The 55,637-nt window shown below is 66.8% G+C and carries 54 protein-coding genes (2 of these 54 running past the window's edge); 37 read left to right on the plus strand and 17 right to left on the minus strand.

What is annotated here, in order from left to right:
• The 11 genes from regB to EV655_RS03150 form a co-directional block, all read left to right on the plus strand.
• On the plus strand, positions 1 to 963 hold the 3' portion of the coding sequence (gene regB / locus EV655_RS03100) for a sensor histidine kinase RegB (RefSeq protein WP_132541667.1). Its footprint begins 435 nt before the window's first position; 963 of the gene's 1,398 nt are visible here — the last part of the coding sequence; its start codon lies off the left edge, out of view; it ends in the stop codon at positions 961 to 963.
• Between the two features lie 104 nt (positions 964 to 1,067).
• Positions 1,068 to 2,612 carry a PAS-domain containing protein gene (locus EV655_RS03105; RefSeq protein WP_165905254.1) on the plus strand — a complete coding sequence of 515 codons (1,545 nt, stop codon included), beginning with the start codon at positions 1,068 to 1,070 and terminating at the stop codon, positions 2,610 to 2,612.
• A 42-nt stretch (positions 2,613 to 2,654) separates the two neighbouring features.
• The gene (tsaE, locus tag EV655_RS03110) at positions 2,655 to 3,170 is read left to right on the plus strand and encodes a tRNA (adenosine(37)-N6)-threonylcarbamoyltransferase complex ATPase subunit type 1 TsaE (RefSeq protein WP_132541674.1); all 516 of its coding nucleotides are present in this window, start codon (positions 2,655 to 2,657) and stop codon (positions 3,168 to 3,170) included.
• Complete coding sequence (locus EV655_RS03115; RefSeq protein ID WP_132541677.1) at positions 3,163 to 4,173, plus strand: aminoglycoside phosphotransferase family protein; 1,011 nt, start codon at positions 3,163 to 3,165, stop codon at positions 4,171 to 4,173. The genes tsaE and EV655_RS03115 overlap by 8 nt, the downstream gene beginning before the upstream one ends.
• Entirely contained in the window at positions 4,158 to 4,850 is a 693-nt protein-coding gene (locus EV655_RS03120) for a nucleotidyltransferase family protein (protein ID WP_132541680.1), read from the plus strand. The genes EV655_RS03115 and EV655_RS03120 overlap by 16 nt, the downstream gene beginning before the upstream one ends.
• Positions 4,843 to 7,788: a double-strand break repair protein AddB gene (gene addB / locus EV655_RS03125; protein WP_132541683.1), complete on the plus strand. Its 2,946-nt coding sequence runs from the start codon at positions 4,843 to 4,845 to the stop codon at positions 7,786 to 7,788. The genes EV655_RS03120 and addB overlap by 8 nt, the downstream gene beginning before the upstream one ends.
• Positions 7,785 to 11,156 carry a double-strand break repair helicase AddA gene (gene addA, locus EV655_RS03130; protein ID WP_132541686.1) on the plus strand — a complete coding sequence of 1,124 codons (3,372 nt, stop codon included), beginning with the start codon at positions 7,785 to 7,787 and terminating at the stop codon, positions 11,154 to 11,156. Before addB ends, addA begins: the two co-directional genes overlap by 4 nt.
• 59 nt (positions 11,157 to 11,215) lie before the next feature.
• Entirely contained in the window at positions 11,216 to 11,536 is a 321-nt protein-coding gene (trxA, locus tag EV655_RS03135; protein ID WP_132541689.1) for a thioredoxin, read from the plus strand.
• Between the two features lie 115 nt (positions 11,537 to 11,651).
• Positions 11,652 to 12,212 (plus strand): ATP-dependent protease subunit HslV, encoded by a 561-nt coding sequence (hslV, locus tag EV655_RS03140; protein ID WP_132541691.1) that lies wholly within the window; start codon positions 11,652 to 11,654, stop codon positions 12,210 to 12,212.
• Entirely contained in the window at positions 12,209 to 13,519 is a 1,311-nt protein-coding gene (gene hslU, locus EV655_RS03145) for an ATP-dependent protease ATPase subunit HslU (protein WP_132541694.1), read from the plus strand. Before hslV ends, hslU begins: the two co-directional genes overlap by 4 nt.
• A 21-nt stretch (positions 13,520 to 13,540) precedes the next feature.
• A complete protein-coding gene (locus EV655_RS03150) occupies positions 13,541 to 14,644 on the plus strand; it encodes an alpha/beta hydrolase (protein WP_132541697.1) in 1,104 nt (367 codons plus the stop codon).
• An 18-nt stretch (positions 14,645 to 14,662) separates the two neighbouring features.
• On the opposite strand, the gene EV655_RS19080 is transcribed toward EV655_RS03150, so the two are convergent.
• From EV655_RS19080 to EV655_RS03165, 3 genes are all read right to left on the minus strand, one after another.
• The gene (locus EV655_RS19080; protein ID WP_341540294.1) at positions 14,663 to 15,004 is read right to left on the minus strand and encodes a Smr/MutS family protein; all 342 of its coding nucleotides are present in this window, start codon (positions 15,002 to 15,004) and stop codon (positions 14,663 to 14,665) included.
• Between the two features lie 253 nt (positions 15,005 to 15,257).
• Positions 15,258 to 16,289 (minus strand): murein transglycosylase A, encoded by a 1,032-nt coding sequence (gene mltA, locus EV655_RS03160; RefSeq protein ID WP_132541703.1) that lies wholly within the window; start codon positions 16,287 to 16,289, stop codon positions 15,258 to 15,260.
• Complete coding sequence (locus EV655_RS03165) at positions 16,286 to 16,954, minus strand: Tim44/TimA family putative adaptor protein (protein ID WP_132541706.1); 669 nt, start codon at positions 16,952 to 16,954, stop codon at positions 16,286 to 16,288. Before EV655_RS03165 ends, mltA begins: the two co-directional genes overlap by 4 nt.
• Positions 16,955 to 17,064: 110 nt before the next feature.
• Between EV655_RS03165 and EV655_RS03170 the strand changes: the two genes are divergently transcribed.
• Both EV655_RS03170 and secB read left to right on the plus strand, forming a co-directional pair.
• Positions 17,065 to 17,544, plus strand: a complete 480-nt coding sequence (locus tag EV655_RS03170) for an FxsA family protein (protein WP_132541709.1) — start codon at positions 17,065 to 17,067, stop codon at positions 17,542 to 17,544.
• A 58-nt stretch (positions 17,545 to 17,602) separates the two neighbouring features.
• Complete coding sequence (gene secB / locus EV655_RS03175; protein WP_132541712.1) at positions 17,603 to 18,115, plus strand: protein-export chaperone SecB; 513 nt, start codon at positions 17,603 to 17,605, stop codon at positions 18,113 to 18,115.
• Between the two features lie 4 nt (positions 18,116 to 18,119).
• Here secB and dnaQ read toward each other — a convergent pair whose 3' ends face one another.
• From dnaQ to EV655_RS03195, 4 genes are read right to left on the minus strand one after another with little or no spacing between them, the layout of a single operon-like run.
• Positions 18,120 to 18,818 (minus strand): DNA polymerase III subunit epsilon, encoded by a 699-nt coding sequence (dnaQ, locus tag EV655_RS03180; RefSeq protein WP_132541715.1) that lies wholly within the window; start codon positions 18,816 to 18,818, stop codon positions 18,120 to 18,122.
• Complete coding sequence (gene coaE, locus EV655_RS03185; RefSeq protein ID WP_132541718.1) at positions 18,811 to 19,410, minus strand: dephospho-CoA kinase; 600 nt, start codon at positions 19,408 to 19,410, stop codon at positions 18,811 to 18,813. The genes dnaQ and coaE overlap by 8 nt, the downstream gene beginning before the upstream one ends.
• A complete protein-coding gene (locus EV655_RS03190; protein ID WP_132541721.1) occupies positions 19,407 to 20,240 on the minus strand; it encodes a shikimate dehydrogenase in 834 nt (277 codons plus the stop codon). The genes coaE and EV655_RS03190 overlap by 4 nt, the downstream gene beginning before the upstream one ends.
• Complete coding sequence (locus EV655_RS03195; protein ID WP_132541724.1) at positions 20,237 to 20,836, minus strand: Maf family protein; 600 nt, start codon at positions 20,834 to 20,836, stop codon at positions 20,237 to 20,239. Before EV655_RS03195 ends, EV655_RS03190 begins: the two co-directional genes overlap by 4 nt.
• Before the next feature lie 426 nt (positions 20,837 to 21,262).
• Between EV655_RS03195 and EV655_RS03200 the strand changes: the two genes are divergently transcribed.
• From EV655_RS03200 to EV655_RS03230, 7 genes are all read left to right on the plus strand, one after another.
• Positions 21,263 to 21,727: a CopD family protein gene (locus tag EV655_RS03200; protein WP_132541727.1), complete on the plus strand. Its 465-nt coding sequence runs from the start codon at positions 21,263 to 21,265 to the stop codon at positions 21,725 to 21,727.
• 132 nt (positions 21,728 to 21,859) lie between these two features.
• Positions 21,860 to 23,131, plus strand: coding sequence for a transcription termination factor Rho (gene rho, locus EV655_RS03205; RefSeq protein WP_132541730.1), 1,272 nt, complete (start codon positions 21,860 to 21,862; stop codon positions 23,129 to 23,131).
• Between the two features lie 22 nt (positions 23,132 to 23,153).
• Positions 23,154 to 24,443 (plus strand): tRNA uridine-5-carboxymethylaminomethyl(34) synthesis GTPase MnmE, encoded by a 1,290-nt coding sequence (gene mnmE, locus EV655_RS03210; protein WP_132541733.1) that lies wholly within the window; start codon positions 23,154 to 23,156, stop codon positions 24,441 to 24,443.
• A gap of 12 nt (positions 24,444 to 24,455) precedes the next feature.
• The gene (mnmG, locus tag EV655_RS03215) at positions 24,456 to 26,321 is read left to right on the plus strand and encodes a tRNA uridine-5-carboxymethylaminomethyl(34) synthesis enzyme MnmG (RefSeq protein ID WP_132541736.1); all 1,866 of its coding nucleotides are present in this window, start codon (positions 24,456 to 24,458) and stop codon (positions 26,319 to 26,321) included.
• The gene (gene rsmG / locus EV655_RS03220; protein ID WP_132541739.1) at positions 26,318 to 26,938 is read left to right on the plus strand and encodes a 16S rRNA (guanine(527)-N(7))-methyltransferase RsmG; all 621 of its coding nucleotides are present in this window, start codon (positions 26,318 to 26,320) and stop codon (positions 26,936 to 26,938) included. The genes mnmG and rsmG overlap by 4 nt, the downstream gene beginning before the upstream one ends.
• Positions 26,931 to 27,740: a ParA family protein gene (locus tag EV655_RS03225; protein WP_132541742.1), complete on the plus strand. Its 810-nt coding sequence runs from the start codon at positions 26,931 to 26,933 to the stop codon at positions 27,738 to 27,740. Before rsmG ends, EV655_RS03225 begins: the two co-directional genes overlap by 8 nt.
• A gap of 16 nt (positions 27,741 to 27,756) precedes the next feature.
• Positions 27,757 to 28,671, plus strand: coding sequence for a ParB/RepB/Spo0J family partition protein (locus EV655_RS03230; protein WP_132541745.1), 915 nt, complete (start codon positions 27,757 to 27,759; stop codon positions 28,669 to 28,671).
• A gap of 6 nt (positions 28,672 to 28,677) precedes the next feature.
• On the opposite strand, the gene hemW is transcribed toward EV655_RS03230, so the two are convergent.
• Genes hemW through rph form a run of 3 tightly spaced genes read right to left on the minus strand, consistent with a single transcriptional unit; the run spans position 28,678 to position 31,159 of the window.
• Positions 28,678 to 29,841 carry a radical SAM family heme chaperone HemW gene (gene hemW, locus EV655_RS03235; RefSeq protein ID WP_132541748.1) on the minus strand — a complete coding sequence of 388 codons (1,164 nt, stop codon included), beginning with the start codon at positions 29,839 to 29,841 and terminating at the stop codon, positions 28,678 to 28,680.
• Positions 29,831 to 30,439 carry an RdgB/HAM1 family non-canonical purine NTP pyrophosphatase gene (gene rdgB / locus EV655_RS03240; protein ID WP_132541751.1) on the minus strand — a complete coding sequence of 203 codons (609 nt, stop codon included), beginning with the start codon at positions 30,437 to 30,439 and terminating at the stop codon, positions 29,831 to 29,833. The genes hemW and rdgB overlap by 11 nt, the downstream gene beginning before the upstream one ends.
• A 3-nt stretch (positions 30,440 to 30,442) precedes the next feature.
• Positions 30,443 to 31,159 (minus strand): ribonuclease PH, encoded by a 717-nt coding sequence (rph, locus tag EV655_RS03245; protein WP_132541754.1) that lies wholly within the window; start codon positions 31,157 to 31,159, stop codon positions 30,443 to 30,445.
• A gap of 149 nt (positions 31,160 to 31,308) precedes the next feature.
• On the opposite strand from rph, the gene hrcA reads away from it, so the two are divergent.
• Together hrcA and EV655_RS03255 are read left to right on the plus strand one after the other, a co-directional pair.
• Entirely contained in the window at positions 31,309 to 32,349 is a 1,041-nt protein-coding gene (gene hrcA, locus EV655_RS03250) for a heat-inducible transcriptional repressor HrcA (protein WP_424511298.1), read from the plus strand.
• 3 nt (positions 32,350 to 32,352) lie between these two features.
• Entirely contained in the window at positions 32,353 to 32,901 is a 549-nt protein-coding gene (locus EV655_RS03255; RefSeq protein ID WP_132541760.1) for a nucleotide exchange factor GrpE, read from the plus strand.
• Here EV655_RS03255 and mutS read toward each other — a convergent pair.
• Positions 32,898 to 35,525: a DNA mismatch repair protein MutS gene (gene mutS / locus EV655_RS03260; protein WP_132542123.1), complete on the minus strand. Its 2,628-nt coding sequence runs from the start codon at positions 35,523 to 35,525 to the stop codon at positions 32,898 to 32,900. The genes EV655_RS03255 and mutS overlap by 4 nt on opposite strands.
• A 160-nt stretch (positions 35,526 to 35,685) precedes the next feature.
• Between mutS and EV655_RS03265 the strand changes: the two genes are divergently transcribed.
• Positions 35,686 to 37,944, plus strand: coding sequence for an NADP-dependent malic enzyme (locus EV655_RS03265; protein WP_132541763.1), 2,259 nt, complete (start codon positions 35,686 to 35,688; stop codon positions 37,942 to 37,944).
• Positions 37,944 to 38,804: a ribokinase gene (locus EV655_RS03270; RefSeq protein WP_132541766.1), complete on the plus strand. Its 861-nt coding sequence runs from the start codon at positions 37,944 to 37,946 to the stop codon at positions 38,802 to 38,804. Before EV655_RS03265 ends, EV655_RS03270 begins: the two co-directional genes overlap by 1 nt.
• On the opposite strand, the gene msrA is transcribed toward EV655_RS03270, so the two are convergent.
• On the minus strand, positions 38,801 to 39,466 hold the full coding sequence (msrA, locus tag EV655_RS03275; protein ID WP_132541769.1) for a peptide-methionine (S)-S-oxide reductase MsrA: 666 nt from the start codon (positions 39,464 to 39,466) through the stop codon (positions 38,801 to 38,803). The two genes, EV655_RS03270 and msrA, sit on opposite strands and share 4 nt — an antisense overlap.
• A 145-nt stretch (positions 39,467 to 39,611) precedes the next feature.
• On the opposite strand from msrA, the gene EV655_RS03280 reads away from it, so the two are divergent.
• The gene (locus EV655_RS03280) at positions 39,612 to 40,334 is read left to right on the plus strand and encodes a sulfotransferase-like domain-containing protein (RefSeq protein WP_132541772.1); all 723 of its coding nucleotides are present in this window, start codon (positions 39,612 to 39,614) and stop codon (positions 40,332 to 40,334) included.
• Here the strand turns inward: EV655_RS03280 and EV655_RS03285 are convergent.
• Positions 40,331 to 41,551 carry an argininosuccinate synthase gene (locus EV655_RS03285; protein WP_132541775.1) on the minus strand — a complete coding sequence of 407 codons (1,221 nt, stop codon included), beginning with the start codon at positions 41,549 to 41,551 and terminating at the stop codon, positions 40,331 to 40,333. The two genes, EV655_RS03280 and EV655_RS03285, sit on opposite strands and share 4 nt — an antisense overlap.
• A gap of 112 nt (positions 41,552 to 41,663) precedes the next feature.
• Here EV655_RS03285 and ilvA point away from each other — a divergent pair, with 112 nt between their 5' ends.
• On the plus strand, positions 41,664 to 42,911 hold the full coding sequence (gene ilvA / locus EV655_RS03290; RefSeq protein ID WP_132541778.1) for a threonine ammonia-lyase IlvA: 1,248 nt from the start codon (positions 41,664 to 41,666) through the stop codon (positions 42,909 to 42,911).
• Here the strand turns inward: ilvA and EV655_RS03295 are convergent.
• On the minus strand, positions 42,908 to 43,237 hold the full coding sequence (locus EV655_RS03295; RefSeq protein ID WP_132541781.1) for an Hpt domain-containing protein: 330 nt from the start codon (positions 43,235 to 43,237) through the stop codon (positions 42,908 to 42,910). The genes ilvA and EV655_RS03295 overlap by 4 nt on opposite strands.
• A gap of 156 nt (positions 43,238 to 43,393) precedes the next feature.
• Here EV655_RS03295 and EV655_RS03300 point away from each other — a divergent pair, with 156 nt between their 5' ends.
• Positions 43,394 to 44,659 (plus strand): PP2C family protein-serine/threonine phosphatase, encoded by a 1,266-nt coding sequence (locus EV655_RS03300; protein ID WP_132541784.1) that lies wholly within the window; start codon positions 43,394 to 43,396, stop codon positions 44,657 to 44,659.
• Here EV655_RS03300 and EV655_RS03305 read toward each other — a convergent pair.
• Positions 44,656 to 45,102 (minus strand): NUDIX hydrolase, encoded by a 447-nt coding sequence (locus EV655_RS03305; protein WP_132541787.1) that lies wholly within the window; start codon positions 45,100 to 45,102, stop codon positions 44,656 to 44,658. The two genes, EV655_RS03300 and EV655_RS03305, sit on opposite strands and share 4 nt — an antisense overlap.
• A 76-nt stretch (positions 45,103 to 45,178) precedes the next feature.
• Between EV655_RS03305 and hslO the strand changes: the two genes are divergently transcribed.
• From hslO to EV655_RS03345, 8 genes are read left to right on the plus strand one after another with little or no spacing between them, the layout of a single operon-like run.
• Entirely contained in the window at positions 45,179 to 46,180 is a 1,002-nt protein-coding gene (gene hslO, locus EV655_RS03310; protein WP_132541790.1) for an Hsp33 family molecular chaperone HslO, read from the plus strand.
• A complete protein-coding gene (locus EV655_RS03315) occupies positions 46,167 to 46,769 on the plus strand; it encodes a CoA pyrophosphatase (RefSeq protein WP_132541793.1) in 603 nt (200 codons plus the stop codon). Before hslO ends, EV655_RS03315 begins: the two co-directional genes overlap by 14 nt.
• Positions 46,769 to 47,917, plus strand: coding sequence for a CCA tRNA nucleotidyltransferase (locus EV655_RS03320; protein ID WP_132542125.1), 1,149 nt, complete (start codon positions 46,769 to 46,771; stop codon positions 47,915 to 47,917). Before EV655_RS03315 ends, EV655_RS03320 begins: the two co-directional genes overlap by 1 nt.
• Positions 47,918 to 47,950: 33 nt before the next feature.
• Positions 47,951 to 48,535: a LysE family translocator gene (locus EV655_RS03325; RefSeq protein ID WP_132541796.1), complete on the plus strand. Its 585-nt coding sequence runs from the start codon at positions 47,951 to 47,953 to the stop codon at positions 48,533 to 48,535.
• Between the two features lie 50 nt (positions 48,536 to 48,585).
• Entirely contained in the window at positions 48,586 to 50,427 is a 1,842-nt protein-coding gene (locus tag EV655_RS03330) for an ABC transporter ATP-binding protein (RefSeq protein ID WP_132541799.1), read from the plus strand.
• Positions 50,424 to 51,647 (plus strand): class I SAM-dependent RNA methyltransferase, encoded by a 1,224-nt coding sequence (locus EV655_RS03335; RefSeq protein WP_132541802.1) that lies wholly within the window; start codon positions 50,424 to 50,426, stop codon positions 51,645 to 51,647. The genes EV655_RS03330 and EV655_RS03335 overlap by 4 nt, the downstream gene beginning before the upstream one ends.
• Positions 51,648 to 51,676: 29 nt before the next feature.
• Complete coding sequence (locus EV655_RS03340) at positions 51,677 to 52,504, plus strand: ion transporter (RefSeq protein WP_132541805.1); 828 nt, start codon at positions 51,677 to 51,679, stop codon at positions 52,502 to 52,504.
• A 32-nt stretch (positions 52,505 to 52,536) separates the two neighbouring features.
• Positions 52,537 to 53,028, plus strand: a complete 492-nt coding sequence (locus EV655_RS03345) for a L,D-transpeptidase family protein (RefSeq protein ID WP_341540295.1) — start codon at positions 52,537 to 52,539, stop codon at positions 53,026 to 53,028.
• Between the two features lie 7 nt (positions 53,029 to 53,035).
• On the opposite strand, the gene dalA is transcribed toward EV655_RS03345, so the two are convergent.
• A complete protein-coding gene (dalA, locus tag EV655_RS03350; RefSeq protein WP_132541811.1) occupies positions 53,036 to 53,572 on the minus strand; it encodes a divisome-associated lipoprotein DalA in 537 nt (178 codons plus the stop codon).
• A 168-nt stretch (positions 53,573 to 53,740) separates the two neighbouring features.
• Between dalA and EV655_RS03355 the strand changes: the two genes are divergently transcribed.
• Together EV655_RS03355 and EV655_RS03360 are read left to right on the plus strand one after the other, a co-directional pair.
• Positions 53,741 to 54,337, plus strand: a complete 597-nt coding sequence (locus tag EV655_RS03355; protein WP_132541814.1) for a L,D-transpeptidase — start codon at positions 53,741 to 53,743, stop codon at positions 54,335 to 54,337.
• A 139-nt stretch (positions 54,338 to 54,476) separates the two neighbouring features.
• The gene (locus EV655_RS03360) at positions 54,477 to 54,656 is read left to right on the plus strand and encodes a hypothetical protein (RefSeq protein WP_132541817.1); all 180 of its coding nucleotides are present in this window, start codon (positions 54,477 to 54,479) and stop codon (positions 54,654 to 54,656) included.
• A 75-nt stretch (positions 54,657 to 54,731) separates the two neighbouring features.
• Here EV655_RS03360 and hemH read toward each other — a convergent pair whose 3' ends face one another.
• Positions 54,732 to 55,637, minus strand: the 3' portion of a protein-coding gene (hemH, locus tag EV655_RS03365; protein ID WP_132541820.1) for a ferrochelatase. The gene runs 138 nt beyond the window's last position; 906 of the gene's 1,044 nt are visible here — the last part of the coding sequence; its start codon lies off the right edge, out of view — the gene reads right to left on this strand; it ends in the stop codon at positions 54,732 to 54,734.

Raw genomic sequence — 55,637 nt, forward strand, 5'->3', positions numbered from 1 at the left:
CATCTGCCGCTGGTGACTGCCGACGGCGCCGTGCAGCGCCTGCCGAACATCTTTCTCTTCGGGTTCTGGGCCGCCATCGTGATCGGGATCTCGTTCCTCGGGCTTTACGCCGAACGTGTGACATCGGAGATGAACAAGATGTCGGACGCGCTGCTGGCCACCCAGATGGCGCTGGCGCGCGAGCAGAAACTGACCGATCTCGGCGGCGTGGTCGCCGCCGCGGCGCACGAACTGGGCACGCCGCTGGCGACGATCAAGCTGGTCAGTGCCGAGATGATCGATGAGCTGAAGGACCGGCCGGACCTGCGCGAGGACATGGAGCTGATCCGCGACCAGGCCGACCGCTGCCGCGACATCATGCGGTCGATGGGCCGGGCCGGAAAGGATGACCTGCACATGCGGACCGCGCCGCTGGAGGCGATCATTCAGGAGGCCGCCGAACCGCATGTCAACCGCGGCAAGGAGTTGATCTTCACCTCGGAGCCGATCCATGGCGGCGCACCGCGGATGCCCGTCGTCTACCGCCGCCCCGAGATAATCCACGGCCTTCGCAACCTGATCCAGAACGCCGTCGATTTCGCCGACACACGGGTCTGGGTCGTGGCGCAATGGACCCAGGAGGACATCACGATCCGCATCATGGACGACGGGCCGGGCTATCCGCCGCACCTGCTGGGCCGGATCGGCGATCCCTTCGTTCGCCAGCGCAAGAGCCCGGTGAGCCAGAAGGCGCGGCCGGAATACGAGGGCATGGGCCTTGGGCTGTTCATTGCCAAGACGCTTCTGGAACGCTCGGGCGCAAGCCTCAGCTTCGCCAACGGGTCCGACCCGTTCCTGACCGATACCGACCGCTCCGATCCGGGCGGCGCGGTGGTCGAGGTCCAATGGCCGATCTCGACCATCGGGGTCAGCGCGGAATCCCAGCTTGCCGCGCTGGGCGAGAACCTTCCGATAGAGGCCTGACAGACCCGCCCGGCCGATGGCGGAAGGCCGAAACGGTGTATTAACGCTACGTTAACCCTTCTGTCGAAAAGATGCCCCTCGGGCGCCGGACAGTGGGGCAGGACATGACTTTCGACTGGGTTTTCGCGCTGATCGTCGGGGCGACATCGCTGGCGACGGCGGTGATCGCGCTGGTGCTGCTGCCATTGTTGCCCCGCCTCTCGCGCCCGGCCGGCCCAAGGCCCGCCGAAAGCAACATGATCTTCCTGTTCGATGGTGAACTGCTGGTCGATGCAACGCCTGAAGGGCGGGGTTTTCTTGCGAACGGCCCGTCCGGACTGTCGGACTGGCAGCGATTCTGTGCGCTTGTCGCGCCGCGGTTCCCGGGCTTTCGCGACCGTATGGCCCATCTCGATCGCGAGGGAAGCACGCTTCTGGCCGAGGCCGGGGGTCCGGCGCAACTGTCGGCGACCTGGCTTGACGGCGTCGCCCGGCTGTCGTTGCACCTGCCCGACCGCGACCGGGCGGACGGCCTGCCTGATCCGCAAAGCCTGGCCGCGATGGCCGCCGAACTGACCACGCTGCGCGATGTGGTCGAGGCGATGCCAACCCCGGCCTGGCAGGAGGACGAGGCAGGCGCTGTCGCCTGGGCGAACAGCGCCTATCTTGCACTCGTGCGCCAATGCCAGGGCGACGATGTGCCGTTGAGCTGGCCGCTGCCCGCACTTTTCACCCCGCAGGCAGACAGCGAAGCGGCGCCGCATCGCGAGGTGATCCGGGTCGGCGACGACGCCGAGCACTGGTTCGACTGCGTTTCGGTCACGGCCGAGGGAACGCGCCTGCATTTCGCCTTGCCCGCCGATGCCGCCGTGCGGGCAGAAACCGCGCTGCGGAATTTCGTCCAGACCCTGACAAAGACCTTTGCCGAATTGCCGATCGGCCTTGCGGTGTTCAACCGGGCGCGAGAGCTGGTGCTGTTCAACCCAGCAATGCTGGATCTCTTCAACCTCGAGCCCGAATTCCTGACCGCACGCCCAAGCCTCGTCGCCGTGCTCGACCGGCTGCGCGAGACGCGCATGATGCCCGAGCCCAAGGACTATCGCACCTGGCGCGAGCAGATCGTCCGGCTGGAACGCGACGCGCAGGACGGGGTCTATGCCGATACCTGGACACTGCCCTCGGGCCAGGTCTACCGGGTGACCGGACGGCCACACCCCGATGGCGCGGTGGCCTTCCTGTTCGAGGACATCAGTGCCGAGATGTCGCTGACCCGGCGGTTCCGCGGCGAGATCGAGACCGGCCAGGCGGTGATCGACAGTTTCGACGAGGCGATCGCCGTCTTTTCCAGCGCGGGGCTCGTGACGATGTCGAACGCGGCCTATGCCGAGCTTTGGCGCGAAGACCCGCTTCTGGTTATGGGCACGACAGACATCGCAGAGGCAACCGCGCTCTGGCAGAAGAACTGCATGCCCGGAGAAACCGGCACCGTCGTCGACCTTGCCCGTCTGATACGGCATAGAAAGCCGTGGTCGGGCAGCCTGGTCCACCGTGACGGGCGGCGGCTTTCCTGCCGGCTGAAACCGGTCGGCGGCGGGGCGGTTCTGGTCGGGTTCCAGCCCGATTGCGAGAACCAGAGGGTCGAGCCCGCGGTTTCGCGCGCGGTCGGCTGATCCGGCCTTGCGGGGGATTGGCGGGGGCGTAAAACTGCGCCCATGTCCAGCCTGCCCGCCCTTGCCCCGATCCACCTGACACTGGCCTCCGAAGCGGATACGCGCGCCCTTGCGGCACGGCTTGCCGCGATACTGGGGGGGGGCGACACGATCCTGCTGCAAGGTCCGATCGGCGCGGGCAAGACGGCCTTTGCCCGGGCGCTGATCGGAGCGCTGCGTGCCCGCGCAGGCCTGCCGCCCGAGGACGTTCCCTCGCCCACCTTCACGCTGGTGCAGGTCTACGACGCCGGGCCGGTCGAAATCTGGCACGCCGATCTCTACCGGCTGTGTCATCCCGACGAGTTGGTGGAGCTGGGCCTGGACGAAGCCTTCGCGTCCGCACTTTGCCTGGTGGAATGGCCCGACCGGCTGGGGGATCTGGCGCCCGGCGGTGCGCTGACGCTGACCCTTGCGCCCGGCCCGGCCGACGAATCCCGCAAGGCGGTGCTGTCCTTTTCCGATCCCGCCTGGGCCAGGCGGCTGGCGCGCGCGCTTGATGCGGCACAGGCCGATGCCTGAGCGCGCCGGGATCATCGCGGCGTTCCTGTCGCAGGCCGGGTGGTGCGGGGCCGAGCGCCGACCGCTGGCCGGTGACGCGTCGAACCGCCGCTACGAACGGGTGACGCGGGATGGACGGACCGCGGTGTTGATGGATGCGCCTGCCGAGCGGGGCGAGGACGTGGGCCCGTTCCTGGCGATCGCGCGGCACCTGTCCGGTCTCGGGCTGTCAGCCCCTGCGATCCTGGCCGAAGACCGTCAGGCCGGGCTATTGCTGCTCGAAGATCTGGGCGACGATCTTTTCGCACGGGTGGCGGCCCGCGATCCCGGGCAAGAGGAGACGCTTTATGCAGCCGCGGTCGATCTGCTGGCCGACCTGCACCGCGCGCCGCCCCCCGACGGGCTTGGCCGCTATGACGCCGCCACGATGGCTCGGCTCGCCTGCCTGCCTTTCGAGTGGTACCTGCCGGGTGCGGACGGCGATGCGCCAAAGGGTGCCGTCGAGGCGTTTCGGGCCGAGTTAGAGACGGCTCTGACCCGGCACGCACCACCCTCGGTACTGATCCTGCGCGATTTCCATGCCGAGAACCTGATCTGGCTGCCGGATCGGCGGGGCGTCGCCCGGGTGGGCCTGCTTGATTTCCAGGACGCGCTTGTCGGCCATCCCGCCTATGATCTCGTCTCACTGCTCGAGGATGCGCGGCGCGATGTCGGCGACGACCTCCAGGCCCGGATGCGCGCCCGCTACATTGCCGCGGCAGGGGTCGAGCCGGACACCTTTGCCCGGGCCTATGCGCTGCTCGGCGCGCAGCGCAACCTGCGCATCATCGGGGTGTTCGCCCGGCTTTGCCTGCGCGATGGCAAGCCCGGGTATCTGCGGATGCTGCCGCGGGTCTGGGGGCATCTGATGCGCGATCTCGCCCATCCCGACCTTGGCGCATTGCGGGCGCGCGTCCTCGGCCTGCTGCCGCCACCCGACCCCTCGCTTCTGGACAGGATTGCCCGCCGATGCCCGACGCGCTGATGCTGTTCGCGGCCGGGTTCGGCACCCGCATGGGGCGGCTGACCGCGGACCGTCCCAAGCCGCTGATACGGGTCGGGGGCCGCGCCCTGATCGACCATGCGCTGGTGCTGGCCGAGGCGGCGGGGGTGACGCGCACGGTGGTCAACACCCACTACCTTGCCGGACAGGTCCAGGCGCATCTGGCCGGCCGCGACGGCATAACGATCTCGCACGAGGCCGGTGCGATCCTCGACACCGGCGGCGGGCTGAAGCGGGCACTGCCGCTGCTGGAAGCGGACACGGTCTTCACCCTGAACAGCGACGCCGTCTGGACCGGGCCGAACCCGCTGACCCGGCTGGCCGCGGCCTGGGCGCCGGACCGGATGGATGCGCTGTTGCTGCTGATCGATTCAGGCGTGGCACGAGGCCATTCCGGAACGGGCGATTTCGCGATCGGCACCGGTGGTTGCCTCAGCCGCGGCGGGACGGCGGTCTATACCGGCGCGCAGATCGTCAAGACCCGCCTGCTGGACGACATTGACGAGGCGGCTTTCTCACTGAACCGCGCCTGGGACCGGGCGATCGCCGCGGGCCGGCTGTTCGGCGCCCTGCATGCCGGCGGCTGGTGCGATGTGGGCCATCCGGGCGGCATCGCCGAGGCAGAGGCGATGCTGGCAGAGGCGGCGGGCGATGTCTGACACCGCAACGCCCCGCCTGTTCGGCTTGCCGCCCGGGGCGGATTTCCCCGCGGAATTCCTTGCCGGTCTTGAACGGCGTCTGGACGGCACCCCGCCAGAGGACTGGGCGCGGGTCGAGATCTGGGTCAACACCCAGCGCATGCGGCGCCGGATGCAGGATCTGCTTCAGGCCGGGCCGCCGCGGCTGTGGCCGCGTATCCGGCTGGTGGCCGAACTTTCCGGGCATCCCGTGCTGGCCGACCTGCCGCCGCCGCCTTCGCCGCTGCGGCGCCGGCTGGAACTGGCGCGGCTGGTCGGACTGCTGCTTGAAAGAGAGCCCGACCTCGCGCCCCGAAGCGCGATCTACGATCTTGCGGACAGCCTTGCGACCCTGATGGACGAGATGCTCGCAGAAGGCGTCGCCCCGCAGGCGCTGGATGATCTCGACATGGGTACTCTGTCCGAGCACTGGGCGCGCGCCCGGCGGTTTCTCGGTCTGGTCAGGGATTATCTCGGTCCCGAATTGACCGCGCGCGGAAGCGACGGCGCGCGGCAGCGTCTGGCAGCCGAGCGATTGGCGGAACGATGGCGCACCGATCCGCCCGACCATCCGGTGATCGTCGCGGGCAGTACCGGCTCGCGCGGGGCGACCGCGCTGTTCATGGCCGCGGTCGCGCGGCTGCCTCGGGGCGCGGTCGTTCTGCCGGGCTTCGATTTCGACATGCCCGCCGCAACCTGGGCAAGTCTGGACGATGTGCTCGCTGCCGAGGATCACCCGCAATTCCGCTTTCGCCGCCTGTTCGACAGACTTGGGGCCGAACCCGGCGCGGTGCGGCCCTGGTGTGAAGATTCCCGGCCGCCAGGGCCGGCGCGGAACCGTCTGGTCTCGCTGGCGCTGCGGCCCGCGCCGGTGACCGACCAGTGGATGGATGAGGGGCCAAACCTCGAAAACCTTGGCGCGGCAACGGCCGAACTGACCCTGATCGAGGCGCCCTCGCCGCGGGCCGAGGCGCTGGCCATCGCGCTTTGCCTGCGCGAGGCGGCCGAGACGGGCCGGACCGCCGCGCTGATCACCCCTGACCGGACACTGACCCGGCAGGTCACCGCCGCGCTCGACCGCTGGGGGATCCTGCCCGACGACAGCGGGGGGCTGCCGCTGCCGCTGTCGCCGCCGGGCCGGTTCCTGCGGCAGGTGGCGGGGCTGTTCGGGCAGCGCCTGACGGTCGCCAGCCTGCTGGCGCTGTTGAAGCATCCGCTGACGGCGTCGGGGACCGGACAGCGCGCACATCACCTGTTGTGGACACGCGAACTGGAACTGGAACTCCGGCGCAACGGCCCGGCCTTTCCGGATGGCTCGGCATTTCTGGCCTGGGCCGGGACAGGGCGCGAGGATGGTCGCCTCGGCTGGGCAAGATGGCTGGCAAGTGCCATGGATGGCCTTGATCAGGCCGGAACAGAGCCTTTAACAACCCATGTCGAGCGGCACCTCGCGCTGGCCGAAACCCTTGCCGGGGGGCCGGCGGGCGCGGCCAGTGGCGGGCTTTGGGCAGAGGCAGCAGGCGAGGCCGCACTGGCCGCTTGCGCCAACCTGCGTGCCGAGGCCGACGCGGGGGGTCCCATGTCCCCGGCCGACTACGCCGCGCTGTTCGATGCGATCCTGCGCGAGCACGAGGTGCGCAGCGCGGTCGAGCCCCATCCCGGCATCATGATCTGGGGCACGCTCGAAGCCCGGGTGCAGGGTGCCGAACGGGTGATCCTTGCCGGGCTCAACGAAGGATCGTGGCCCGAAACGCCGCCGCCCGACCCCTGGCTCAACCGGCAGATGCGGGCGGATCTCGGCCTGTTGCTGCCCGAGCGCCGGATCGGCCTCTCCGCACATGACTTCCAGCAGGCGATTGGCGCGACCGAGGTGGTGCTTAGCCGCGCCGTCCGTGACGCCGAGGCCCAGACGGTTCCGGCACGCTGGCTGAACCGGCTGACCAACCTGCTGGGCGGGCTCGAGACCAATGATGGCCCCGAGGCATTGAAGGCGATGCGGTCGCGGGGCGGGAACTGGCTGCGCCTTGCGGTCGCGCTGGACCGGCCCGAGGCCGGCACGCTGCCGGCCCCGCGCCCGTCGCCCCGACCGCCGGTCGATGACCGGCCAAGGCAACTGTCGGTGACCGCGATCGAACGGCTGGTCCGCGATCCTTATGCGGTCTACGCTCGCTACATCCTGCATCTGAAACAACTCGATCCGCTGCTTCACCGGGCGGATGCGCCGTTGCGCGGAACGGTGCTGCACAAGGTGATGGAGCGGTTCCTTGAGGCGCCGCTCGATTCCGACCCGGCGCGTGCAAAGGCGCGGCTGCTGTCGCTGGCCGACGAGGTTCTGGCCGACGAGGCGCCATGGCCGGCCGCACGAACATTGTGGCGCGCGCGGCTTCAGCGCATCGCGGACCCGTTCTTGCAGGATGAACGTGCGCGGCAGGCCGAGGCGCACTGCATCGCGTGCGAGCGGCGCGGGGAGGTCACGCTGGATTGCGGCTTCCGGCTGACCGCCGAGGCTGACCGGATCGACCTGCGTCCGGACGGGCGCCTGGTGCTCTATGACTACAAGACCGGCACACCGCCCAGCGTGAAATCCATGGAGGTGTTCGACAAGCAGTTGCTGCTGGAGGCCTGCATCGCCGAGCGGGGCGGGTTCGAACGGATCACGGCCGCCCCCGTGGATCACGTCGCCTATCTTGGCCTGGGCAATCCGCCGAAGACCGTGGCGAACCCGCTGGCCGACGGGCTGGTGAACCGGACCTGGGAAGAGCTTGGCCAGCTCATTGCCCGTTACGGGCAGGACGAACAGGGATACACCGCACGCAGCCGGGTGCAGAAGCGGACGGACAGAACCGACTATGACCTGTTGTCGCGCCATGGCGAGTGGGACGAAACAGCCAGGCCCGAGCCGCAGGAGGTCGGCCGATGAGGCGCGACGACGCGACCGAGCGGCAGGTGCAGGCGGCGGACCCGGCAAACTCCACCTGGCTGTCGGCCAATGCCGGCTCGGGCAAGACACGGGTGCTGACCGACCGCGTGGCGCGCCTATTGCTGAACCGGGTGCCGCCGCAGCGGATCCTGTGCCTGACCTACACCAAGGCCGCAGCCAGCGAGATGCAGAACCGGCTTTTCGACCGGCTGGGCGGCTGGGCGATGCTGGGCGATGCCGACCTGCGCGCCGCGCTGCACCAACTGGGGGTCGACGGCCCGATCGAGGCGCCGCTGCTGCGCGAGGCCCGGCGGCTGTTCGCGCGCGCGATCGAAACGCCGGGCGGGCTCAAGATCCAGACGATCCACTCGTTCTGTGCCTCGCTGTTGCGGCGTTTTCCGCTCGAGGCAGGGGTATCGCCGCAGTTCACCGAGATGGACGACCGCGCCGCACGGCGGCTGCGCGCCGAGATCCTCGACGAGATCGCCGATGGGCCGGATGCCGGGGAATTCGCCGGGCTGGCCCTGTTCCACACCGAGAACGATCTGGACGGGCTGACCGCCGAGATCGCCGGACACCGGGACCACTTCCCCGACCGCCCGGATGCCGCCCGGATCTGGCGGCGGTTCGGTCTGCCGCCGGGTGTGGACGAGGCGGGGGTCGTTGGCAGCGTTCTCACTGGCGCCGAGGCCGGTCTTTTCGCGACGCTTCTGCCTGCCCTGCGCGCGGGCAGCGTGATGGACCAGAAGGCAGGGGACCGGCTGGGCCGACTTGACCTGAGCCGGCCAGGCCTGGGCCTGCTGGCAGATCTGGAGAACGTGCTGCTGACCGGCGCCTCGGCCAAGCAGCCGTTTTCGGCCAAGACCGGGTCTTTTCCGACCAAGGCGACGCAAGCCGCGCTGGGCCCGGCGCTGCATGGGGTGAACGCGCTGATGGGGCGGGTCGAGGCCGGGCGGGCGCTGCGCCTCGGGCTGGCGGCGGCGGAACGCACGCTGGCGCTGCACCGGTTCGCAGCCGTGTTCCTGCCGCGTTATGCCCAGCGCAAGCAGGCCCATGGCTGGCTCGATTTTGACGACCTGATCCTGAAGGCCCGTGCGCTGCTGACCGATCCGGGCGTCGCCCAATGGGTGTTGTTCCGTCTGGATGGCGGACTGGACCACATCCTGGTGGACGAGGCCCAGGACACCAGCCCGGCGCAATGGGAGGTGATCGAGCGGCTTGCCCAGGAGTTCACCGCGGGCGAAGGGGCGCGCCACGGGGTGGAGCGGACAATCTTCGTCGTCGGCGACAAGAAGCAGTCGATCTATTCCTTCCAGGGGGCCGACCCCGGTGGGTTCGACCGGATGAAAGAGGTGTTCGACGACCGGCTGCGGGGGATCGGCAAGCCGCTGTTGACCCTGCCGCTTGAACATTCCTTCCGGTCATCCCCCGCGATCCTCGGGCTGGTCGATCTGGTCTTGCGCGAGGGCGGCCCGCAGACCGAGATGCAGCACCGTGCGTTTCACACCGACCTGCCGGGGCGTGTCGACCTGTGGCCGGTGGTCGAGGACAGCGAGGCGCCCGACACCGGCCACTGGGCCGACCCGGTCGATACCTTGCCGGAAGATCACCATTCCGTCCGGCTGGCCCGGCGCGTGGCGGCATCGATCCGGGCGATGATCGACGATGGCGACAGCATCGCCGTCAAGCAGCGCGACGGAACGTTCACCCGCCGCCAGGTGCGCGAGGGCGATGTCCTGATCCTGGTGCAGCGCCGGTCGGACCTGTTCCACGAGATCATCCGGGCCTGCAAGGCGCAGGGGCTGGAGGTCGCTGGTGCGGACCGGCTCAAGATCGGGGGCGAACTGGCGGTACGGGATCTGACTGCGCTGTTGTCCTTTCTTGCGCTGCCGGAGGATGACCTGTCGCTGGCCTGCGCGCTGCGCTCTCCGCTGTTCGGATGGGACGAGGCGGCGCTCTACCGGCTGGCGGCCCATCGCGGCCGCGCCTATCTGTGGGAAGCGCTGCGCAACGCGGATTGGGCCGAAGCAGAGACCAAAGCCACGCTTGCGGCCCTGCGCGACGAGGCGGATTTCCTGCGGCCCTACGACCTGCTGGAACGCATCCTCACGCGCCATGACGGCCGCCGCCGCCTTGTTGCCCGTCTGGGCGACGAGGCCGAGGACGGGATCGACGCGCTGCTTTCCCAGGCGCTGGCCTACGAGCGGATGGAGGTGCCATCGCTCACCGGTTTCCTCGGCTGGCTGGAAAGCGACGAGGTCGAGATCAAGCGCCAGCTCGACGCGGGCGGCAACCGGCTGCGGGTGATGACGGTGCATGGCGCCAAGGGGCTGGAGGCCCCCATCGTGATCCTGCCCGACACGGCGGCCCGCCCGGTGCGCATCCGCGATCATCTTTACCCGATGCCCGATGGTGGACCGGTCTGGAAGACACCCGCCGAGGACCGGCCGCCGGCATTGGCCGAGGCGCACGAGGCGCGGGCACGGCGCGAGGAGGAGGAGCGCGCGCGCCTGCTTTACGTCGCGATGACCCGGGCCGAACAATGGCTGATCGTCGCGGCGGCTGGCAGTCTCGCGGCCGATGGCAGCGACTGGTACAGCCGGATCGCCGCCGGGATGGGCCGGATCGGTGCCGTTCCGCACGGTTTCGGCTTTGGCCAGGGGTTGCGCCACGAACTCGGCGACTGGAGCGGCATGCCGGAAGCGGAGCCCGTTCCGTCCGAGCCCGCGGACCCGCCCTTGCCGGGCTGGGCCCGGCGCGAGGCCGCCCGCCCTGCGCGTCCGCCGCAGCCGCTGTCCCCGTCGGATCTGGGCGGGGCAAAGGTGCTGCCGGGCGAATCCGACGGGCATGAGGCCGAGATCGCCAAGGCGCGCGGCACGTGGATGCACCTGCTGCTGGAACACCTGCCCGGCGCCGCCCCGGAGGACCGCGCGGCGCTGGCAAGGGCGCTTCTGTTGCGCACAGTTCCGCCAGCCCCCGCCGCGGACATCGACCAGCTTTGCATCGAGGTCGAAAGACTTCTGGCCGATCCGCAGCTTGCCCATGTCTTTGCGCCCGAGACGCTGGCCGAGGCCGGGTTCGGCGTTGATCTGGAGGGCCGCCCGCTGCGCGGAACGATCGACCGGCTGATCATTGCGCCCGATCACGTTTGCGCGGTCGATTTCAAGACCAACGCGCTGGTACCCGGCCGGCCCGAGGACGTGCCCGAAGGCCTGCTGCGCCAGATGGGCGCCTATGCACATGCCCTGACGGCGATTTATCAGGGGAAAACGATCAGGACCGCGATCCTGTGGACGCGCACCGGCCGGCTGATGGACATCCCCGCCCCCTTGCGCGAAGCGGCGCTTGCCCGCGTGGGGCTGCCTTGACGGCCCAGCACCCGCTTCTTACTGTCCGGCAACGATCGCAGGTTCCAAGGAGAGACCCGATGCCGACCCATGCTGTCACCGACGATACCTTCGACGCAGAGGTACGCAATTCCGACATTCCCGTCGTGGTGGATTTCTGGGCCGAATGGTGCGGGCCCTGCAAGCAGATCGGCCCCGCGTTGGAGGAACTGGCGGAAGAGTTCGAGGGCAAGGTCAAGATCGTCAAGGTCAATGTCGACGACAACCCGAACACCCCGGCCCAGATGGGCGTGCGCGGCATCCCCGCGCTGTTCCTGTTCAAGGACGGGCAAGTGGTCTCGAACAAGGTCGGCGCCGCGCCCAAGGCCTCGCTCAAGGGCTGGATCGAAGAGTCGGTCTGAACGACACCGCGGCGGGATGAGACAAAGGGGCGCTGCGGCGCCCCTTTCTGTTGCGCGCCTTGTGGGGCAGCATCGGGCGCATATATGCGCCGAAGCGCAAGGCACGGAGGGCGCCATGGCACGAGACGAGTTTCCCGGCTGGCACGGCACGACCATCATTGGCGTCAAGCGCGGCGGGCAGGTGGTGATCGCGGGCGACGGGCAGGTCAGCCTGGGCCAGACGGTCATCAAGGGCACCGCGCGCAAGGTGCGCAGGCTGTCCCCCGGCGGCTATGACGTCGTGGCGGGCTTTGCCGGGTCCACCGCGGATGCCTTTACCCTGCTGGAACGGCTGGAAACCAAGCTGGAAGCGACGCCGGGCCAGTTGCAGCGCGCGGCGGTGGAACTGGCCAAGGACTGGCGCACCGACAAGTACCTGCAAAAGCTGGAAGCCATGCTGATCGTCAGCGACGGCGCCGAGCTGTACGTCATCACCGGGGCGGGTGACGTGCTGGCGCCCGAACATGACGTGGCCGCCATCGGGTCGGGGGGCAACTATGCGCTCGCCGCCGCCCGCGGGCTGATCGAGAACACCGAGCTTTCGGCCGAAGAGGTCGCCCGCAAGGCGATGGCGATCGCGGCCGATATCTGCGTCTACACGAACGGCAACCTGACGGTGGAGACGATTTCGAAATGACCGACCTGACCCCCCGCGAGATCGTCTCGGAACTGGATCGCTTCATCATCGGCCAGAAGGACGCCAAGCGCGCTGTCGCCGTTGCCCTGCGCAACCGCTGGCGGCGTAAGCAGTTGGGCGACGACCTGCGCGAAGAGGTCTATCCCAAGAACATCCTGATGATCGGCCCCACCGGCGTCGGCAAGACCGAGATTTCACGGCGACTCGCACGTCTGGCCCGGGCGCCCTTCATCAAGGTCGAGGCGACCAAGTTCACCGAGGTCGGCTATGTCGGGCGCGACGTGGAACAGATCGTGCGCGATCTTGTGGACACAGCCATCGCCCAGACCCGCGACTACATGCGCGAAGAGGTCAAGGCCGCCGCGCACCAGGCCGCCGAGGACCGGGTGATCGCCGCCATCGCCGGAACCGAAGCCCGCGAGCAGACGCGCGAGATGTTCCGCGGCAAGCTCAAGCGCGGCGAGCTTGACCAGACCATTATCGAGCTGGAACTGGCCGACACCTCGAACCCGCTGCCGATGATGGAGATCCCGGGCATGCCGCCGGGGCAGGGCGCCGGCATGATGTCGCTGGGCGATCTCTTCGGCAAGGCGTTCGGCGGACGGCGCGTCAAGCGCAAGATGACCGTACGCGACAGCTACGAGATCCTGATCTCGGAAGAGGCCGACAAGCTTCTGGACGACGAAACGGTGACGCGCACCGCGCTTGAGGCCGTGCAGGAAAACGGCATCGTCTTTCTCGACGAGATCGACAAGGTCTGCGCCCGCAGCGACGCGCGCGGCGCCGATGTCAGCCGCGAGGGCGTGCAACGCGACCTGCTGCCGCTGATCGAGGGCACGACCGTCTCAACGAAATACGGCCCGGTGAAGACCGACCACATCCTGTTCATCGCCTCGGGCGCGTTCCACATCGCCAAACCCTCGGACCTGCTGCCCGAATTACAGGGCCGCCTGCCAATCCGCGTGGAACTGCGCGCCCTGACCGAGGCGGATTTCGTCCGCATCCTGACCGAGACCGACAACGCGCTGACCCGGCAATACGCGGCGCTGATGGAAACCGAGAAGGTCAATGTCACCTTCACCGAGGACGGCATCGCCGCGCTGGCCCGGATCGCCGCCGAGGTCAACGAGAGCATCGAGAATATCGGCGCGCGGCGGCTTTACACGGTGATGGAGCGGGTTTTCGAGGAACTCAGCTTTACCGCGCCCGACCGCGGCGGCGAGGCGGTTGAAGTGAACGCCGATTTCGTCGAGAAGAACCTTGGGGAACTGACGCGGTCCGCCGACGTGACCCGCTATATCCTCTAGGGTTGCCGGCGGGGGCTGCGCGTGCTCCGACAGATCGTGTTCCTAGTCTGCCTTTGCACGCTGGTGGGCTGCGCGCCGCGGGGCGTGTTGAATATGGTGCCGACCGCTGGCCCCGATGCAGTCGAGCACACGATCTTCGTGGGAACGACGCGCGAGCCCGAACCCGGCGCGCGGTTCTCGAATACCCGGACCGAGACTCTCAGCTTCGGCGAATACGTGGTGGCGGTCCCGCCTGACCGCGGCCCGGGGGAAATCGCCTATCCCCGCAGCCTGCCGGATCCGGCACGCGATTTCGTCACCACATCGGCCCGGTCTTTCGAACGCGCGCCGGATTTCACCGCGGCGCTCGCGCGCGAGCTGGCCACCCGGCCCCGCGGCAGGCGCGCGGCGATCGTCTTCGTTCATGGTTTCAACACGAACTTTGCCGAGGGCCTTTACCGATCCGCGCAACTTGCCCACGATTTCGGGATCGAAGGTGTGACACTGCACTATTCCTGGCCCAGTGCTGCCAGCCCCCTGGGCTATGCGCATGATCGCGACAGCTCGCTGTTCGCCCGCACCGGCTTCGACCGGTTCCTCGATGCGGTGATCGCGTCAAATCCCGACGAACTGTTGATCCTGGCCCATTCGATGGGCGCATTGCTGACCATGGAAACCTTGCGCCAGATGGCACTTGCCACGCCGGGCCGTGTCGGGCGCGAGGTCGACGGCCTGGTCCTGCTGTCACCGGATATCGACGTGGACGTGTTCCGCGCGCAGGTGCACGATATCGGGCACATGCCGGAAAGCGTCGTTGTCTTCACCTCGCAGCGCGACCGGGCGCTGCTGTTGTCGGCGCGGCTGTCCGGTCAGCGCGACCGGCTGGGCAATATCGAAAGCGTCGAGGAGGTTGCCGATCTCAAGATCACGGTTCTGGACGTGACCGGGTTCTCGCGTGGCCTCGGACATTTCACCGCCGGAAGCTCGCCCGACCTGATCCGCCTGCTCAGGAACGTGGACAATCTTCAGCGGTCGTTGAACACCGGTGCGCCGGGTCGGCCGGGTCTGCTGCCAGGCACGGCCATCACCGTGCAGAACGCCACCGCGGTGATTCTTTCGCCGCTGACGGCCCTGGCGGCGCAATAGCGCAGGAAGACGCCGGCCCTACCGCGCGCGGCGAAGGTAAACATAAAAGGCACCCTCTCCGCCGTGGCGGCGATGGGCCTCGGCGACCTGCAGCACGGCCGCGGAAAGCGGTGGCTGGTGCAGCCAATGGGGAACCTGCCGCTTCAGCACACCGCGCCGTTCGGGGATCGGGCCATCGCCATCGGGCCCCAGCCCCTTGCCGGTGATGACAAGGACAAGCCGCCGGCCCTCGGCCTGTGCCCGCAGGATGAATCCGTTCAGTGCCGGATGCGCCTGCGCCAAGGTCATGCCATGCAGGTCGATCCGTGCCTCGGGCGACAGCTTGCCCCCCCTGAGCCGGGCGAAAGCCTTTCGATCCATCCGGATCGGTGCACCGTCCGCGGCTTCGATGGCGATCCCGGCGGTGGTGCGGCTCTGCCCGGCGCGGGATCCGATGCTGAACGGGGCGATGGGGTCGCTCGCGCGCGGCGGCGTCTGCGGGGCAGCGTCGGACGCGGGGTCCGGCCCGGTCCCCGCCGGCCGGCCGGACAAGGGCCGCGTGCGTCGGGCGACCTGCTCCCAGAGAGCACGGTCCTCGCGGCTCAGATGACCGGGGCGGCGGCGCGGCAAAAGGTCAACCCTCCGGCAGCATCGCAAGCGCGGTCTCGATCGGCAGCAGGACGACCATCCGGCCACGATCGCGGATCCGGCCCGCCTGGTCACCCGCCGCAGCACCGGTGCCATAGAAGATATCCGCCCGCTGCGCCCCCTTGATCGCGGACCCCGTGTCCTGCGCCACCATCAGCCGGTGCAGCGGCGTCCGCCCGCCCTTCTCGATCCAGACCGGGGCGCCCAGCGGCACGTAGTCCGGGTCGACGGCGATGGTTCGCATCGGCGTGACCGAGCGGTTCATCGCCCCCAGCGGCCCCTTGTCGGACGGCACATTCCCCAGTTCGCGGAAGAAGACGAAAGAGGGGTTGTGCAACAGCAGATCTCGCCCCTCCTCGGGGTTCCGCTTGACCCAGGCACGGATCACCTGAGCCGAGACCTGATGCGGCGTGTAGATTCCGCGCCGTACGAGTTCCTGCCCGATCGACCGGTAGTCATGCCCGTTCTTTCCGCCATAACCCACCCGGATCGCCGATCCGTCGGTCAACCGTATACGCCCTGACCCCTGCACCTGCAGGAAGAACAAGTCAACGGGATCGTCTAGCCAGGCGATTTCGAGCCCGCGGCCGCGCAGCACGCCGGTCTCGTGGATTTCGCGGCGGGAATACCAAGGCTGCCCCGCGACAAGCTCGGGCGGCTTGCGGTAGATGGGATGGCGGAACAGCGCGTCGGGCTTGCGTGCGCCACGAAGCTCGGGCTCGAAATAGCCGGTGAACAGCGCGGGCGCGCCGCCGCCGATCAGCACCGGCCGGAAGAACAGCTCGAAAAAGCGGCGGGCATCCGTCTGCGACTCGGCCAGGGCGCAAAGCGACGCCCAGGCCGGGTCCGGCAGGTCGGGGCAGGTATTGCGAAACACCGCCAAGGCCGCCGCGTGGTCGTCGCCGCCCCACCCCTTGAGGTCCGAAAACTTCAGTATGTCGATCGTCGCGTCGGGCCGCGCCGGCCCGGCGCTCATCGCGAGGGCAAGGCAGATCGCGGCGCCAAGCCCACGGATCATTCGCCCGTGGCGACGAGCTGCCAGTTGGGGTCGTCGACCCCCATGCGCCGGGCAAAGGTCCAGACGTCACGCTGGCGTTTGATCTCGTTGGGGCTGCCCTCGATCACGTCGCCGGCCTTGTTGCGCACCACCGAGGTCAGTTCGCCGACGAACTTGACGGTCAGTTCGGCCTCGCCGGTGTCGCGGTCGAAGGTTGCGTCCTTCAGAGACAACTCGCGCACGCCGACAAAATTGGCCTCGACCGAAAGCCCCTGATCCTCGCGTAGTTCGACCACTTCGGCAAAGCTGTCATAGACCTCCGGGGCGAGGAAGGCGCGAACCTCGTCAATGTGGCCTCTCTCGAAGGCCATCAGGATCATCTCGTAGGCGCCGCGGGCGCCATGCAGGAACTCTCCGACCGAAAACCCGGGCTCGGCCATCTTCATCGCGCCCAGCGCCTTGGCCGCCGGGCTGCCATCGGGGACGTGATCGGTGATGTCGGTGTCGACCCCGCCCTCGATCACCTCGAAGTCGCGGCGGACGTCCGCCCGGCGCGATGCGGGATCAGGCATCGAAAGCGGCGGTTTCTCGAACCCTTCGCGCGTTCCCAGGACAGAACGCAAGCGCAGGACGAGGAACACCGCAATCCCCGCGAGAACCAGAAGTTGTATGATGGCAGAGCCCATGAGAACCTCGCAGCACGCGGGACCGTTTGTATCGAGACGTTACCGGACATATGTAAGTCACGTCTGGGGTCAAGTCTACCTGCCCTGCCCAGCACAAAGAGGTTTTGCGGATGTGGCTTTTCCTGATCCTGCTGTCGGTGCCGCTGATCGAGATCGCGCTTTTCATCCAGGTGGGCGGCCTGATCGGTTTGTGGCCGACGCTGGGCATCGTGATCCTGACGGCCGTGATCGGAACCTGGCTGATCCGCCAGCAGGGCGCGCTGGCGCTGTCTCAACTGCGGACCTCGTTCCGGGAATTGCGCGATCCGGCAGAGCCGCTGGCGCATGGCGCGATGATCCTGTTCGCAGGCGCGCTGTTGCTGACACCCGGTTTCTTTACCGATACGGTCGGCTTTGCCCTGCTGATGCCGCCGGTCCGCGCCGCGGCCTATCGCTGGCTGTCGCGGCGCATCGTCGTTCAGACCATGACCTTCGGCGAACCGCCGCGATCCCGTCCACAGCCCTCGGGCGACGTGATCGACGGCGAATTCCAGGAGATCGCGCCCGACCGGCGCGATCCGGACCGGCCCTCGGGCTGGACGCAGCATTGAGCAGGGCCGCCCAAGCTGCTAATCCACACGCGGACACAACATTCGGCAGGAGCACGCCATGAGCGAGACCGAGGGCAACGGCGCTGACGCGCAGCAACCGCCCCAGGTGAAGATGCAGATCCTCGGCCAGTACATCCGGGACCTGTCCTTCGAGAACATTCTGGTGCGCAAGGGCGCACAGGGAGAGGTAGCCCCGGACATTTCGGTCCAGGTGGCGCTGGATGCGCGCAAGCGGCCGACCGATCACCAGTACGAGATCATCTGCAAGTTCACGATCAATTCGAAGAACAAGGGCGACGGCGCGGCGCTGTTCCTTCTGGAACTCGAATACGGCGGCATCTTTCACATCGAGAACGTGCCCGAAGAGCAGCTGCACCCGTTCCTGCTGATCGAATGTCCGCGGATCCTGTTCCCCTTCGTGCGCCGTATCGTGTCGGACATGACCCGGGACGGCGGCTTCCCTCCGCTGAACCTCGACCCGGTGGATTTCGTGGCGCTCTACCGCCAGGAAATCGCGCGGCGCGCGCAAGAGGTCCAGCAACAGGCGCCGGTCAACGGCGGAACCGCCTGACCTCTCAGGCGAAGCGCTTCCAGATCGCGTCTTCGCCAAGCTTCTCGACGAAGGCCGCGTGCGCCGCGGCCTCGTCGGCGGACACGCGCGGCGGCAAGGGTTCGCCGCGCGGCCGCGCGCGCCACGCGTTGTCCGCGCCGTCGCCGGTTGCCGTTGTCTGTCCAGGCCGAACCGCAAGAACCAGGTCCGGTTGCCTGCCGCCGATCAGTTCCAGGTAGACCTCGGCCAGGATCTCGGAATCGAGCAGCGCGCCATGTTTCTCGCGCGCGGAATTGTCGACACCGAACCTGCGACACAGCGCATCAAGCGTGGCCGGCGAGCCGGGAAATTTCTGCCGCGCCATGGCGAGGGTGTCGATGGCCTGGTCCCAGGGCAGAAGGGGCAGCCCAAGCCAGCCAAGCTCGGCATTGAGGAACTTCATGTCGAAGGCCGCGTTGTGGATCACAAGCTTGGCGTCTCCGACGAAATCCAGGAACTTTTTCCCGATCAGCCTGAAAACAGGCTTGTCGCGCAGGAAATCGTCGCCAAGCCCATGCACCTCGAACGCCCCCTGCGGCATCGAGCGCTCGGGGTTGATGTATTCGTGAAAGGTCCGGCCGGTGGGCAGGTGGTTCCACAGCTCGACCGCGCCGATCTCGACGATCCGGTGGCCCTCGGAGGGCTCGAACCCGGTGGTTTCGGTGTCCAGTACGATCTCACGCATGGGCGTGCCTCAGCTGTTGGACCAAGGCTTGCACCTCGGCGCGGGTCTGTTCAAGAGTCTGCGTCTCGATGACGTGATCGGCGCGGGCGCGCTTGTCGGCATCGGGCATCTGTCGGTCCAGGATCGCCTCGAACTGTGCCTCGGTCATGCCAGGGCGGGAAAGCACGCGCGCGCGCTGAACCTCGGGCGGGGCGGTGACGACCAGCACCGCGTCCAGCCATGCCTCGGCGCCGGTCTCGAACAGCAAGGGGATGTCGAGCAGAACGAGCGACGAGTCCCGATGCCCCTCGACAAAACGGGCGCGATCCGCTGCCACCAGCGGATGAACGACGGCCTCGATCAGCGCCAGTGCCGTCTCGTCCTGCGCGATCCAGTCCTTCAGCGCCGCCCGATCCACCGCGTCCTGCCTGACCGCGGCGGGGCAAAGCGCGGCGATCGGCCCGACCGCCGCGCCGCCCTGCGCATAAAGACGGTGAACGGCTGCATCGGCATCCCAGACCGGCACGCCAAGCGCGCGGAAAAAGCCCGCCGTGGTCGATTTCCCCATCCCGATGGATCCGGTCAGACCCAGAAGAAAGGGCCGCGCGCTCATCCCGCCAGAACCACCGCGCGGGCGGCCTCGTCCACCTCGGGCCTGCGACCGAACCAGCGTTCGAACCCCGGTGCCGCCTGGTGCAGCAACATGCCCAGCCCGTCGACGGCGACACAGCCCCGCGCCCGCGCCTCGCGCAGGAATGTGGTTTCCAGCGGCGTGTAGACCAGATCGGACACCACGGTGCCCGGGCTGAGCGCATCCAGCGGCACGCGGAACTCGGACTTGCCGACCATCCCCAGCGATGTCGTGTTCACGACCGTCGCCGCACCCTCGACCATATTGGCGGCCTGCACCCAGTCATAGACGACGATCTTGGGACCGAACTCGGCTCTGAGCGCCTCGGCACGCGAGCGGGTTCGGTTGCTGACGCGGATCTCTCGCACGCCCTGCTCGGACAGCGCGGCGATCACCGCGCGCGCGGCGCCCCCTGCGCCGAGGATCGCCGCAGGCCCTGCGGTCGGCTCCCAGCCAGGCGCGCCATGGCGCAGGTTCTCGATGAAGCCGATCCCGTCGGTATTGTCGGCATGAACCTTGCCATCTGCACGGAAGATCAGCGTGTTTGCCGCCCCGATCAGCGCGGCCCGGTCCGACACCAGATCGGCCAGACCCAGGATCGTCTCCTTGTGGGGAATCGTCACGTTCACGCCGACGAATCCCATTTTGGGCAAGGCGGCAAGAACCTCTTTCAGGTCGGCCTGCGCCACATCCATCGGGATGTAGTACCCGGCGATGCCGTACCGCTCCAGCCAGTGGCGGTGCAGCCTGGGCGATTTCGAATGGGCAACCGGCGATCCGATCACCCCGGCCAGCGGAATCTTTTCAATCATGCCATCAACGCCCCGCGCGTGGTCAGGAAGGTCAGAAGCGGCAGCAGCGGCAGCCCCAGCACATCGAAATAGTCCCCTTCGATGCGCGAGAACAGCCGCACGCCCTCTTCCTCGAGCTTGTAGGCGCCGACGCAGTCGCGCACGTGATCCCAGTTCCTTGCAAGATAGTCGTCGAGATAGGCATCAGAGAACGGCCGCATGTGAAGGGTGACACGCCCGACGTGACGCCACAGCGGTTGCAGATCGTCATAGATCACCACCGCAGACAACAACTCGTGCGGACCACCGCGCAGCGCCTTCAACTGCGCGCGCGCCTCGTCGATCGATCCCGGCTTCGACAGCACGCGCCCGCGATGCGCCAGCACCTGGTCGCATCCGATCACCAGGGCCTCCGGCACCCGTCCGGCCGCGCGCTCGGCCTTGAAGGCGGCCAGCGTCTCGGCGATGTCGCCGGGCGCAGCATCCTCGGCCTCAAGCGCGTCGCGGATCGCCGCTTCATCCACGGCGGCAGGCATCACCTCGAAGACCAGACCGGCCTGTTCGAGCAGTTGCCGCCGGATCGGCGAAGCCGAGGCCAGGATCACGCGTTGGGACATGGGGAACAACCCTGTGGACAAGCGTAGGCACGATTTTCGCAAGGAAGTGAGCAAAACCGGTACCTGACCCTCGGGGTGCCGGTCGGGCGGGAAAAAGTCAAGACAACGCCCGGTTCCATCCACGGTGGATCGTCGCATCGGCCGGGTGTGGGGGAATCGGTAGGCGCCGAGTCGTCCCCAGACATCCACAGAGGACATGGCCGAAGCCAAGATGTAACCATCTGGTTAACAAAAGGTTTTCTTTCCATGAATCCGTGTTCCACGGATACCAACACAGTTTTCAACAGATCGGTTCCTGTGGGCATTTCCGGGGACAGCGCGATAATCCCCACAGCACACAGCCCCTACAAAAACATCATCTTTTCTTCTCTTTATATTTTCCTCTAGAAGGAGGCACGACAGCACCGGGACGACGAGGAAGACGGAATGATCGACATCGTGCGGGGGTTTCTGAACGACTGGTACTTCTGGACGAAGTCGCTTCACATCATTGTGGTGCTGACCTGGATGTCGGGAATCTTCTACCTGCCGCGGATCTTCGTCTATCACGCCGAACGGGCACCCGCGGGTGGCGAGACGAGCGAGATCTTCAAGGTCATGGAGATGAAGCTCTACCGCTACATCATGAATCCTTCGATCATCCTGGTCTGGGTGTTCGGTCTGATGCTGGTGTTCACGCCGGCTGCGAATGTCGACTGGACGCAGATCTGGCCCTATGCCAAGGGCGCCGCGGTGATCGGGATGACCTGGTTCCACATGTGGCTGGGCGCGCGCCGCAAGGAGTTTCTGGCCGACGTGAACACCCGCGGCGGCAAGACCTACCGGATGATGAACGAACTGCCGACGATCCTGATGCTGGTGATCGTCTTCGCGGTGGTGCTCAAGTTCTGAACGACCTTGCTCTGGGTGATTGACTCGCGTCGGCGCTGCGCCTAAGAGCGAGGCGAACGCCCGCCGTCCGGCGCTGCGATTTCCCTGCACCGACAGCCGCGCCGCATGGCGCCCTCTCTGCGAATGCATCCAATGATCCAAGACAGCCTGAATCTCGCCGATCTCAAGGCCAAGAGCCCCAAGGATCTTCTCGCCATGGCCGAGGAGCTCGAGATCGAGAACGCCTCGACCATGCGCAAGGGCGACATGATGTTCTCGATCCTCAAGGAGAGGGCCGAGGAGGGGTGGGAGATCTCCGGCGAGGGGGTGCTAGAGGTATTGCAGGACGGTTTCGGGTTCCTGCGCTCGCCCGAGGCGAACTACCTGCCGGGTCCCGACGACATCTACGTCTCACCCGACATGATCCGGATGCACAGCCTGCGCACCGGTGATACGGTCGAAGGGGTGATGGTCGCGCCGCGCGAGAATGAGCGGTATTTTGCGATCACCAAGGTTACCCGGATCAATTTCGAGGATCCCGAGAAGGCGCGCCACAAGATCAACTTCGATAACCTCACGCCGCTTTACCCCGACGAGCGGCTGAAGATGGAAATCGAGGATCCGACGATCAAGGACCGTTCGGCCCGGATCATCGACCTCGTGGCGCCGATCGGCAAGGGCCAGCGCGCGCTGATCGTCGCGCCGCCCAGGACCGGCAAGACGGTCCTGCTGCAGAACATCGCCAATTCCATCGAGACCAATCATCCCGAGACCTATCTGATCGTGCTGCTGATCGACGAGCGGCCCGAAGAGGTGACCGACATGCAGCGGAGCGTGAAGGGCGAGGTGATCTCCTCGACCTTCGACGAACCTGCAACGCGCCACGTCGCTGTCGCCGAGATGGTGATCGAAAAGGCCAAGCGCTTGGTCGAGCATAAGCGAGATGTTGTGATTCTTCTCGATTCTATCACAAGACTTGGTAGGGCCTACAACACCGTCGTGCCGTCCTCGGGCAAGGTCCTCACCGGTGGCGTCGACGCAAATGCGTTGCAACGGCCGAAACGCTTCTTCGGGGCGGCCCGGAACATCGAGGAAGGCGGCTCGCTGACCATCATCGCCACCGCGCTGATCGACACCGGCAGCCGGATGGACGAGGTGATCTTCGAGGAATTCAAGGGCACCGGCAACTCCGAGATCGTGCTGGATCGCAAGGTGGCCGACAAGCGGGTCTTCCCGGCGATGGACATCCTCAAGTCCGGCACCCGGAAAGAGGAGTTGCTGGTCGATTCCAAGGACCTGCAAAAGACCTTCGTGCTGCGGCGCATCCTGAACCCGATGGGTACGACGGATGCGATCGAGTTCCTGATCTCGAAGCTCAAGCAGACCAAGACGAATGGCGAGTTCTTCGAGTCGATGAACACCTGAGGCCTGTACCCGGAGATGGCCGGTGGACACGATCTTCGCTCTTGCGACGGCGCGCGGCAAGGCGGGCGTGGCCGTCATCCGCGTTTCGGGCCCCCGGGCGCTGTCTGCCGGGCAAACCCTGGCCGGTGATCTGCCGCCTGCACGCAAGGCCGGCTTGCGGCGCCTGACAGATCCGCGGGGCGAAGTGCTCGACCAGGTATTGGTCCTGCAATTCGAAGAGGGTGCCAGCTTTACCGGCGAGAAGGTCGTCGAGTTTCACTGTCACGGCAGCCCTGCGACTGTGACCGCAGTCCTGCGGACGCTTGGCGACATGGACGGTCTCAGGATGGCAGAGCCGGGCGAGTTCACCCGGCGCGCGCTGGAAAACGGGGTTCTCGACCTGGCGCAAGTCGAGGGGTTGAGCGATCTGCTGGAGGCCGAGACCGAGGCGCAACGCCGTCAGGCCCTGCGTGTACTGTCGGGCGCGTTGGGCGAAAAGGCCGAAGGCTGGCGGTCGGCGTTGATCCGGGCCGCCGCGCTCCTCGAAGCCACGATCGATTTCGCCGACGAGGATGTGCCGGTGGACGTGACGCCCGAGGTTCTGGATCTGCTTTGTGGCGTCGACGCCACGTTGAAGGCCGAGATCGCGGGGGTGGATGCGGCAGAACGCATCCGGGACGGGTTCGAGGTGGCCATCGTGGGCCCGCCGAACGCCGGAAAATCCACTCTGCTGAATCATCTGGCGGGCCGCGATGCGGCGATAACGTCGGAACATGCGGGGACGACCCGCGACGTGATCGAAGTGCGGATGGATTTGCATGGCCTTCCGGTCACGATGCTTGACACGGCTGGCCTTCGTGACAGCGCGGATGAGGTGGAATCGATCGGGATCGCCCGAGCAATCGCGCGGGCGAAGACCGCGGATCTGCGGGTATTTCTGCTTGATGGGACAGGCCGCACAGAAGGATTGGACCCTTTGCCCGACGATATCGTCGTGCGTGGCAAGGCGGATGTTGCCGACGCCGGGACATTTGCGGTTTCCGGCAAGACCGGGGCGGGGGTAGCGGATCTGGTGGCGCGCATAGCCTCGGTTCTGCAGGCGCGCGCCGCGCGCGCCGAAACGGCGACGCGCGAACGGCATCGGCTGGCGATGAAACGGGCGTGCGATGCTATCGTTGCGGCCGAGAATCGGCTATCGCTTGGCATGGACGGGGCAGAGCTTGCCGCCGAGGATCTGCGCTGCGCGATCCGCGCCCTTGACTCGCTTGTCGGACGTATCGATGTCGAGCATGTGCTGGATGAGATCTTCGCCCGGTTCTGCCTTGGGAAGTGAGGAGTGTTTCACGTGAAACATCGCGCCTTTGACGTGATCGTGGTGGGCGGTGGCCATGCCGGGGCCGAGGCGGCCCATGCTGCCGCACGTCTTGGTGTTCGCGTGGCGCTGGTGACGCTGCACCGCGATGGCATAGGAGTCATGTCCTGCAATCCCGCTATTGGCGGTCTCGGCAAGGGGCATCTCGTGCGCGAGGTGGATGCGCTGGACGGCATCATGGGCCAGGCGGCGGACCGCGCGGGCATCCAGTTTCGGTTACTGAACCGACGCAAGGGGCCGGCAGTTCAGGGGCCGCGGGCACAGGCGGACCGAAGACGGTACCGCGAAGCAGTCCAGCACGCGCTATCGACGCTAGCGAACCTGACGATTCTCGAAGCCGAGGTCGGCGATCTGCTGGAAGAGCAGGGCCGAATTATCGGCGTGCGCCTCGTGGATGGCTCCGAGATCGCGTCGGGCGCCGTCGTTCTTACCACCGGGACATTTCTGCGCGGGGTGATCCATATCGGGGACCGGCAGATGCCGGGCGGCCGCATGGGCGACAGACCCTCGGTTCGACTTGCCGAGCGGATCGACGGTTTCGGGTTGCCGCTTGGCCGGCTCAAGACGGGTACGCCACCACGGCTGGACGGGCGGACCATCGCGTGGGACCGCCTAGAAAAGCAACCGGGCGACGAAGAGCCTGTTCTTTTTTCATTTCTTTCCAAAGAATTGCATTTGCCACAGATCTCCTGCGGCATCACCCACACCAATGCCGAAACGCACGAGATCATCCGCGAGAACCTGTCCCGATCTGCGATGTATGGCGGGCATATCGAAGGGGTTGGACCGCGCTATTGCCCCTCGATCGAGGACAAGATCGTGCGGTTCGCCGACAAGGACTCGCACCAGATCTTCCTTGAGCCCGAAGGATTGGATGATCCGACCGTCTATCCGAACGGCATCTCGACATCGCTTCCCGAAGAGGTTCAGCATGCTTACGTCCGATCAATCGCGGGCCTTGAGCAGGCGGTGATCCTGCAGCCCGGCTATGCGATTGAATATGACTATGTCGATCCGCGGGCATTGCGGAGCTCGCTCGAACTCAGAGAGGTGCCGGGATTGTTCCTGGCAGGCCAGATCAACGGGACAACGGGGTATGAAGAGGCGGCGGCCCAAGGATTGGTCGCGGGCCTGAACGCGACCCGGCAGGTTCTGGGCGAAGACCCGGTACCATTCGCCCGGACCAACAGCTATATCGGCGTGATGATCGACGACCTTGTAACCCGCGGGGTCAGCGAACCCTACCGCATGTTCACGTCGCGCGCCGAGTTCCGTCTTTCGCTTCGCGCGGACAATGCGGATCAGCGGTTGACGCCGATCGGGCGCGAGATCGGCTGTGTCGGCGACCTCAGGGCGCGTGCCTTTGCCGACAAGATGGACCGGATGTCCACCGCAAGAAGCCGTCTGGAGGCCATGTCCCTTACGCCAAAGCAGATCGCTGCCGCCGGGATCAAGGTCAACGCCGACGGCAACCGCAGGAGCGGGTTCGACATCTTGGCGTTTCCCGATGTCAGCTTTCAAGATATTGTGGTGCTTGATCCGGTGCTTGCCGATGTCGACCAGGAAATCCGGTCGCAGGTCGAGCGGGACGCGCTTTACGCGAACTATATCCGTCGCCAGGAGCAGGACGTGCAGGCCATGCGCCGCGACGAAGCACAGGTATTGCCGGGCGATTTCCCCTATGAGCGAATCGACGGGCTTTCCAACGAACTGAAGGACAAGCTGGCGGCGGCCCGGCCCGAAACGCTTGCCCAGGCTGCCCGAATCGATGGGATGACTCCCGCAGCGCTGACATTGATTCTCGCGCGCCTGAGGCACATGGAGCGGCGCTCGGCATGAGCGCAAATGTGAGTGGTTTCAGCGATGTTTCACGTGAAACATCGGCGCGGCTGACACGCTACGCGGCGCTATTGCGCAAGTGGAGCCCGGTGATCAACCTGGTCGCCCGGTCCACACTCGATGTGCTCGAAGAACGTCATCTTCTTGATTCTGCGCAGGTTTTCGAACATTTGCCAAGCCGGGCGCAACGCTGGACCGACCTCGGCAGCGGCGGCGGCTTTCCGGGCCTCGTGGTCGCGATCCTGGCGGCAGAGTGTGCACCGGAGCTGGAAGTCGATCTGATCGAGAGCGATCAGCGAAAGGCTGTGTTCCTTCGCACCGTCGCTCAGGAACTTGGCCTGACCAATGTCACCGTGTTTTCGGAACGGATCGAAGATGTCCCGCCACGCGGGTCCGATGTGGTTTCGGCGCGTGCGCTTGCACCATTGTCGGCGCTTCTGGGTCATGCGGACCGGCATCTTGCCCGGGATGGCATCGCGCTTTTCCCCAAAGGCGTGCGCCATGCCGCCGAACTGGACGAGGCGCTTGCATCCTGGCGGTTCGACGTCCAGAAAATTCCCAGCACGACCGACCCCCAGGCCGTCATCCTGAAAATCGGAGGCATTGCCCGTGTCTGATCCCACGAGACCGAAGGGTCCCAAGATCATCGCTGTCGCCAACCAGAAGGGCGGCGTCGGCAAGACCACAACCGCGATCAACGTGGCCGCGGCACTGGTCGAAGAGGGAAAAGCCGTACTGATCGTGGATATCGATCCGCAGGGCAACGCCTCGACCGGCCTGGGGGTCGAAGCTGAACAGCGGACCAAGACAACCTATGACCTGCTGCTTGACGAAGCCCCCTTGGACGAGATCATCCGGCGAACCGATATCGACGGGCTTATGATAGCGCCAGGGACGACCGACCTGAGTTCGGCGGATATCGAGATGGTGTCGAACGAAAAGCGCAGCTTTCTGTTGCATGACGCGCTGCGCCAGCCGGCGATCGACGCCTATGGCTTTGATTTCGTTCTGATCGACTGCCCGCCTTCGCTGAACCTGCTGACCGTGAACGCCATGGTGGCCGCCCATTCGGTTCTGGTGCCGTTGCAAAGCGAATTCTTTGCGCTCGAGGGGTTGTCTCAGCTCATGCTGACGATCCGCGAGTTGCGGCAGACCGCGAACCCCGAGCTGCGAATCGAGGGTGTGGTGCTGACCATGACGGATCGGCGCAACAACCTGTCGCAACAGGTCGAGAACGACGCCCGGGCCCATCTCGGGGATCTCGTGTTCAAGACGGTAATTCCGCGAAACGTGCGCGTCAGCGAGGCACCCTCTTACGCGATGCCGGTGCTGGACTATGATCCGCTGTCCAAGGGTGCACAGGCTTACCGGGCCTTGGCACGCGAGATGTTGGGGTCTACTGTCCAAGTGACCGCATGATGTTGGGAGGATTTCGATGAGCGTCAAGAATTCCGGAAAACGCGGTCTCGGGCGCGGTCTTTCTGCCCTGATGGCGGATGTTCAGATCGAACCGGCGCCCGAACGCGGCGAGGCGCCGCGTGCGAAACCCGATCAGGTGGTTCCGCTGGACCTGTTGGAGCCGAATCCGGACCAGCCCCGCCGCCTGTTCTCGGACGACGCATTGCAGGAACTGGCGGCGTCGATTCGCGAAAAGGGCGTGATCCAGCCGCTGATCGTCCGGCCCAGCAAGCGCAGCGAGGGCCGGTACGAAATCGTCGCCGGAGAGCGGCGGTGGCGGGCGTGCCAGCTTGCCCAGCGGCACGAGGTTCCGGTGATCGTGCGTGAACTTGACGATATCGAGGTGCTCGAGATCGCGATCATCGAGAACATCCAGCGCGCCGATCTCAACGCGGTCGAAGAGGCGATGGGCTACCGCCAGTTGATGGACCGGTTCGGCCACACCCAGGAAAAGGTGGCCGAGGCGCTGGGAAAGAGCCGCAGCCATATCGCGAACCTCTTGCGCCTGTTGCAACTGCCCGAAGAGGTTCTGGACCATGTTCGGCTGGGGCGGCTGACCGCGGGCCATGCGAGGGCGCTGATCACCACCGAGGACCCGGCGCGGCTGGCGCGCGAGGTAATCAAGGATGTGCTGTCGGTACGCGAAACCGAGAAGCTGGCCAAGCGCTCGTCCGAGCCGCGTCCGGCGGCGCGCAAGACGGGCGGAGCATCCGAAAAGGATGCCGACACGCGGGCGCTGGAACAGGATCTTTCGGCCAATCTGGGGATGAAGGTCACGATCGAACATTCCGCCGATGGGTCGGGGCGGCTGGTGATCGCCTACGGCTCGCTCGACGACCTCGACACGCTGTGCGGCGCGCTGAGTTCGACGCGCGAGACCGTGTTCGGTTAAGGTGGATCAGTCCGGCAAAAGCTCGCGGATCACCGCGTTCAGAACGGCGCGACCCGCCGCAGTCGCGCGCAGGATGCCCGCGTGGTGCTCTAACAAGCCCAGTTGTTCCAGATCCGCGACTTTGCCGGGGTCGATCTGTTCCTGGCCCAGGCGTTCGTAGCGGGCGACGGACAGACCTTCGACCAGACGAAGCCCCATCAACAGGTATTCCGCTGCCTGTTCGCGCGGGTTTAGGACCGTGCGCGGCGTCTCGCCACGCCCGGTCTGTGCTACCTGCGCTAGCCAGCTTGAGGGGGAGAGGGGCGTTTCGGTCGCCCAGCGCTGGCCGCCCAGCGTCAGACGCCCATGGGCGCCCGGGCCGATCCCGGCATAGTCACCGTAGCGCCAGTAGATCATATTGTGTCGCGACTCGGCACCGGGGCGAGCGTGGTTGGACACCTCGTAGGCGGGCAGACCCGCCGCCGCGCAGATCTCCTGTGTCGCCGTGAAGAGATCCGCGGCGCGGTCGTCGTCCGGCAGGCCGCGCAGCAACCCCCGCGCATGGCGGTCGCCGAAGGCGGTGCCGGGCTCGATGGTCAGTTGGTAAAGCGACAGGTGATCGGCGGCCATCGCCAATGCCTCGCCAAGCTCGGCCTGCCAGTCTGCCGGGGTCTGGCCTTGCCGGGCATAGATCAGGTCGAAGCTGACACGCTCGAAGGTCGACCGCGCGACGTCGAACGCCGCGCGGGCCTCGGCGGTACTGTGCAGGCGTCCAAGGCGGCGAAGATCGGCGTCGTTCAGCGCCTGCACGCCAAGAGAGACGCGGGTCACGCCGGCGTCGCGATATCCCCTGAACCGGCCGGCCTCGACCGAGCCTGGATTGGCTTCCAGCGTCACTTCCATGTCGTTGGCGCAAGGCCAGGTCGCGCGGACGGTCTCAAGGATCGCCGCGACCAGATCCGGTGCCATCAGGCTGGGCGTGCCGCCGCCGAAAAAGACGGTGTTCACGGTGCGCGGGCCTGTTTCGGTGCCGATTCGGCGGATTTCCGAAAGATAGGCGCGCTGCCATGCCGCCATGTCGATGGTGGCCGCCACATGGCTGTTGAAGTCGCAATAGGGGCATTTCGACAGGCAGAACGGCCAGTGAATGTAAAGCCCGAACCCGCCCGCCTGCCAGTCCTCAGCGGTCAAAGGCTGCCACCAGCTTTTCGAACGCGCGGCCGCGGTGGCTGATGCGGTTCTTCTGCCAGCGGTCCATTTCGCCGAAGGTCAGATCGCTGCCTTCGGGTTGGAAGATCGGGTCGAAGCCATGGCCCTGGTCGCCCCGCATCGGCCAGACGATCCGGCCCGGCATGCAGCCCTCGAACACCTCGTCATGGCCATCGGGCCAGGCCAGCACGAAGGTACAGCGGAACTCTGCCCGCCGCGGTTCGGGCGCGCTGGCCGACTCGAGCTCGCGCCAGACCCGCTCCATGGCCATCCCGAAGTCGCGACCAGACCCTGTTTCGGCCCAATCCGCGGTATAAACCCCCGGCGCGCCACCCAGAGCCTCGACCGACAGGCCGCTGTCATCCGCCAGTGCGGGCAGGCCGGTGGCCCGCGCCGCGGCATGGGCCTTGATGCGGGCGTTGCCGACGAAGGTGGTTTCGGTCTCGGCCGGTTCGGGCAGGCTCATCTCGGCCGCGCCGATCACGGTGATCCCGAAGGGTTCCAGAAGGTGCGCGATCTCGTCCAGCTTGCCGCGGTTGTGCGTCGCCACCAGCAGCCGGTCGCCCGTGAAACGGCGCATCCGTCAGACTCCGACCGCGGCCTTCTGCGCCGCGACCAGCTGGGCGACACCGGCATCGGCCAGCCCCAGCAGCTTGTCCATCTGCTCGCGCGTGAAGGTGGCGCCCTCGGCGGACATCTGCACCTCGATCAGCCGGCCCGAGCCGGTCATCACGAAATTGCCGTCAACCCCAGCCTCGCTGTCCTCGGGGTAATCCAGGTCCAGGACCGCCTGGCCGGCATAGATCCCGCAGGACACCGCCGCCACCGGGTCGGTCATCGGGTCCGAGATCACCTCGCCCGTCTTCATCAGCTTGTTGACCGCCAGCCGCAGCGCGACCCAGCCCCCGGTTATAGCTGCGCAGCGGGTGCCGCCATCGGCCTGGATCACGTCGCAATCGACGGTGATCTGGCGTTCGCCCAGCGCCACACGGTCGACGCCGGCCCGCAACGACCGCCCGATCAGGCGCTGGATTTCCACCGTGCGCCCGCCCTGCTTTCCGGCCGACGCCTCGCGCCGCATCCGCGTCGTCGTGGCGCGCGGCAGCATCCCGTATTCGGCCGTGACCCAGCCCAGGCCCGAGTTCTTCATGAAGGGCGGAACGCGCTCTTCCAGCGAGGCGGTGCACAGGACATGGGTATCGCCGATCCGGATCAGGCACGACCCTTCGGCATGTTTCGTTACCCCGGTCTCGATTGAAACCGGGCGCATTTCGCTTACATCACGACCAGACGGGCGCATGGAAAGTCCTCTCTCGGGTTTGGCGCTTTGCTCCCACGAGAGGGGGGCCGATGCAAGCCCGATTGACGCAAGCCTGCCCTGTCCTTTAATTGCATCGCCCTGCTGGAGACACGCGTCAGGTGACCGACACCCAAGCCCTTCTCGACGAGATGAACGACCGCTCGCGCGAGGTGTTCCGCCGGGTTGTCGAGGGCTATCTGGAAACCGGCGACCCGGTGGGCTCGCGCACGCTGACCCGGACGATGAACGAAAAGGTCAGCGCGGCCACGATCCGCAACGTGATGCAGGATCTCGAGTTCCTCGGCCTGCTGGACAGCCCGCATGTCTCGGCGGGCCGGGTGCCGACGCAGCTTGGCCTGCGGATGTTCGTCGACGGCCTTCTGGAGGTGCGCGAGCTTGAGAACGAGGACCGCGAAAAGATCGACGCTACGCTATCCAGCAACGACCGCGGCATGGGCGCGATGCTGGACCGGATCGGCGCGGCACTGTCGGGCGTGACGCGGGGCGCAAGCCTTGTCCTTGCGCCCAAGCGAGAGGCGCCGATCCGCCATATCGAATTCGTCAGCCTCGCACCGGACCGGGCCCTGACGGTTCTGGTCTTTGCCGATGGCCATGTCGAGAACCGCATCTTTCAGCCCGCGCCGGGCCAGACGCCGTCATCAATGCGCGAGGCCGCGAATTTCCTCAATGCGCTTGTCGCCGGAAGGACGCTGAGCGAATTGCGCGAGGTCATGCAGGTCGAGATCACGCGCCGCAGGCAGGAACTGAACGAGCTTGCCCGAACGATGGTCGAGGCCGGGCTGGCGGTTTGGGAGAACGAGGGTCAGCCGCACGAGCGGCTGATCGTCCGGGGCCGGGCTAACCTGCTGGCCGCCAGCGCCGAGGCCGAGGATCTTGACCGCATCCGCACGCTGTTTGACGACCTCGAACGCAAGCGCGACATCGTCGAGTTCCTGGAACTGGCCGAAGACGGCGAAGGTGTGCGCATCTTCATCGGATCCGAAAACAAGCTTTTTTCACTTTCGGGTTCCTCTCTGGTGGTCTCTCCATATATGAACGCTGACCGGAAGATCATCGGCGCCGTTGGCGTGATCGGGCCGACCCGGCTGAACTATGGGCGGATCGTCCCCATCGTCGACTATACGGCACAACTGGTCGGGAAACTGATCACCGACCAGGGCAAGGGATAAGGCATGGCAGAACCTGAGAAGACAGAAATCGAGATCGAAATCGCCCCCGAGGACGCCGCGGCAGGGGAAGCGTCGGCGGCCGAGCAAGAGATCGCCGCGTTGCGCGCCGAGCGTGACGAATTGCGCGACCGTTTCATGCGGGCGCTTGCGGATGCCGAGAATTCGCGCAAGCGCGCGGATCGTGACCGGCGCGAGGCCGAGAACTACGGCGGAGCCAAGCTCGCCCGCGACGTGCTGCCGGTCTACGATCACCTGTCGCGCGCCCTCGACGTGGTCACCGAGGAACAGCGCGAGGCGCACAAGGCGTTCCTGGAAGGGGTCGAACTGACCCTGCGCGAATTGCTGAACGTCTTTTCCAAGCACGGGATCGAGCGCGTTGTCCCCGAAATCGGCGACCAGTTCGACCCGCAGATGCATCAGGCGATGTTCGAGGCGCCGGTGCCAGGCACACGGGCAGGCGACATCATCCAGGTGATGACGGTCGGCTTCATGCTGCACGACCGGTTGCTGCGGCCCGCCCAGGTCGGCGTGTCCTCGTCGCCCGCGTCCTAGTCGGGGCGGGCGAGCGTCTTCAGTTCGTAGATCAATTCCAGCGCCTGTTTCGGCGTCAGCTCGTCGGGATGCACCCCGGCGAGCCTTTGGTCCACGGCAGACGCACCCTTCGCGGCTTGCGCCGGAGTCGCGGCGCGCACGGCCGAGAACAGCGGCAGATCGTCGATCAGTGTCTTTTGCGGCCGTCCGCCCTCGCGCTCGCCACGCTCCAGCGTCTCCAGAACGACGCGGGCGCGCTCGACCACCGCTTCGGGCAGCCCGGCAAGCCGGGCGACCTGAACGCCGTAGGACCGGTCCGCCGCGCCCTTGCGAACCTCGTGCAGGAAGATCACGTCGCCTTCCCACTCCTTGACCGCGACAGTCGCGTTCTCGACGCCCGGCAGCTTGTGCGCCAATGCTGTGAGCTCGTGGTAATGCGTCGCGAATAGCGCGCGGCAGCGATTGACGTCGTGCAGGTGCTCCAGCGTTGCCCAGGCGATCGAAAGGCCGTCATAGGTGGCCGTGCCGCGCCCGATCTCGTCGAGGATCACCAGCGCCCGGTCGTCGGCCTGGTTCAGGATCGCCGCGGTTTCCACCATCTCGACCATGAAGGTCGACCGGCCGCGGGCCAGGTCGTCGGACGCACCCACCCGGCTGAAAAGCTGTGAAACCATCCCGATATGGGCCCGCGCCGCCGGAACGAAGCAGCCTGCCTGCGCCAGCAGCGCAATCAGCGCGTTCTGGCGCAGGAAGGTCGACTTGCCAGCCATGTTGGGACCGGTCAGCAACCAGATCGCGGCGCCGTCTCGGCCATCCGACAGGGCGCAGTCGTTTGCGATGAATGGCGCGCCGCCTTGCCGCCGCAACGCGCGTTCCACGACCGGATGGCGCCCGCCCTCGATCACGAAGGCGCGGCTGTCGTCCACCTTCGGTTCGCACCAGTCCTCGCCGCGGGCAAGATCGGCCAGTGCGGCCGCCAGGTCGATTTCGGCCAGCGCGCCCGCGGCCTGCCCGACACGCCCGGCCTTGGCCAGAACGGCATCTTTCAGGCCGTCATAGAGACGTTTCTCGATCTCCAGTGCCCGGTTGCCGGCGTTGAGGATCCGGGTTTCAAGCTCGGAAAGTTCGACCGTCGTGAACCGCACCGCGTTCGCCGTGGTCTGGCGGTGGATGAACCGTTCCGCCAGTGGCGGGGACAGCATCCTTTCCGCGTGGGTCGCCGTGACCTCGATGAAGTAGCCCAGCACGTTGTTGTGCTTGATCTTGAGCGAGGCGATGCCGGTTTCGCGGGCGAAACCCGCCTGCATGGCCGCGATCACCCCGCGCCCCTCGTCCCGCAGCGTGCGCGCCTCGTCCAGATCGGCGTCGTGGCCCCGTGCGATGAAGCCGCCGTCGCGGATCAGAAGCGGCGGCTCGGCGACCAGCGCGGCCTCCAGCACCTCGCGCAGCGCCTCATGGCCCACCAGCGCCCCCCGCGCACCGGTCAGAAGCGGGGGCAGATCGTCCGCAAGGCGCGCGGCCACCGCCGCCGCCTGCGCCAGCCCGTTCCGGATCGCCGCCAGGTCGCGCGGGCCGCCCCGGTCGAGCGCCAGCCGCGACAGGGCGCGGTCCATGTCGGGGCATTTCCGCAGCGCATCGCGCAGCGCGGTGCAAAGGCCCGCGTCGTCGACCAGCGCGCGCACGGCGGCCAGCCGGGCGTGGATCGTGGGCAGATCCCGCGAGGGGCTGGAGATGCGCCGTTCCAGAAGCCGTGCGCCGGGTGCGGTCACGGTGCGGTCGATGGCGTGCAGCAGGCTGCCCTCGCGCCCGCCTGACAGGCTGGCGGTCAGTTCCAGGTTCCGTCGTGTCGCCGCGTCGATCTGGACCGTGCCGCCCGAGGCCTCGCGCACCGGGGGGCGCAGCAGCGGCAGCTTGCCCTTCTGCGTGATCTCCAGATAGTCGACGATGGCGCCCATCGCTGCGATCTCGGCCCGACCGAAGCTGCCGAACCCGTCCAGCGTGTCCACCCCGAACAGCGCCGCCAGCCGCCTTTCGGCCGAGGCGCTGTCGAAGCTCGCCCGCGACAGCAGCGTGAGCGCGGCCCCGGAGTCAGTGACTATCCCGGCCCAATCGGCCCCGGACGCCTCGCTCAGCAAAACCTCGCGCGGCGCGAGGCGGGCCAGTTCCGGCCCCAGCCGCACGGGCGGGCACTCGGTCACCCGGAACGCCCCGGTCGAGATGTCGACCCAGGCCAGGGCGCCCGCGTCCCGCACCTCGGCGAAGGCCGCGAGGAAATTGTGCCGCCGCGCCTCGAGCAGCGAATCCTCGGTCAGCGTGCCCGGCGTGACCAGCCGCACCACGTCGCGTTTCACGACCGCCTTGGACCCGCGCTTCCGCGCCTCGGCCGGATCCTCGAGCTGTTCGCAGACCGCCACACGGAACCCCTTGCGGATCAGCGTCAGCAGGTAGCTTTCAGACGAATGGACCGGCACGCCGCACATCGGGATGTCCTGCCCCAGATGCTTGCCGCGCTTGGTCAGTGCGATGTCCAGCGCCTCGGCCGCGGCGACGGCATCGTCAAAGAACATCTCGTAGAAATCGCCCATCCGGTAGAACAGCAGCGCGCCCGGATGCGCCGCCTTGATCTCCTGATACTGCGCCATCATCGGCGTGACGGTTTCGGCCTCTGCGCTCACCTTGCCCCCCGGTCTGTCGAACCCGGACCTTACAAACGGCGCCCGCACCACGAAAGCGGGAAATCCTCGTCTATTGAGGACCGCCCACCGTAGCGATAAGAGGCACAATGTGCAGGAGGAGACCCGCGGAATGGCCGACAAGTCGAAAATCACCCCCGAAGAGGCGCTGAGCTATCATATTGACCCCATTCCGGGGAAATACGAAATCGTGGCGACCAAGCCGATGACCACGCAACGCGACCTGAGTCTGGCCTATTCGCCGGGTGTCGCGGTGCCGGTGCAGGCGATCGCCGACGCGCCCGAGACTGCCTATGACTACACCACAAAGGGCAACATGGTGGCCGTGGTGTCAAACGGCACCGCGATCCTCGGCATGGGGAACCTGGGCGCGCTGGCATCCAAGCCCGTGATGGAGGGCAAGTCGGTCCTGTTCAAGCGCTTTGCCGACGTGAACGCCATCGACATCGAACTGGACAGCGAGGACCCCGAGGACATCATCAAGGCGGTCAAGCTGATGGGGCCGACCTTCGGGGGGATCAACCTCGAGGATATCAAGGCGCCGGAATGTTTCATCATCGAGCAGCGGCTCAAGGAAGAGATGGACATTCCCGTCTTTCACGACGACCAGCACGGGACGGCGGTGATCTGCGCCGCGGGGCTGATCAACGCGCTGCACCTGACGGGGAAGAAACTGGCAGACTGCCGGATCGTGCTGAACGGGGCAGGGGCGGCCGGGATCGCCTGTCTGGAACTGATCAAGGCGATGGGGGCCCGCCACGACAACTGCATCGCGTGTGACACCAAGGGCGTGATCTATCAGGGCCGCACCGAGGGGATGAACCAGTGGAAATCGGCGCATGCGGCCAGGACCGACGCGCGCACGCTGGAAGAGGCGATGGTGGGCGCCGACGTCTTCCTGGGCGTCAGCGTCAAGGGCGCGGTAACGTCCGAGATGCTGGCCAGCATGGCCGACAACCCGGTGATCTTCGCCATGGCGAACCCCGATCCCGAGATCACACCCGAAGAGGCGCACGCGGTCAGGCCTGACGCGATCGTTGCCACCGGGCGCAGCGACTACCCGAACCAAGTGAACAACGTCCTCGGCTTCCCCTATCTCTTTCGCGGCGCGCTGGACATCCACGCCCGCGCGATCAACGACGAGATGAAGATCGCCTGCGCCGAGGCGCTGGCCGAACTTGCCCGCGAGGACGTGCCCGACGAGGTCGCCATGGCCTATGGCAAGAAGCTGAGCTTTGGCCGCGACTACATCATCCCGACGCCCTTTGACCCGCGGCTGATCTACACCATCCCGCCGGCGGTGGCGCGGGCAGGAATGGACACCGGCGTTGCCCGGCGGCCGATCGTCGACATGGACGCCTACCGCCACAACCTCAAGGCCCGGATGGACCCGACCGCCTCGGTACTGTCGGGGATCGCGGCGCGGGCCAAGGCGGCGCAAGCGCGGATGATCTTTGCCGAGGGTGACGACGAACGCGTGCTGCGCGCCGCGGTTGCCTATCAGCGGTCGGGCTATGGCAAGGCGCTGGTCGTGGGCCGCGAGGCGGACGTCAAGGAAAAGCTGGAACAGGCAGGCCTGGGCGACGCCTATCGCGAGCTTGAGGTGGTGAACGCCGCCAACACCCGGCACCTGGAGGCCTATCGCTCGTTCCTCTACCAACGGCTTCAGCGCAAGGGGTTCGACACGCATGACATCAACCGTCTGGCCCAGCGCGATCGGCACGTGTTTTCGGCGCTGATGCTGGCGCATGGCCATGGCGATGCGCTGGTGACGGGTGCGACACGGAAATCGGCCCATGTTCTGGACCTGATCAACCACGTCTTCGATGCCCGGGCCGAGGATGGGGCGGTGGGCGTGACCGCGCTGTTGAACAAGGGCAAGATCGTCTTCGTGGCCGATACGCTGGTGCATGAATGGCCCGAGGAGGAGGAGCTTGCCACCATCGCCGAACGCGCGGCGGGCGTGGCGCGCAGTCTCGGGCTGGAACCGCGCGTCGCCTTCCTGTCGTTCTCGACCTTCGGCTATCCGATCTCGGAACGGGCGACCAAGATGCACCTCGCGGCGCGGGTTCTGGACCGGCGCGGGGTGGATTTCGAGTATGATGGCGAGATGACCGTGGACGTCGCCCTGAACCCGGCGGCGATGGCGAAATACCCGTTCTGCCGGCTGACCGGTCCGGCAAACATCCTTGTCGTGCCCGCCCGTCACTCGGCCTCGATCTCGGTCAAGCTGATGCAGGAAATGGCCGGCGCCACCGTGATCGGGCCGATCCTCGCGGGTGTCGACAAGCCGATCCAGGTCTGCTCGACCGGCTCGACCGTGAACGACATCATGAACATGGCGCTGCTGGCGGCCTGCGAGGTCGGCTAGTGACCGTTTATTGCCTGGGCTCGATCAATGCGGACCATGTCTATTCGGTGCCGCATCTGCCCGCACCCGGCGAGACGCTTGCCGCGACGGCGCTGTCGCAAGGTCTGGGGGGCAAGGGCGCGAACCAGTCCGTCGCGGCCGCGCGCGCCGGGGCACGGGTCGTCCATGTGGGTGCGGTGGGCGCGGACGGGGCCTGGGCGGTCGAGCAACTGGCCGCGTTCGGGGTCGAGACCAGCCATGTCGCCCGTGTCGGCCATCCTACCGGGCACGCGATCATCAACGTCGCGCCCGACGGCGAGAACTCCATCGTGATCCTTCCGGGCGCCAACGCCCGGCAGGATACCGGCCGGATCGCGGCGGTCCTGGCCGAGGCCGGGCCGGATGACACGCTGCTGTTGCAGAACGAAACGTCGCACCAATCCGAAGCGGCGGCGCTGGCGGCAGAACACGGGTTGCGCGTGGTCTATTCGGCCGCGCCCTTCGAGATCGGGGCGCTTTCCGCGGTGCTGCCGCACGTCTCGCTGCTTGTCCTGAACGCGGTCGAGGCGGGGCAGATGGGCGCCGCGCTTGGCCCGGTCGAGGGGCCCGAGATCATCGTGACGGATGGTGCACGCGGGGCGCGCTGGCGTTTCGGGGGACAGACCCTGTCGGTGCCTGCCTTTCCCGTCATGCCCGTCGATACCACCGGGGCGGGGGACTGCTTCATCGGGTCGCTGGTCGGTGCGCTGGACCGCAGGCTGTCGCGTGCGGACGCGCTGCGCTATGCCGCTGCGGCCGCCGCACTGCAGGTGACCCGGCCCGGCACTGCCGACGCGATGCCCGCCCGCGCCGAGGTCGAGGCGTTCCTGGCCCGCGCCTAGCTGCCTGCAAAGGGTGCCCGATCGCCCCAAAGCGCCCGAACCCGCGCATCGCGGCCGCAGGCCTGGCGGTAAAGCCTGTAGGCCTCGGCCCTGGTCTTGACGCCGAACCGGGTCACGACGCGATCGGTGCTCTTGTAATAGTCCTGATGATAGTCCTCGGCCGGATAGAACGCGGCCGCGGGCAGGATCGGCGTCACGATCCGTTGCCCCAACTCGGCCTCGGCGCGGTCCTTCGCTGCTTCGGCAGCCCGCTTTTGGGCCGGATCAGAGACGAAAACCGCGGTGCGATAGCTGTCTCCCCGGTCGCAGAACTGCCCGCCGGTGTCGGTCGGATCGACCGAGCGGAAGAACAGCGACAGAATCTGGTCATAGCCGATCACGCCGGCATCATAGGTGATCTGCACCGCCTCGTAATGGCCGGTGCCGCCGCGCGTCACCTGCTTGTAGGTCGGGTTCGCGACTGTGCCGCCGGTATAGCCCGAGACGACCTCGGCCACGCCCTTCACCTTCTCGAAATCGGCCTCGACGCACCAGAAGCAACCGCCCGCGACAACCGCGGTCTGCATGTCGGCGGCGCGCGCCTCGTTGCATTCGGCGGCGATGCCAAGCGCGATCGCGACCGCCAGTAGCATCGGTTTGATGTCCTTGAATGTAGCCAGCATGTCCGGTCTCCCTTTGCGATGGACGATACGCCCGGCCGAAATGCACGGGGAAGGCACAAACCCGTGACCTCACACAGGCGGGACCGCTTGTAACACTCCGTTGGTTCGCTAGGCTGCCCCGGGGCAGGCTGGGAAAGGGTGGAACATGCGCATCGCGATGTGGTCGGGGCCGCGCAACCTGTCCACGGCCATGATGTATGCCTTCGCGGCCCGGGGCGACTGCGCGGTGTGGGATGAACCCTTCTACGCCGCCTATCTGGTGCGGACGGGCCTGACTCACCCGATGCGGGATCAGATCGTCGCCGCGGGCGCGACCGACCCGGCCCTTGTCGCCACACGGCTGACCGGCCCGGTGCCGGGGGACAAGCCGCATTTCTACCAGAAGCACATGTGCCAGCACATGGTGGCGGGCGTGCCGCGCGACTGGATGGCAGATGTGACCAACGTCTTCCTGATCCGCCACCCGGCGCGGGTGATCGCCAGCTTCGCCGCGAAATACGAGAATCCGACGCTCGCCGATCTGGGCATCGTGCAGCAGGCCGACCTGTTCGACCGCGTGGCCGACGCGACCGGCGCGGCGCCCATCGTGATCGACAGCGCCGATATCCGGGCCGATCCCGAAGGGATGCTGCGGCGTCTGTGCGACGCGCTGGGGCTGGAATTCACCCCAGCGATGCTGTCCTGGCCTGCGGGGGGTCACCCCGAGGATGGAATCTGGGCGCCGGTCTGGTACGGCGCCGTGCATCGCAGCACCGGGTTCGCAGGGCCAGAGGGGCGGCTGCCCGATCTTTCGGCCAGCCATGACCGCCTCGCCGAAGCGGCGCTGCCGCTCTACGAGCGTCTCTTTGCAGTCCGCCTGATGCCTTAGCCGCCCAACCGCCGCTTGCGCATCGCGATCAGCCGGAGCCGCAGCGCGTTCAGCTTGATGAAGCCCTGCGCGTCCTTCTGATCGTAGGCGCCCGCGTCGTCCTCGAAGGTGACGTGGCTTTCGGAGTACAGCGAATGGTCGGACCAGCGGCCGACCGTGCGCACCGAACCCTTGTAGAGCTTGAGCCGCACGGTGCCGGTGACGTGTTCCTGCGACTTGTCGATCAGCGCCTGCAGCATCTCGCGTTCCGGGCTGAACCAGAAGCCGTTGTAGATCAGTTCCGCATAGCGCGGCATCAGCTCGTCCTTCAGATGCGCCGCGCCGCGGTCGAGCGTGATCTGCTCGATGCCCCGGTGCGCCTCGAGCAGGATCGTGCCGCCGGGGGTTTCATAGATGCCGCGCGACTTCATGCCGACAAAGCGGCCCTCGACCAGGTCGAGCCGGCCGACGCCATGCCGTCCGCCGATCTCGTTCAGCCGGGTCAGCAGCGTGGCGGGCGACAGCGCCTCGCCATTGATTGCGACCGCATCGCCGCGCTCGAAGGCGATCTCGACATATTCGGGCGCATCGGGTGCCTTTTCGGGATCGACGGTGCGCTGATAGACGTAGTCAGGCGCCTCGACGGCCGGATCCTCCAGCACCTTGCCCTCGGACGAGGTGTGCAACAGGTTCGCATCCACCGAGAACGGCGCCTCGCCGCGCTTGTCCTTGGCGATCGGAATCTGGTTCTTCTCGGCGAAGTCGAGCAGTTTCGTGCGGCTGGTCAGGTCCCATTCCCGCCAGGGCGCGATCACCTTGATCTCGGGGTTCAGCGCGTAGGCGGAAAGCTCGAACCGCACCTGATCGTTGCCCTTGCCGGTCGCGCCATGGGCCACCGCATCGGCGCCGGTTTCCTCGGCGATCTCGATCAGGCGTTTCGAGATCAGCGGCCGCGCGATCGACGTGCCCAGCAGGTAAAGCCCTTCGTAAAGCGCGTTCGCCCGGAACATCGGAAAGACGAAGTCGCGCACGAATTCCTCGCGCAGATCCTCGATATAGATGGCGCTGGCGCCCATCATCTCGGCCTTGGCGCGGGCGGGTTCCAGCTCTTCGCCCTGGCCCAGGTCGGCGGTAAAGGTCACCACCTCGCAGCCATAGGTCGTCTGCAGCCATTTCAGGATGATCGAGGTGTCGAGGCCGCCGGAATAGGCAAGGACGACTTTCTTGGGCGCGGACATGCGGAGAACTCCGGTTGAGGGAAGTCCCGGCGGCGTTTATTGCGTTTCGGTCAGAGGGGCAAGGGCAGCCCGGGGCTTGCGTCCGGGCGGCCCATCGCGCCAGAGGAGTGCCATGAGCGATTTCGTCACCAGGGCCCGCGCCGCCGAATCGGCCTTGCGCGAGCTGTTCCCGCCGACGCCCCTCCAGGGAAACGTCCACCTCTCCGAACGGTTCGGGGCCGAGATTCTGCTGAAACGCGAGGATCTGACGCCTGTCCGGTCCTACAAGCTGCGCGGCGCCTTCAATGCGATGCGCAAAGTGCTGGCCGCACGGCCCGATCAGCGGGTCTTTGTCTGCGCCAGCGCTGGCAACCACGCCCAGGGGGTAGCCTTTGCCTGCCGGCATTTCGGGGTGACGGGCGTGATCTTCATGCCGGTCACGACGCCGCGCCAGAAGATCGACAAGACCCGCATCTTCGGAGGCGAGAACATCGAGATCCGCCTGACCGGCGATTACTTCGACGACACGCTGGCCGCGGCCCAGGGCTATTGTTCCGGGGAGGGGGGGCATTTCCTGGCGCCCTTCGACGACGAGGACGTGATCGAGGGCCAGGCCTCCGTCGCGGTGGAAATTCTCGACGCGCTCGACCGGGCGCCGGATCTGGTGATCCTGCCGGTGGGGGGCGGGGGGCTTGCGGCGGGCGTGGTGTCGGTGCTGCGCGAGGTATCGCCCGACACGCGCGTCAGGTTCGTGGAACCCGCGGGGGGTGCCTCGCTTGCGGCGGCGGTCGCGGCGGGCGGCCCGGTCACGCTGCCCAGGGTCGATACCTTCGTGGACGGGGCGGCGGTCGCGCGGATCGGCGAGAAGACCTTCGGGGTGCTGCGGGGCATCGACCCGGAGGACGTTCTGGCCGCCCCCGAGGACCGGATCTGTGCCACGATGCTGGAGATGCTGAACGTCGAGGGGATCGTCCTGGAACCCGCAGGCGCGCTGGCCGTCGATGTATTGCCGGTGCTGGCCGATCAGATCGCGGGCAAGCGGGTGGTTTGTATCACCTCGGGCGGGAATTTCGATTTCGAGCGGCTGCCCGAGGTCAAGGAACGCGCCCAGCGCTATTCCGGGGTGAAGAAGTATTTCATCCTGCGCCTGCCGCAGCGGCCCGGCGCGTTGAGGGATTTCCTTGACCTGCTGGGTCCGGACGATGACATCGCGAGGTTCGAGTACCTGAAGAAGTCAGCACGGAACTTCGGCACGGTGCTGATCGGGATCGAGACATCGCGGGCAGAGAATTTCCCCGCACTCTTCGCCCGGATGGGCGAGCGGGGTCTGGTCCATCGCGACATCACCGATGACGTGGTGTTGTCGGAATTCCTGATCTAGGCGACCTTGGTGCCGGCCTTGGCCGAGCCGATCAGCAGCGATTTCGACTCGCCATAACAGTCGAGCAGCGCGCCCAGATCGACGGGTTCACCGCGAGCCAGCCGATGCTCGAGGCCCTGGCAGATCGTGCAGAATTCCTTGAGACCGAGATTCAGCGCAGAGCCGCGGACGAAATGCAGATCCGCCGGAAGGCAATCGGAGTCCGGCGCCTCGCGCAGCCGGTTCATCACCTCGTCGACCTCTTCGAGGAACAGGTCAAGCACCTCGTCAAAGGCGTCCTCCCCGACCTCGGCACGCAGTTCCTCTACCCTGGTCCAGTCGATCATCGCACTCTTCACCTCTGGCAGGCCCCCGCCTTGACGTCCAACCATAGGCACCGGGGTTTAACGCTGCGTATGCCGGAAGGGAAAAATAGCTCGAAAACGATCTTTCACCGGCCGTTAATCCGCAGCGGGGTATCCCGGTCGAAACCAAGCGCAAGGATGCCCGTGAACGTCGAGACCGAACACCCGGAATTCCGGCAGGATCCGCCGTCGCTGGTCCGGCTCGTCCTGCTGGTGGACGACAGCCGGCTTCAGCGGCGAATCCTCCGCGCCTCGCTGGAGCGGTGGGGTTATGCCGTGGCCGAATGTGGTTCCGCCGAAGAGGCGCTGGACATCTGCCGCGAGCGGCCGGTCGACCTGATCATCAGCGACTGGATGATGCCGGGCATGAACGGACCCGAATTCTGCAGCGCCTTTCGCGCGTTGCCGCGTGACAGCTATGGCTATTTCATCCTGCTGACCTCGAAATCCGAGACCGGCGAAATGGTGCACGGCCTCGACGTGGGCGCCGACGAGTTCCTGACCAAGCCCGTCAACGCGAACGAGTTGCGCGCGCGAATCGCCTCGGGCGAACGCATCCTGAGAATGGAGCATCAGCTACGCGAGCAGAACCGGCTGCTCAGCGCGACGCTGGCGGAACTGCGCACGCTTTACGACGCGATCGACCGCGACCTCGTCGAGGCGCGCAAGCTTCAGCAATCGCTGGTGCGCGAACATTCGCGCCGCTTCGGCGCGTCCGAGGTCACGCTGCTGCTGCGGCCCTGCGGCCATGTGGGCGGCGATCTCGTCGGTTTCTTCCCCGCCGGGGATGGCAAGGTCGGCCTGTTTTCGGTCGATGTCTCGGGGCATGGGATCAGCTCGGCGATGGTGACCGCCCGGCTCGCGGGGCTTCTGGTCTCGTCCTCGCCCGATCAGAACCTCGCACTCGAAGGGGGGGAGGACGGTACAATTCATGCCCGCCCACCCGAAGAGGTGGTGGAACATCTCAACCGGCTGTTCCTCGAAGAGCTGGAAACCGAGCACTATTTTACCATCCTGCTGGCGCTGGTATCGCTGGATACCGGCGAGATGCGGTTCGTGCAGGCCGGGCATCCCTATCCGGCGATCCAGCGGGCCGACGGCACGATCGAGTTCCTGGGCGCGGGCGGGCTGCCCGTGGGCCTGATTCCCGGTGCCGGTTTCGAGGCCGGCGTCGCGCATCTGGCGCCCGGCGACCGGGTGTTCCTCGCTTCGGACGGGATCACCGAATGTCCCTCTCCGACGGACGAACAGCTTGGCGAAGAGGGGCTGTGCCGGCTTCTGAAAACCAACGCGCATGTCCGGGGCGAGGCGTTCTTTGCGGCGATCATGGAAGACCTTGTCGCCTATGCGGGAACCGCCGACATGCCCGACGACATCTCGGCGGTGCTGTTCGAGTTCGGCTAGCGCGTCCAGCCCAGAAAGCGCGCGACGAAATGCCGGTCGCCCGCATTCCCGAGCCGGGCCAGCGCCTCTTCGGGTGCCATCCAGAAGGCCGAATGTCCGGGCTCGCGCGGGGCCCCATGGGCGCGGACCGGGCGGGCAAGGTAGATGCTGCAAAGCTTCTCGGCCCAGAGGTCGTATTCCGGCATGTAGGTGAACCGCCGGAACGCGCCCAGCCGCCGGGTGACGTCGATGCGCCATCCGGTTTCCTCGAACACCTCGCGATGCAGCGCCGTCAGGGGTGATTCGCCGGGGTCGATCCCGCCGCCTGGCAGCTGGAATTCGGGGATCGGCTCTTGCTGATGCGTGACCAGCAGCGCGCCATCGCGTTCCAGCACGGCATAGGCCCCGGGCCGCATCCGATACCGCCGGTCCGACTGCACCGCCTCGCCGAATCGCCTGATCATGCCCACCCCCTTTGTGCTCGGGACGCGGCATCTATATAAGGCCCGTGGGCCGACGCACAGTGCCAAGGAAAACCCCATGTCCATCGGATCGCAGATCGCCTGGGACGATACCGTCCTGCCCTTCCAGCTTGACCGCAGCGATATCCGCGGGCGGGTCGCGCGGCTGGACGGTGTGCTGGACCAGGTGCTGGCGCAGCACAGCTACCCGCCCGCGATCGAGGCGCTGGTGGCCGAGGCGGCGCTGCTGACCGCGCTGATCGGTCAGACAATCAAGCTGCGCTGGAAGCTGTCGTTGCAGGTGCGGGGCGACGGACCAGCCCGACTGATCGCCACCGACTACTACGCGCCGGCCGAGGACGGGGCGCCTGCCCTGATCCGCGCCTATGCCAGTTTCGACGCCGGGCGGCTGGCCGAGGGGGCCGACCCGTTCCGGCAGATCGGCACCGGCTATTTCGCGATGCTGATCGATCAGGGCCGGGACATGGTGCCCTACCAGGGCATTACCCCGATCTCCGGCGGCTCGCTTGCGTCCTGCGCCGAGACCTATTTCGCGCAGTCCGAGCAGCTGCCGACGCGCTTTGCCCTCAGCTTCGGGCGGACCCGGCTTCCCGGCCAGGCCGAGCGCTGGCGCGCCGGCGGCGTGATGTTGCAGATGATGCCCGAGGCGTCGATCCCGGCCGCGGGCGAAGGCGGCAGCGGCGAGTCGGGGCTGTTGCATGCCGACGATATCCTCGGGGGCGACGAGGCCGAGGCCTGGACCCGGGCGAACTTGCTGCTCGATACGGTCGAGGACATGGAACTGATCGGCCCGGTCGTGCAGCCGACCGAACTGCTGGTAAGGCTGTTCCACGAGGAACGCCCGCGCGTCTTCGACCCGCAGCCCGTGCAGTTCGGCTGTACCTGTTCCGAGGATCGCGTCCGGCAAAGCCTGTCCATCTACTCGGCCAAGGATATCGGCCACATGACCACGGACGAGGGCATTGTCACCGCCGATTGCCAGTTCTGCGGCGCCCATTACGAGCTGGACCCGGCGACCCTGGGCTTCGAAGCCGAGAAGGGCCGCGATGGCGGGGAATGATCCGCTGGGCGCCCTGCGCGCGGCGCTGGCCCGGCCGGGCGGCGAGACATCCGACCACGATCTCAACCCCGATTTCGTGATGCCCGAGGGCCGCGTGCTGCGCGCCGCCGCGGTGCTGGTTCCGATCCGGCCGGCGCCTTCGGGTCTTCGGGTGATCCTGACCAAGCGGTCCTCACGGCTCAGGCACCACCCGGGCCAGATCGCCTTTCCCGGGGGCAAGCTGGACGAGGGCGACGATGGGCCGGTCGGTGCCGCCCTTCGGGAATCGCACGAAGAGATCGGCCTGCCGCCCGGGCTGGTCGAGGTGCTCGGCACGCTGCCGCCACACGAGACCGTCACGGGCTTCACCGTCACCCCGGTTCTGGGCCATGTTCGGGATGCTTTCGATCCGGTCCCCGAGGCCGGAGAGGTGGACGAGGTGTTCGAGGTGCCGTTCGACCATGTGATGGACCCCGCGCGGTTCGCGGTCCAGTCGCGGATCTGGCGGGGTCAGCGGCGGCACTATTACACGGTGCCCTATGGTCCCTACTACATCTGGGGCGCGACCGCGCGCATCCTGCGCGCGCTGGCCGACCGGGTGGCGCGATGATTCGGGTCGAGGGCGACTGGTTCTTCGCCGATCACACCCAGGCGGTGTGCCGGATGCTGACTGACGCCGGACATCTGGCGCTGTTCGTCGGCGGCTGCGTGCGCAACGCGCTTCTGGGCGCCGCGGTGACGGATATCGACATCGCCACCGATGCGCGCCCCGAACGGGTGATGGACCTGGCCGAGGCCTTGGGGTTGAAGGCCGTGCCGACCGGGTTCGAGCATGGCACGGTGACGGTCGTGGCCGGCCATCTGCCGCACGAGGTCACGACCTTTCGCCGCGATGTCGAGACCTTCGGGCGGCATGCGGTGGTCGCCTTTGCCGACACCGCCGAAGAGGACGCCCACCGTCGCGACTTCACGATGAACGCGCTTTACGCCACGCCGACAGGCGAGGTGATCGATCCGCTGGGCGGACTGCCCGACCTGATCGCCCGGCGGGTGCGGTTCATCGACGACGCCGATGCGCGCATCCGCGAGGATTACCTGCGCATCCTGCGGTTTTTCCGGTTCCATGCCTGGTATGGCGACCCCGAGGGCGGGCTTGACGCCGAGGGGCTGGCGGCCTGCGCGGCCAACACCGGCGGGCTGGCACAGCTTTCGCGGGAACGGGTTGGCGGCGAGATCCGGAAACTTCTCTCTGCGCCCGATCCCGGCCAGAGCGTTGCGGCCATGGCCCGTTGCGGCGTGCTGGCGCATACCTTGCCCGGGTCCGATCCGGCGCTTTTGCCCGTGCTTCTGCACATGGAAGCGGCGTGGGGGCAGGCGCCGGACCCGATCCGGCGCCTTGCGATCATGGGTGGCGACGACCATGCCGAGCGGTTGCGCCTCAGCAAGGCCGAGGCGCGACGGCTTGACCGGCTGCGCGCGGCGATGGGCGCGGCCGAACCTGCCGAGGCGCTGGGCTACCGGCTGGGCGCCGACGATGCCCGCGACGCGGTGCTGTTGCGCGCGGCCGCAACCGGGTGCGAGCCCATTGCCGACACGCCTGCGCGCATCGAACATGGCGCCGCTGCCAAGTTTCCGCTGTCCGCGCGGGACCTGATGCCGGGCCTTTCGGGGCCCGCACTGGGCGAGCGGCTGAAGCAGCTGGAGGAGCGGTGGATCGCGTCGGGCTTTACCCTGACAAGGGAGCAGTTGCTTGGCTAGGCGGAACCCCGGATCGGGCCGGGTCAGAGACGCATGATGCTCGACCCGCTTTACCTCTTTGTCTTCGCGGGGCTGTTCTCGCCGGGGCCGAACGTGATCCTGCTGACCGCGTCGGGCGCAAGGTTCGGGTTCCGCCGCACGCTGCCCCATGTGGCGGGGGTGGTCGTGGGGGTGGGCATCACCTCGGCGCTGACCGCGCTGGGGATCGGAGCGTTGATCCTGTCCCACCCGGCGCTGGCCAGTCTTCTGCGCCTGCTGGCGGCGGGCTGGATCCTCTGGATGGCGTGGAAGCTGCTCACCGCCATGCGGCAACCCCGTGCCGAGGCCGGGCACCGCCCCTTTACCTTTTTCGAAGCGGTGCTGTTCCAATGGGTGAACCCCAAGGTCTGGGCGATCGCGCTGGCCGCCGCTTCGGGCCATGCCGCCGGGCTGGGCCCCTGGGGCGAGGCGCTGCGGATCGGGTCGGCGTTCTCGGGGATCAACCTTTTCGTCTGCCTGTTCTGGTCGTTTGCCGGGTCGCTTCTGACCTATCTGTTGACCAGCGAACGGGCCTGGCGGCTGTTCATGGGCAGTATGGCGCTTGCGCTTGCGGCTTCGGCGGGGATGGTGGTCCTCTAGGTCCGGCCGGTCTATAGTTTCCACCCGTACAGCGCGAAGGCCAACGCTCCGTGTTCCGTTTTTTCGAGACCCTCGTCGACCCCTTCATGCCCTACGAACAATCCGACGTCCCACCCGGGCGTCTGGGGCCGTTTCTGTGGACTTATGCGCGGCCGTTCCGCCGGATCTTCGCGGTGGCGATCCTGCTTTCGATCGTCGTGGCGGCGGTCGAGGTCTGGCTGATCCATGCGATGGGGCGTGTGGTCGACATCCTGTCGACCGGCACGCCCGCGCAGGTCTGGGACGAGCAGGGCGGGTTCCTGATCGCGCTGGCGGTGCTGATCCTGTTGGTGCGGCCAGTGCTTCAGGGAATGGATACGGCGATTCTGAACAACGGCGTCATGCCCAATTTCGGCACGCTGATCCGATGGCGGTCGCATGCCCATGTGCTGCGCCAGTCGGTCGGCTGGTTCGAGAACGATTTCGCGGGCCGGATCGCCAACCGGATCATGCAGACGCCACCTGCCGCGGGCGAGGCGGTGTTCCAGGTGTTCGATGCCATCGCCTTTGCCGTGGCCTACACCCTGGGCGCCGTGATCCTGCTGAACCAGGCGGACCCGCGGCTGGCGCTGCCGCTGCTGCTTTGGCTGGTGCTTTATGCCGGGCTGGTGCGGTGGACGATCACGCGTGTCGGCCCCGCGTCCAAGGCCGCGTCGGATGCGCGCAGCGCCGTCACGGGTCGGGTGGTGGACGCCTATACCAACATCCACTCGGTCAAGCTGTTCGCCCATCACGACCGGGAACTGGCCTATGCGCGCGAAGCGATCGAGGAAACCCGCCGCACCTTTGCCATCGAGATGCGCATCTTCACCAAGATGGACATCGCGCTGACCGCGCTGAACGGTCTTTTGATCGTGGGCGTGGTGGGCTGGGCCATCGCGCTGTGGATGCAGGGCTCTGCCAGTGTCGGCGTGGTGGCGGCTGCGACCGCGCTGACCCTGCGGCTAAGCGCGATGACCGGCTGGATCATCTGGGCGATGTCGAGCTTCTTCCGTTCGTTGGGGGTGGTGGCGGAGGGGATGGAAACCATCGCCCAGCCGATCACCCTGACCGACGCGCCGGATGCCCGGCCGCTGGATTTCCGGACGGGCGAAATCCGGATTCAGTCTCTGACTCACCACTATGGGCGGGGCAGCGGCGGGCTGGAGGGGATCGACCTGACCATCGCGCCGGGCGAGAAGGTGGGCCTTGTCGGCCGGTCCGGGGCGGGCAAGTCGACGCTGGTCAAGCTTTTGCTCCGGTTCTACGACGCCGAAGGCGGGCGCATCCTGATCGACGGTCAGGACATCGCCCGCGTGACGCAGGAATCGCTGCGCCGCCATATCGGCATGGTCAGCCAGGATTCCAGCCTGATGCATCGCTCGGTGCGGGACAACATCCTCTACGGCCGTCCCGAAGCCAGCGAGGACGAGATGATTTCGGCCGCAGAACGGGCCGAGGCGCATGGCTTTGTCCTGGACCTGCAGGATCCCGAGGGGCGGCGCGGTTATGACGCCCATGTGGGCGAACGGGGGGTCAAGCTGTCGGGCGGGCAGCGCCAGCGGGTGACGCTGGCGCGCGTGATCCTGAAGGATGCGCCGATCCTGGTGCTGGACGAGGCGACGTCCGCGCTGGACTCCGAGGTCGAGGCGGCGATCCAGGAAACGCTTTACGGCGTGATGGAGGGCAAGACTGTGATCGCCATCGCTCACCGTCTGTCGACCATCGCGCATATGGACCGGATCGTGGTGCTGGACGATGGCCGCATCGTCGAAGAGGGGCGTCACGCCGAACTGCTGGCGCGCAACGGGCTTTACGCCCGCTTCTGGGCCCGCCAGTCCGGCGGGTTCATCGGCACGGAGGCGGCCGAGTGAGCCACCGGATCGACCGGCTGAGCCTGCGCGGCGAGGGGCTGACAGCCGAGGGTGTGACCGTCGCGCTGGCCCTGCCGGGCGAAGTGGTCGAGGGCGAGATCGCGGAGGGGCGCATTGCCCGTCCGCGGATCCTCTCGCCGGTCCCGGACCGCGTGCGCCCGCCCTGCGCCCATTTCGCCAGTTGCGGGGGGTGCGCGCTGCAACATGCCAGTGACGCCTTCGTGGCGCAGTGGAAGACCGGGGTGGTCGAAGCCGCCCTTGCCGGACAGGGCCTGTCGGCGCCCATGCGGCCGATCCATACCTCCGCGCCTGCCAGCCGCAGGCGCGCGGTGCTTGCCGGGCGGCGCATGAAAAAGGGCGTTCTGGTGGGATTCCATGCCCGGGCCTCGGACCAGATCGTGGCGATCCCCGAGTGCCGGTTGCTGCATCCCGACCTTATGGCCGCCCTGCCCGCCTGCGAAGAGCTGACGGCGATGGGGGCCTCGCGCAAGGGCGAGGTCACGCTGACCCTTACCCGGTCCGGAGACGGGGTCGATCTGGCCGTCGATGGCGGCAAGCCGCTGGACGAGGCGTTGCGTATCGGGCTTGCCGGAATTGCAGGGCGGCACGGGCTGGCGCGGCTGACCTGGGCCGGTGAGACGGTGGCGGCCCGCTGCCCGCCTCGACAACGGATGGGTTCTGCGCATGTCGTCCCGCCCCCCGGCGCGTTCCTGCAGGCGACCGAGGACGGGCAGGCGGCGCTGACCACCGCCGTCCGCGAGGCCATAGAGGGTGCGCGGCGGATCGCCGACCTGTTCGCAGGGTGCGGTACCTTCGCCCTGCCGCTGGCCGAAGCCGCCGAGGTCCATGCCGTCGAAGGTGACGCCGCGATGCTGGCCGCGCTGGACGCGGGCTGGCGGGGCACACCGGGGCTGAAGCGCGTCACCCACGAGGCACGCGACCTGTTCCGCCGTCCGCTGCGCCGCGACGAGCTCAACCGCTTTGACGCCGTTGTGCTGGACCCGCCGCGGGCGGGTGCAGAGGCGCAGGTGGCCGAGATCGCAGGTTCGGGCCCGGCCCGCGTGGCCTATGTCTCGTGCAATCCCGTGACCTTCGCGCGCGACGCGAAACGGCTCTGTTCCGCGGGATTCCGCCTCGACTGGGTGCAGGTCGCCGACCAGTTCCGCTGGTCGGCCCATGTGGAGCTTGCCGCGGCGTTCTGCCGGGCCCATATCGCCTGACGGACCGGTTAACCATTTCGGGTGGGGCGATGACGGACAGACTGGCGCGGCTGCTGGAGCAGCCGTCGACGCGCAATTTCATCATGGGCGTGATCCTGTTCAACGCCGTTCTGCTGGGGATGGAGACGTCCGACCGGCTGATGGGCCGATTCGGCTGGCTGATCCTGGCGCTGGACAAGCTGTGCCTCGCGATCTTCGTAGCCGAGATCGCGGCCAAGCTGGTCGCCTACCGGCTGTCCTTCTTCCGCTCGGGCTGGAACAACTTCGATTTCCTGATCGTCGGCATCTCTCTGGTGCCCGGCGCGCAGACCCTCAGCGTTCTGCGGGCACTGCGCATCCTGCGCCTCCTGCGCGTGATCTCGGTCGCGCCAAGGCTGCGCCGCGTGGTCGAGGGCTTCATCACCGCGCTGCCGGGCATGGGCTCGGTGTTCCTGTTGATGGGGATGATCTTCTATATCGGTGCCGTGATGGCGACGAAGCTGTTCGGCGATGCCTTCCCCGAGTGGTTCGGCACGCTGGGGCTTTCGGCCTATTCGCTGTTCCAGGTGATGACGCTGGAAAGCTGGTCGATGGGCATCGTCCGCCCGGTGATGGAGGTCTATCCCTATGCCTGGGCGTTCTTCGTGCCCTTCATCATGGTGACGACCTTCGCGGTGGTGAACCTGCTGGTGGGTCTCATCGTGAACTCGATGCAGGACGCCCACCACGAAGAGGACGTGCAGCGCACCGACGCCTATCGTGACGAGGTGCTGGCCCGTCTGTCGGCGATCGAGGCCCGGCTCGTCGCCCGCGACGAGCGCTCCGAGACGCTTTCGAGGGATGAAACCGCCCGCAGGATCGCGTATGATCGCCGGTAGGCAAGAAACCGGAACGGGCGGATTCCAAGATGATGAAACGGCGGGCTTTCGTCGCGGCGGGGGCGTGTCTGGCGCTTTCGGCCTGCGCGTCGAAGTTCAAGACCTATGACGGCCCCGAAGTCACGCGCATCGTCGTGATGAAAGAACGTCGGCAGATGTATCTGCTGCACCATGACCAGGTGCTCAAGTCCTACCGCATCGGTCTCGGCTATGCACCCGGCGGGCACAAGCTGCACGAGGGCGACGGCCGCACGCCCGAGGGGCGCTATTACATCGACCGGCGGAATCCGAACAGCGCGTTCCACCTGTCGATCGGGATTTCCTACCCGAACCAGCGCGACGTCGAGGTGGCGCGCGGGCTGGGGCTCGATCCGGGCGGCGACATTTTCATCCATGGCCGCGCGCGCAAGAACCGTGGCAAGGGGCCGGACTGGACGGCGGGCTGCATCTCGGTCAGGGACCGCGATATCGAGGATATCTACGCGATGGTGCGCGACGGGACGGTGATCGACATCCTGCCCTGAACGGGGCTCAGAGGCCGGCCATCTCGTCGGCACGGCGACCGGTGACCATCGTCCACCAGATCTTGCCGTTCGCTTCCTGGAAGAAGGCGAACCCCAGGTGGGTCGCCTGCGGATCGAGCACGACGTTCCGTGTATCGGGCTGCTCCATCCAGGCGGCCAGCGTTTCGAGTTCGGTCTCGTAGGTCTCCGAGATGTTCTCGCCGCGCATCTCGCCGCGGAACCCTGCGCGTTGTACCCGATCGAGCGGCGACGACCCGTCCGAGCCGAAATGCCAGGGCCGGTTCTGAACCGACATGTCGCGGGAATGGGTCGCCGCGGCAGCGTTCAGGCGCGAATCGAGATCGAGCGGACCCATGCCCCGCGCCTGCCGCAGCGCGTTCACCGAATCAAGCATCCGGTACTGGATCTTGGCGCTGTCCCCTTGCGAGATGCGGTAGACCATCGGCAAGGGCTTGCCGTCCGGTCCGATGCGGACGGGCTCTGTCGAGGTGCAGGCCGACAGAGCGGCGAGGGCGATCAGAAGAGCCGGGACCAGACGGGTCATGGAAATGTCCTTCGCGGTGTTCGGGATCTCTCTAGCGACAGTTTTGCGGCGGTTCAAACGCTTCCGGCTGATCCCCGCGCATCCTGACGGGTCTTTGAATTGCGGCGGCGCGTGCCGATGCGTATATGATCGCCTGAACGGTCTTGCCCTGTCACGACGGAGCCTGAGATGCGCATCCGACCTGAACTCTCTCTCAGCCGCCGCCACTTTCTTGGCGGCTCGGCGCTTGCGCTGGGCGGTCTTGCCGCGCCGGCCGCGATCAGCCAGACAGTCGAGATCGAGCCCGATGTGTCGGAGATGGTGCGGCACAACATCTCCAGCTTTCGGGCGCTGGACTGGCGGCCCTATTTCGCGAATCTGCGTGCCGGGGCGATCCTGGTAGATACCACCTCGCGCGCGCTGCACTACTGGTCAGAGGACGGGTCGATCTACAAGCTTTACCCGACTTCGGTGCCGATCTCCGAGGACCTGACCCGCCGCGGGCGGACCGAGATCGTGCGCAAGGTCGAGGGGCCGGACTGGCGGCCGACTCCGGCGATGAAGCAGCGCAACCCCGAATGGCCGGACTACGTGCCGCCCGGGCCGGACAACCCGCTGGGTACCCACGCGCTCTATCTTAGCTGGACCTATTACCGAATCCACGGCACCCACGACACGCGCAAGATCGGGCGCAGGTCGTCGAATGGCTGCATCGGTCTTTTCAACGAGCACATCGCGGAACTGTTCGGACTCGCCAAGGTCGGCACGCAGGTGTTGCTTATTTGACGACATTTTCCGCGACCGCAGGGCAAGGTCTTCTCTCGGATTGAAAAAATCGGAAGCTCTGGATTAGACAGGAAGTACATGTTTACCATGCATGCGACGGGAGGAGTTATCCGTCCCGTGCTGTTACCAGGAGAGACCAATGAAAAAGATCGCCCTTGCTGCCGCTCTTTCGGTCGCCGCGACCGCCGGCTTCGCCGGTGGCTACTCGGAGCCGGTGATGGAGCCGGAAGTCATCGTTGAAGACACCTCGTCCTCGGCCGGTGGCATCCTCGTCCCCGTCCTCGCCCTGATCCTGTTCGCGCTGGCCGTTTCGGACTGATCTGCGGACCATCGGGAACGAAAAGGCGGTGGTTTTCCACCGCCTTTTTCTTTTGCCAATGGCGACCGCCCGCCGTCAGTCGAGCCAGCCCTTCAGATGCGTGCGGACGACTTCGCACAGTGCCGCGATGTGGTGGTCATCGTCATTGAGGCAGGGGATATAGGTGAACTCCTCGCCGCCAGCCTCCTCGAAGCTCTCGCGAATCTCTTCGTTGATCTCTTCCAGCGTCTCGATGCAGTCGGCCGAGAAGGCGGGCGCGATGACCGCGATCTTCTTCTTGCCCCTCTCGGCCAGCCGCGCGACCTCTTCGACGGTATAGGGTTGCAGCCATTCCTCGGGACCGAATCGGGACTGGAAGGTGGTGGTGATCCGGTCGTCCGTCCAGCCGAGCTTTTCCTTGAGCAGGCGCGTCGTCTTCACGCACTGGCAGTGATAGGGATCACCCTCGGTCAGATAGCGTTGCGGCACCCCGTGATAAGAACAGACCAGCACGTCGGGCTGGTGTTCCAGCGCGGCATAGGCGCGCTCGACCGAGGCGGCCAGCGCCTCGATGTATTTCGGATCCTCGAAATAGGCGGGCACGGTACGCACCTGCGGCTGCCACTTTTCTTCCATCAGGGCGCTGAAGAAATGGTCGTTCGCGGTGGCCGAGGTGGCGCCGGAATACTGCGGGTAGAGCGGGAAGAACAGGATCTTGCGGCACCCCATGTCGACCATCTCGCGCACCTTCGACTTGGTCGACGGATTGCCGTAGCGCATGCAGAAATCGACCATGACGCGGTCACCGAACGCCGCCTGAAGCGTGCCGCGGATCTTCGATGTCTGCGACTTGGTGATGGTCATCAGCGGGCTTTCCCCCGCCTCGTGGTTCCAGATCGACTTGTACGCCTCGCCCGAGGCGAAGGGGCGCTTGGTCAGCACGACCAGTTGCAGGATCGGCTGCCAGACCCAGGGGGAATAGTCGATCACCCGCTTGTCTGA

This window comes from Rhodovulum euryhalinum, from assembly GCF_004342445.1.
GTDB lineage: Bacteria > Pseudomonadota > Alphaproteobacteria > Rhodobacterales > Rhodobacteraceae > Rhodovulum > Rhodovulum euryhalinum.

What these genes read in the sequence shown, in the direction of transcription:
- EV655_RS03105 (WP_165905254.1), top strand. Translation starts at nt 1,068, where the DNA reads ATGACTTTCGACTGGGTTTTCGCGCTGATCGTCGGGGCGACATCGCTG.
- tsaE (WP_132541674.1), top strand. Translation starts at nt 2,655, where the DNA reads ATGTCCAGCCTGCCCGCCCTTGCCCCGATCCACCTGACACTGGCCTCC.
- EV655_RS03115 (WP_132541677.1), top strand. Translation starts at nt 3,163, where the DNA reads ATGCCTGAGCGCGCCGGGATCATCGCGGCGTTCCTGTCGCAGGCCGGG.
- EV655_RS03120 (WP_132541680.1), top strand. Translation starts at nt 4,158, where the DNA reads ATGCCCGACGCGCTGATGCTGTTCGCGGCCGGGTTCGGCACCCGCATG.
- addB (WP_132541683.1), top strand. Translation starts at nt 4,843, where the DNA reads ATGTCTGACACCGCAACGCCCCGCCTGTTCGGCTTGCCGCCCGGGGCG.
- addA (WP_132541686.1), top strand. Translation starts at nt 7,785, where the DNA reads ATGAGGCGCGACGACGCGACCGAGCGGCAGGTGCAGGCGGCGGACCCG.
- trxA (WP_132541689.1), top strand. Translation starts at nt 11,216, where the DNA reads ATGCCGACCCATGCTGTCACCGACGATACCTTCGACGCAGAGGTACGC.
- hslV (WP_132541691.1), top strand. Translation starts at nt 11,652, where the DNA reads ATGGCACGAGACGAGTTTCCCGGCTGGCACGGCACGACCATCATTGGC.
- hslU (WP_132541694.1), top strand. Translation starts at nt 12,209, where the DNA reads ATGACCGACCTGACCCCCCGCGAGATCGTCTCGGAACTGGATCGCTTC.
- EV655_RS19080 (WP_341540294.1), bottom strand. Translation starts at nt 15,004, where the DNA reads ATGGATCGAAAGGCTTTCGCCCGGCTCAGGGGGGGCAAGCTGTCGCCC.
- mltA (WP_132541703.1), bottom strand. Translation starts at nt 16,289, where the DNA reads ATGATCCGTGGGCTTGGCGCCGCGATCTGCCTTGCCCTCGCGATGAGC.
- EV655_RS03165 (WP_132541706.1), bottom strand. Translation starts at nt 16,954, where the DNA reads ATGGGCTCTGCCATCATACAACTTCTGGTTCTCGCGGGGATTGCGGTG.
- EV655_RS03170 (WP_132541709.1), top strand. Translation starts at nt 17,065, where the DNA reads ATGTGGCTTTTCCTGATCCTGCTGTCGGTGCCGCTGATCGAGATCGCG.
- secB (WP_132541712.1), top strand. Translation starts at nt 17,603, where the DNA reads ATGAGCGAGACCGAGGGCAACGGCGCTGACGCGCAGCAACCGCCCCAG.
- dnaQ (WP_132541715.1), bottom strand. Translation starts at nt 18,818, where the DNA reads ATGCGTGAGATCGTACTGGACACCGAAACCACCGGGTTCGAGCCCTCC.
- coaE (WP_132541718.1), bottom strand. Translation starts at nt 19,410, where the DNA reads ATGAGCGCGCGGCCCTTTCTTCTGGGTCTGACCGGATCCATCGGGATG.
- EV655_RS03190 (WP_132541721.1), bottom strand. Translation starts at nt 20,240, where the DNA reads ATGATTGAAAAGATTCCGCTGGCCGGGGTGATCGGATCGCCGGTTGCC.
- EV655_RS03195 (WP_132541724.1), bottom strand. Translation starts at nt 20,836, where the DNA reads ATGTCCCAACGCGTGATCCTGGCCTCGGCTTCGCCGATCCGGCGGCAA.
- EV655_RS03200 (WP_132541727.1), top strand. Translation starts at nt 21,263, where the DNA reads ATGATCGACATCGTGCGGGGGTTTCTGAACGACTGGTACTTCTGGACG.
- rho (WP_132541730.1), top strand. Translation starts at nt 21,860, where the DNA reads ATGATCCAAGACAGCCTGAATCTCGCCGATCTCAAGGCCAAGAGCCCC.
- rsmG (WP_132541739.1), top strand. Translation starts at nt 26,318, where the DNA reads ATGAGCGCAAATGTGAGTGGTTTCAGCGATGTTTCACGTGAAACATCG.
- EV655_RS03230 (WP_132541745.1), top strand. Translation starts at nt 27,757, where the DNA reads ATGAGCGTCAAGAATTCCGGAAAACGCGGTCTCGGGCGCGGTCTTTCT.
- rdgB (WP_132541751.1), bottom strand. Translation starts at nt 30,439, where the DNA reads ATGCGCCGTTTCACGGGCGACCGGCTGCTGGTGGCGACGCACAACCGC.
- rph (WP_132541754.1), bottom strand. Translation starts at nt 31,159, where the DNA reads ATGCGCCCGTCTGGTCGTGATGTAAGCGAAATGCGCCCGGTTTCAATC.
- hrcA (WP_424511298.1), top strand. Translation starts at nt 31,309, where the DNA reads ATGAACGACCGCTCGCGCGAGGTGTTCCGCCGGGTTGTCGAGGGCTAT.
- EV655_RS03255 (WP_132541760.1), top strand. Translation starts at nt 32,353, where the DNA reads ATGGCAGAACCTGAGAAGACAGAAATCGAGATCGAAATCGCCCCCGAG.
- mutS (WP_132542123.1), bottom strand. Translation starts at nt 35,525, where the DNA reads ATGATGGCGCAGTATCAGGAGATCAAGGCGGCGCATCCGGGCGCGCTG.
- EV655_RS03265 (WP_132541763.1), top strand. Translation starts at nt 35,686, where the DNA reads ATGGCCGACAAGTCGAAAATCACCCCCGAAGAGGCGCTGAGCTATCAT.
- msrA (WP_132541769.1), bottom strand. Translation starts at nt 39,466, where the DNA reads ATGCTGGCTACATTCAAGGACATCAAACCGATGCTACTGGCGGTCGCG.
- EV655_RS03280 (WP_132541772.1), top strand. Translation starts at nt 39,612, where the DNA reads ATGCGCATCGCGATGTGGTCGGGGCCGCGCAACCTGTCCACGGCCATG.
- EV655_RS03285 (WP_132541775.1), bottom strand. Translation starts at nt 41,551, where the DNA reads ATGTCCGCGCCCAAGAAAGTCGTCCTTGCCTATTCCGGCGGCCTCGAC.
- ilvA (WP_132541778.1), top strand. Translation starts at nt 41,664, where the DNA reads ATGAGCGATTTCGTCACCAGGGCCCGCGCCGCCGAATCGGCCTTGCGC.
- EV655_RS03295 (WP_132541781.1), bottom strand. Translation starts at nt 43,237, where the DNA reads ATGATCGACTGGACCAGGGTAGAGGAACTGCGTGCCGAGGTCGGGGAG.
- EV655_RS03300 (WP_132541784.1), top strand. Translation starts at nt 43,394, where the DNA reads ATGCCCGTGAACGTCGAGACCGAACACCCGGAATTCCGGCAGGATCCG.
- EV655_RS03305 (WP_132541787.1), bottom strand. Translation starts at nt 45,102, where the DNA reads ATGATCAGGCGATTCGGCGAGGCGGTGCAGTCGGACCGGCGGTATCGG.
- hslO (WP_132541790.1), top strand. Translation starts at nt 45,179, where the DNA reads ATGTCCATCGGATCGCAGATCGCCTGGGACGATACCGTCCTGCCCTTC.
- EV655_RS03315 (WP_132541793.1), top strand. Translation starts at nt 46,167, where the DNA reads ATGGCGGGGAATGATCCGCTGGGCGCCCTGCGCGCGGCGCTGGCCCGG.
- EV655_RS03325 (WP_132541796.1), top strand. Translation starts at nt 47,951, where the DNA reads ATGATGCTCGACCCGCTTTACCTCTTTGTCTTCGCGGGGCTGTTCTCG.
- EV655_RS03340 (WP_132541805.1), top strand. Translation starts at nt 51,677, where the DNA reads ATGACGGACAGACTGGCGCGGCTGCTGGAGCAGCCGTCGACGCGCAAT.
- EV655_RS03345 (WP_341540295.1), top strand. Translation starts at nt 52,537, where the DNA reads ATGAAACGGCGGGCTTTCGTCGCGGCGGGGGCGTGTCTGGCGCTTTCG.
- dalA (WP_132541811.1), bottom strand. Translation starts at nt 53,572, where the DNA reads ATGACCCGTCTGGTCCCGGCTCTTCTGATCGCCCTCGCCGCTCTGTCG.
- EV655_RS03355 (WP_132541814.1), top strand. Translation starts at nt 53,741, where the DNA reads ATGCGCATCCGACCTGAACTCTCTCTCAGCCGCCGCCACTTTCTTGGC.
- EV655_RS03360 (WP_132541817.1), top strand. Translation starts at nt 54,477, where the DNA reads ATGAAAAAGATCGCCCTTGCTGCCGCTCTTTCGGTCGCCGCGACCGCC.